General features: G+C 47.3%; 62 protein-coding genes (1 of these 62 running past the window's edge). 32 read left to right on the top strand and 30 right to left on the bottom strand.

Going from position 1 to position 56932, the window contains the following annotated elements:
• The first annotated feature begins 44 nt into the window (after positions 1-44).
• The 3 genes from ctaD to JK130_RS10350 are packed head-to-tail and all read left to right on the top strand — an operon-like array spanning position 45 to position 3071.
• A complete protein-coding gene (gene ctaD / locus JK130_RS10360) occupies positions 45-1574 on the top strand; it encodes a cytochrome c oxidase subunit I (RefSeq protein ID WP_425514604.1) in 1530 nt (509 codons plus the stop codon).
• Between the two features lies 1 nt (position 1575).
• Positions 1576-2160, top strand: coding sequence for a cytochrome c oxidase assembly protein (locus JK130_RS10355; protein ID WP_218354239.1), 585 nt, complete (start codon positions 1576-1578; stop codon positions 2158-2160).
• Between the two features lie 32 nt (positions 2161-2192).
• Positions 2193-3071, top strand: a complete 879-nt coding sequence (locus JK130_RS10350) for a cytochrome c oxidase subunit 3 (protein WP_218354238.1) — start codon at positions 2193-2195, stop codon at positions 3069-3071.
• A gap of 12 nt (positions 3072-3083) precedes the next feature.
• Here the strand turns inward: JK130_RS10350 and JK130_RS10345 are convergent, their stop codons facing one another.
• Complete coding sequence (locus tag JK130_RS10345) at positions 3084-3293, bottom strand: DUF2909 domain-containing protein (protein ID WP_218354237.1); 210 nt, start codon at positions 3291-3293, stop codon at positions 3084-3086.
• Between the two features lie 60 nt (positions 3294-3353).
• On the opposite strand from JK130_RS10345, the gene JK130_RS10340 reads away from it, so the two are divergent.
• The 6 genes from JK130_RS10340 to JK130_RS10315 are packed head-to-tail and all read left to right on the top strand — an operon-like array spanning position 3354 to position 7733.
• Positions 3354-4037, top strand: coding sequence for an SURF1 family protein (locus JK130_RS10340; protein ID WP_218354236.1), 684 nt, complete (start codon positions 3354-3356; stop codon positions 4035-4037).
• On the top strand, positions 4015-4560 hold the full coding sequence (locus JK130_RS10335; RefSeq protein WP_218354235.1) for a hypothetical protein: 546 nt from the start codon (positions 4015-4017) through the stop codon (positions 4558-4560). Before JK130_RS10340 ends, JK130_RS10335 begins: the two co-directional genes overlap by 23 nt.
• A gap of 21 nt (positions 4561-4581) precedes the next feature.
• A complete protein-coding gene (locus JK130_RS10330) occupies positions 4582-5571 on the top strand; it encodes a COX15/CtaA family protein (RefSeq protein WP_218354234.1) in 990 nt (329 codons plus the stop codon).
• Entirely contained in the window at positions 5564-6484 is a 921-nt protein-coding gene (gene cyoE, locus JK130_RS10325) for a heme o synthase (protein WP_218354233.1), read from the top strand. Before JK130_RS10330 ends, cyoE begins: the two co-directional genes overlap by 8 nt.
• Positions 6481-7137 carry an SCO family protein gene (locus JK130_RS10320; RefSeq protein ID WP_218354232.1) on the top strand — a complete coding sequence of 219 codons (657 nt, stop codon included), beginning with the start codon at positions 6481-6483 and terminating at the stop codon, positions 7135-7137. Before cyoE ends, JK130_RS10320 begins: the two co-directional genes overlap by 4 nt.
• A 50-nt stretch (positions 7138-7187) precedes the next feature.
• The gene (locus JK130_RS10315; protein ID WP_218354231.1) at positions 7188-7733 is read left to right on the top strand and encodes a GNAT family N-acetyltransferase; all 546 of its coding nucleotides are present in this window, start codon (positions 7188-7190) and stop codon (positions 7731-7733) included.
• 331 nt (positions 7734-8064) lie between these two features.
• Here the strand turns inward: JK130_RS10315 and JK130_RS10310 are convergent, their stop codons facing one another.
• The gene (locus tag JK130_RS10310; RefSeq protein ID WP_218354230.1) at positions 8065-9132 is read right to left on the bottom strand and encodes a polysaccharide deacetylase family protein; all 1068 of its coding nucleotides are present in this window, start codon (positions 9130-9132) and stop codon (positions 8065-8067) included.
• Between the two features lie 97 nt (positions 9133-9229).
• Here JK130_RS10310 and JK130_RS10305 point away from each other — a divergent pair, with 97 nt between their 5' ends.
• On the top strand, positions 9230-10504 hold the full coding sequence (locus JK130_RS10305) for an MATE family efflux transporter (protein ID WP_218354229.1): 1275 nt from the start codon (positions 9230-9232) through the stop codon (positions 10502-10504).
• On the opposite strand, the gene JK130_RS10300 is transcribed toward JK130_RS10305, so the two are convergent.
• Together JK130_RS10300 and nfuA are read right to left on the bottom strand one after the other, a co-directional pair.
• A complete protein-coding gene (locus JK130_RS10300) occupies positions 10467-10727 on the bottom strand; it encodes a hypothetical protein (protein WP_218354228.1) in 261 nt (86 codons plus the stop codon). The genes JK130_RS10305 and JK130_RS10300 overlap by 38 nt on opposite strands.
• Positions 10728-10743: 16 nt before the next feature.
• Positions 10744-11322 carry a Fe-S biogenesis protein NfuA gene (gene nfuA / locus JK130_RS10295; protein WP_218354227.1) on the bottom strand — a complete coding sequence of 193 codons (579 nt, stop codon included), beginning with the start codon at positions 11320-11322 and terminating at the stop codon, positions 10744-10746.
• A gap of 130 nt (positions 11323-11452) precedes the next feature.
• Here nfuA and JK130_RS10290 point away from each other — a divergent pair, with 130 nt between their 5' ends.
• The gene (locus JK130_RS10290) at positions 11453-14068 is read left to right on the top strand and encodes a M14 metallopeptidase family protein (RefSeq protein ID WP_218354226.1); all 2616 of its coding nucleotides are present in this window, start codon (positions 11453-11455) and stop codon (positions 14066-14068) included.
• Here the strand turns inward: JK130_RS10290 and JK130_RS10285 are convergent.
• Positions 14065-14679: a ComF family protein gene (locus JK130_RS10285; protein WP_218354225.1), complete on the bottom strand. Its 615-nt coding sequence runs from the start codon at positions 14677-14679 to the stop codon at positions 14065-14067. The genes JK130_RS10290 and JK130_RS10285 overlap by 4 nt on opposite strands.
• 141 nt (positions 14680-14820) lie before the next feature.
• Between JK130_RS10285 and bioH the strand changes: the two genes are divergently transcribed.
• From bioH to JK130_RS10270, 3 genes are all read left to right on the top strand, one after another.
• Positions 14821-15609, top strand: a complete 789-nt coding sequence (gene bioH, locus JK130_RS10280) for a pimeloyl-ACP methyl ester esterase BioH (protein WP_343210994.1) — start codon at positions 14821-14823, stop codon at positions 15607-15609.
• Between the two features lie 106 nt (positions 15610-15715).
• Complete coding sequence (locus JK130_RS10275; protein WP_218354224.1) at positions 15716-16039, top strand: hypothetical protein; 324 nt, start codon at positions 15716-15718, stop codon at positions 16037-16039.
• Between the two features lie 4 nt (positions 16040-16043).
• Positions 16044-16895 (top strand): putative metalloprotease CJM1_0395 family protein, encoded by an 852-nt coding sequence (locus tag JK130_RS10270; RefSeq protein WP_218354223.1) that lies wholly within the window; start codon positions 16044-16046, stop codon positions 16893-16895.
• Between the two features lie 17 nt (positions 16896-16912).
• Here the strand turns inward: JK130_RS10270 and JK130_RS10265 are convergent, their stop codons facing one another.
• Complete coding sequence (locus JK130_RS10265) at positions 16913-19240, bottom strand: Tex family protein (RefSeq protein WP_218354222.1); 2328 nt, start codon at positions 19238-19240, stop codon at positions 16913-16915.
• Between the two features lie 161 nt (positions 19241-19401).
• A complete protein-coding gene (locus JK130_RS10260; protein WP_218354221.1) occupies positions 19402-19734 on the bottom strand; it encodes a hypothetical protein in 333 nt (110 codons plus the stop codon).
• Between the two features lie 260 nt (positions 19735-19994).
• Here JK130_RS10260 and arfB point away from each other — a divergent pair, with 260 nt between their 5' ends.
• Complete coding sequence (gene arfB, locus JK130_RS10255; RefSeq protein WP_218354220.1) at positions 19995-20408, top strand: alternative ribosome rescue aminoacyl-tRNA hydrolase ArfB; 414 nt, start codon at positions 19995-19997, stop codon at positions 20406-20408.
• Positions 20409-20455: 47 nt separating this feature from the next.
• On the opposite strand, the gene greB is transcribed toward arfB, so the two are convergent.
• Positions 20456-20941: a transcription elongation factor GreB gene (gene greB, locus JK130_RS10250; protein ID WP_218354219.1), complete on the bottom strand. Its 486-nt coding sequence runs from the start codon at positions 20939-20941 to the stop codon at positions 20456-20458.
• 171 nt (positions 20942-21112) lie between these two features.
• Between greB and JK130_RS10245 the strand changes: the two genes are divergently transcribed.
• Complete coding sequence (locus tag JK130_RS10245) at positions 21113-21391, top strand: hypothetical protein (protein ID WP_218354218.1); 279 nt, start codon at positions 21113-21115, stop codon at positions 21389-21391.
• Positions 21392-21552: 161 nt separating this feature from the next.
• Here JK130_RS10245 and fkpA read toward each other — a convergent pair whose 3' ends face one another.
• Complete coding sequence (fkpA, locus tag JK130_RS10240) at positions 21553-22332, bottom strand: FKBP-type peptidyl-prolyl cis-trans isomerase (RefSeq protein WP_218354217.1); 780 nt, start codon at positions 22330-22332, stop codon at positions 21553-21555.
• A 246-nt stretch (positions 22333-22578) separates the two neighbouring features.
• Between fkpA and JK130_RS10235 the strand changes: the two genes are divergently transcribed.
• From JK130_RS10235 to JK130_RS10225, 3 genes are all read left to right on the top strand, one after another.
• Positions 22579-23571: a WD40 repeat domain-containing protein gene (locus tag JK130_RS10235; protein WP_218354252.1), complete on the top strand. Its 993-nt coding sequence runs from the start codon at positions 22579-22581 to the stop codon at positions 23569-23571.
• Entirely contained in the window at positions 23564-23803 is a 240-nt protein-coding gene (locus tag JK130_RS10230) for a SlyX family protein (RefSeq protein ID WP_218354216.1), read from the top strand. The genes JK130_RS10235 and JK130_RS10230 overlap by 8 nt, the downstream gene beginning before the upstream one ends.
• A 141-nt stretch (positions 23804-23944) precedes the next feature.
• The gene (locus JK130_RS10225; protein ID WP_218354215.1) at positions 23945-24658 is read left to right on the top strand and encodes a transposase; all 714 of its coding nucleotides are present in this window, start codon (positions 23945-23947) and stop codon (positions 24656-24658) included.
• A 25-nt stretch (positions 24659-24683) separates the two neighbouring features.
• Here the strand turns inward: JK130_RS10225 and JK130_RS10220 are convergent, their stop codons facing one another.
• Positions 24684-25808, bottom strand: a complete 1125-nt coding sequence (locus JK130_RS10220; protein ID WP_218354214.1) for a DUF748 domain-containing protein — start codon at positions 25806-25808, stop codon at positions 24684-24686.
• A gap of 194 nt (positions 25809-26002) precedes the next feature.
• Positions 26003-26209 (bottom strand): YheV family putative zinc ribbon protein, encoded by a 207-nt coding sequence (locus tag JK130_RS10215; protein ID WP_218354213.1) that lies wholly within the window; start codon positions 26207-26209, stop codon positions 26003-26005.
• 192 nt (positions 26210-26401) lie between these two features.
• On the opposite strand from JK130_RS10215, the gene JK130_RS10210 reads away from it, so the two are divergent.
• The 4 genes from JK130_RS10210 to JK130_RS10195 are packed head-to-tail and all read left to right on the top strand — an operon-like array spanning position 26402 to position 30052.
• Positions 26402-28300, top strand: a complete 1899-nt coding sequence (locus JK130_RS10210; protein WP_218354212.1) for an ATP-binding cassette domain-containing protein — start codon at positions 26402-26404, stop codon at positions 28298-28300.
• Positions 28284-28778, top strand: a complete 495-nt coding sequence (locus JK130_RS10205) for a TIGR02444 family protein (protein ID WP_218354211.1) — start codon at positions 28284-28286, stop codon at positions 28776-28778. Before JK130_RS10210 ends, JK130_RS10205 begins: the two co-directional genes overlap by 17 nt.
• Positions 28779-28783: 5 nt before the next feature.
• A complete protein-coding gene (locus tag JK130_RS10200; RefSeq protein WP_218354210.1) occupies positions 28784-29791 on the top strand; it encodes a hydrolase in 1008 nt (335 codons plus the stop codon).
• Positions 29792-29815: 24 nt separating this feature from the next.
• Positions 29816-30052, top strand: coding sequence for a YheU family protein (locus tag JK130_RS10195; protein ID WP_218354209.1), 237 nt, complete (start codon positions 29816-29818; stop codon positions 30050-30052).
• Positions 30053-30279: 227 nt separating this feature from the next.
• Here the strand turns inward: JK130_RS10195 and JK130_RS10190 are convergent, their stop codons facing one another.
• Complete coding sequence (locus JK130_RS10190) at positions 30280-30822, bottom strand: outer membrane beta-barrel protein (RefSeq protein WP_218354208.1); 543 nt, start codon at positions 30820-30822, stop codon at positions 30280-30282.
• A 425-nt stretch (positions 30823-31247) separates the two neighbouring features.
• On the opposite strand from JK130_RS10190, the gene JK130_RS10185 reads away from it, so the two are divergent.
• Both JK130_RS10185 and mdoH read left to right on the top strand, forming a co-directional pair.
• The gene (locus JK130_RS10185) at positions 31248-32873 is read left to right on the top strand and encodes an OpgD/OpgG family glucan biosynthesis protein (RefSeq protein ID WP_246587753.1); all 1626 of its coding nucleotides are present in this window, start codon (positions 31248-31250) and stop codon (positions 32871-32873) included.
• Complete coding sequence (gene mdoH, locus JK130_RS10180; RefSeq protein WP_218354207.1) at positions 32851-34782, top strand: glucans biosynthesis glucosyltransferase MdoH; 1932 nt, start codon at positions 32851-32853, stop codon at positions 34780-34782. The genes JK130_RS10185 and mdoH overlap by 23 nt, the downstream gene beginning before the upstream one ends.
• A 56-nt stretch (positions 34783-34838) precedes the next feature.
• On the opposite strand, the gene JK130_RS10175 is transcribed toward mdoH, so the two are convergent.
• The 3 genes from JK130_RS10175 to nudE are packed head-to-tail and all read right to left on the bottom strand — an operon-like array spanning position 34839 to position 36808.
• On the bottom strand, positions 34839-35411 hold the full coding sequence (locus JK130_RS10175; protein ID WP_218354206.1) for a YceI family protein: 573 nt from the start codon (positions 35409-35411) through the stop codon (positions 34839-34841).
• Positions 35412-35413: 2 nt separating this feature from the next.
• The gene (gene cysQ, locus JK130_RS10170; RefSeq protein WP_218354205.1) at positions 35414-36241 is read right to left on the bottom strand and encodes a 3'(2'),5'-bisphosphate nucleotidase CysQ; all 828 of its coding nucleotides are present in this window, start codon (positions 36239-36241) and stop codon (positions 35414-35416) included.
• Positions 36242-36244: 3 nt separating this feature from the next.
• Complete coding sequence (nudE, locus tag JK130_RS10165; RefSeq protein WP_218354204.1) at positions 36245-36808, bottom strand: ADP compounds hydrolase NudE; 564 nt, start codon at positions 36806-36808, stop codon at positions 36245-36247.
• 71 nt (positions 36809-36879) lie between these two features.
• On the opposite strand from nudE, the gene yrfG reads away from it, so the two are divergent.
• From yrfG to JK130_RS10150, 3 genes are all read left to right on the top strand, one after another.
• Positions 36880-37572, top strand: a complete 693-nt coding sequence (gene yrfG, locus JK130_RS10160) for a GMP/IMP nucleotidase (RefSeq protein WP_218354203.1) — start codon at positions 36880-36882, stop codon at positions 37570-37572.
• Positions 37573-38109, top strand: coding sequence for an inosine/xanthosine triphosphatase (yjjX, locus tag JK130_RS10155; protein ID WP_218354202.1), 537 nt, complete (start codon positions 37573-37575; stop codon positions 38107-38109). It abuts the gene before it with no gap.
• Positions 38110-38323: 214 nt separating this feature from the next.
• The gene (locus JK130_RS10150; RefSeq protein WP_218354201.1) at positions 38324-39700 is read left to right on the top strand and encodes an NAD-dependent succinate-semialdehyde dehydrogenase; all 1377 of its coding nucleotides are present in this window, start codon (positions 38324-38326) and stop codon (positions 39698-39700) included.
• Positions 39701-39756: 56 nt separating this feature from the next.
• Here JK130_RS10150 and JK130_RS10145 read toward each other — a convergent pair whose 3' ends face one another.
• Genes JK130_RS10145 through gspC form a run of 12 tightly spaced genes read right to left on the bottom strand, consistent with a single transcriptional unit; the run spans position 39757 to position 51104 of the window.
• Entirely contained in the window at positions 39757-40512 is a 756-nt protein-coding gene (locus JK130_RS10145) for a type II secretion system protein N (RefSeq protein ID WP_218354200.1), read from the bottom strand.
• Entirely contained in the window at positions 40509-40988 is a 480-nt protein-coding gene (gene gspM / locus JK130_RS10140; protein WP_218354199.1) for a type II secretion system protein GspM, read from the bottom strand. The genes JK130_RS10145 and gspM overlap by 4 nt, the downstream gene beginning before the upstream one ends.
• Positions 40985-42184 carry a type II secretion system protein GspL gene (gene gspL / locus JK130_RS10135; protein ID WP_218354198.1) on the bottom strand — a complete coding sequence of 400 codons (1200 nt, stop codon included), beginning with the start codon at positions 42182-42184 and terminating at the stop codon, positions 40985-40987. Before gspL ends, gspM begins: the two co-directional genes overlap by 4 nt.
• On the bottom strand, positions 42184-43203 hold the full coding sequence (gspK, locus tag JK130_RS10130) for a type II secretion system minor pseudopilin GspK (RefSeq protein WP_218354197.1): 1020 nt from the start codon (positions 43201-43203) through the stop codon (positions 42184-42186). The genes gspL and gspK overlap by 1 nt, the downstream gene beginning before the upstream one ends.
• Positions 43185-43826, bottom strand: coding sequence for a type II secretion system minor pseudopilin GspJ (gene gspJ, locus JK130_RS10125; RefSeq protein ID WP_218354196.1), 642 nt, complete (start codon positions 43824-43826; stop codon positions 43185-43187). Before gspJ ends, gspK begins: the two co-directional genes overlap by 19 nt.
• Before the next feature lie 3 nt (positions 43827-43829).
• Entirely contained in the window at positions 43830-44210 is a 381-nt protein-coding gene (gene gspI / locus JK130_RS10120) for a type II secretion system minor pseudopilin GspI (protein ID WP_246587752.1), read from the bottom strand.
• Positions 44207-44836 carry a type II secretion system minor pseudopilin GspH gene (gene gspH / locus JK130_RS10115; RefSeq protein ID WP_218354195.1) on the bottom strand — a complete coding sequence of 210 codons (630 nt, stop codon included), beginning with the start codon at positions 44834-44836 and terminating at the stop codon, positions 44207-44209. Before gspH ends, gspI begins: the two co-directional genes overlap by 4 nt.
• Positions 44837-44860: 24 nt before the next feature.
• Positions 44861-45295: a type II secretion system major pseudopilin GspG gene (gspG, locus tag JK130_RS10110; RefSeq protein ID WP_218354194.1), complete on the bottom strand. Its 435-nt coding sequence runs from the start codon at positions 45293-45295 to the stop codon at positions 44861-44863.
• Complete coding sequence (gene gspF / locus JK130_RS10105; RefSeq protein ID WP_218354193.1) at positions 45295-46515, bottom strand: type II secretion system inner membrane protein GspF; 1221 nt, start codon at positions 46513-46515, stop codon at positions 45295-45297. The genes gspG and gspF overlap by 1 nt, the downstream gene beginning before the upstream one ends.
• Before the next feature lie 2 nt (positions 46516-46517).
• Entirely contained in the window at positions 46518-48083 is a 1566-nt protein-coding gene (gene gspE / locus JK130_RS10100; protein ID WP_218354192.1) for a type II secretion system ATPase GspE, read from the bottom strand.
• Positions 48084-48085: 2 nt separating this feature from the next.
• On the bottom strand, positions 48086-50131 hold the full coding sequence (gene gspD / locus JK130_RS10095; protein ID WP_218354249.1) for a type II secretion system secretin GspD: 2046 nt from the start codon (positions 50129-50131) through the stop codon (positions 48086-48088).
• A gap of 16 nt (positions 50132-50147) precedes the next feature.
• Positions 50148-51104 carry a type II secretion system protein GspC gene (gspC, locus tag JK130_RS10090; RefSeq protein WP_218354191.1) on the bottom strand — a complete coding sequence of 319 codons (957 nt, stop codon included), beginning with the start codon at positions 51102-51104 and terminating at the stop codon, positions 50148-50150.
• Between the two features lie 122 nt (positions 51105-51226).
• On the opposite strand from gspC, the gene hslR reads away from it, so the two are divergent.
• Complete coding sequence (gene hslR / locus JK130_RS10085; RefSeq protein ID WP_218354190.1) at positions 51227-51631, top strand: ribosome-associated heat shock protein Hsp15; 405 nt, start codon at positions 51227-51229, stop codon at positions 51629-51631.
• Between the two features lie 47 nt (positions 51632-51678).
• A complete protein-coding gene (gene hslO, locus JK130_RS10080) occupies positions 51679-52581 on the top strand; it encodes an Hsp33 family molecular chaperone HslO (RefSeq protein WP_218354189.1) in 903 nt (300 codons plus the stop codon).
• A gap of 142 nt (positions 52582-52723) precedes the next feature.
• Here the strand turns inward: hslO and JK130_RS10075 are convergent, their stop codons facing one another.
• Positions 52724-53227, bottom strand: a complete 504-nt coding sequence (locus tag JK130_RS10075; protein ID WP_218354188.1) for a lactoylglutathione lyase family protein — start codon at positions 53225-53227, stop codon at positions 52724-52726.
• A gap of 99 nt (positions 53228-53326) precedes the next feature.
• Here JK130_RS10075 and JK130_RS10070 point away from each other — a divergent pair, with 99 nt between their 5' ends.
• Positions 53327-54220 carry a LysR family transcriptional regulator gene (locus JK130_RS10070; protein ID WP_218354187.1) on the top strand — a complete coding sequence of 298 codons (894 nt, stop codon included), beginning with the start codon at positions 53327-53329 and terminating at the stop codon, positions 54218-54220.
• 37 nt (positions 54221-54257) lie between these two features.
• Here the strand turns inward: JK130_RS10070 and JK130_RS10065 are convergent, their stop codons facing one another.
• Together JK130_RS10065 and JK130_RS10060 are read right to left on the bottom strand one after the other, a co-directional pair.
• A complete protein-coding gene (locus JK130_RS10065; protein WP_218354186.1) occupies positions 54258-55364 on the bottom strand; it encodes an NADH:flavin oxidoreductase/NADH oxidase in 1107 nt (368 codons plus the stop codon).
• A gap of 75 nt (positions 55365-55439) precedes the next feature.
• Complete coding sequence (locus JK130_RS10060; RefSeq protein WP_218354185.1) at positions 55440-56594, bottom strand: iron-containing alcohol dehydrogenase; 1155 nt, start codon at positions 56592-56594, stop codon at positions 55440-55442.
• A 227-nt stretch (positions 56595-56821) separates the two neighbouring features.
• Between JK130_RS10060 and JK130_RS10055 the strand changes: the two genes are divergently transcribed.
• Positions 56822-56932, top strand: the 5' portion of a protein-coding gene (locus JK130_RS10055; protein ID WP_218354184.1) for a LysR family transcriptional regulator. Its footprint extends 795 nt past the window's final position; 111 of the gene's 906 nt are visible here — the first part of the coding sequence; the start codon lies at positions 56822-56824; its stop codon lies beyond the right edge, outside the window.

Raw genomic sequence — 56932 nt, 5'->3', positions numbered from 1 at the left:
ATCCCGATCATCATGAACATCACGAGCATCATATTCCAAAAGGTATGATGCGCTGGGTACTTACCACCAACCACAAAGATATCGGAACCCTCTATCTGTGGTTCGCATTTATTATGTTTTTGGTAGGCGGCGCGATGGCAATGGTAATACGGGCTGAATTATTTCAACCCGGGTTACAAATTGTCCAGCCCAATTTTTTTAATCAGATGACCACAGTACACGGGTTAATCATGGTATTTGGCGCGGTAATGCCAGCGTTTACCGGATTAGCTAACTGGCTGATTCCTATGATGATTGGCGCACCTGATATGGCATTGCCCAGAATGAATAACTGGAGCTTCTGGATTCTGCCGTTTGCCTTTGCCATTTTGTTGGGTTCGTTATTTATGGAAGGGGGAGGCCCGGCTTTCGGGTGGACTTTCTATGCTCCCTTGTCAACAACTTACAGTAATGACAGCACCGGGCTGTTTGTATTTTCGGTCCATATAATGGGAATCTCATCCATTATGGGCGCCATTAACGTGATCGTAACGATTTTTAACATGCGCGCCCCAGGTATGACCTGGATGAAAATGCCACTGTTTGTATGGACCTGGTTGATCACTGCGTTTTTGTTGATCGCGGTAATGCCAGTATTAGCCGGAGCGGTCACCATGGTACTGACCGACAAATTCTTTGGCACCAGTTTCTTTGATGCAGCTGGTGGCGGCGATCCGGTTATGTTCCAGCATATTTTCTGGTTCTTTGGTCACCCCGAGGTCTACATTATGATTTTACCCGCCTTCGGTATTATCTCGCAGATCGTGCCGACCTTTGCCAGAAAGCCGCTTTTTGGTTATGCCTCGATGGTATATGCCACCGCTTCAATCGCCCTGTTGTCATTCGTGGTTTGGGCGCACCATATGTTTACCACGGGCATGCCGGTATACATGGAAATGTTTTTCATGTTTGCCACTATGCTCATCTCGGTTCCCACCGGGGTAAAGGTATTTAACTGGGTTGCGACCATGTGGCGCGGGTCAATGACCTTTGAAGTCCCTATGATGTTTGCACTGGCATTTATTGTACTGTTTACCATTGGTGGTTTGTCGGGGTTAATGCTGGCTATTACTCCGGTCGATTTTCAGTATCACGATACCTATTTTGTGGTTGCCCATTTTCACTATGTACTAGTAACCGGCGCTATCTTTTCGATTATGGCAGCGGTGTACTACTGGTTACCGAAGTGGACCGGGCGTATGTTTAATATTACCTTGGCTAAATGGCATTTTTGGTGCTCGCTAGTTTCGGTGAATGTACTGTTTTTCCCTATGCACTTTGTTGGTTTAGCGGGCATGCCTCGCCGGATTCCCGATTACTCACTGCAATTCGCTGACTTTAATCAGTGGATCAGTATTGGGGGCTTTGCGTTTGGTTTATCCCAGCTTATCTTTCTGGCACTGGTGATTCAGGCTTGTCGCAAACAAGGCGAGCCGGTCTCTGATCGAGTCTGGGATGGTGCTCATGGTTTAGAATGGGAAATCCCCTCACCAGCGCCTTACCACACCTTCGAAACCCCACCGGTGGTGAAGTAACATGTCGGGCCGAGCTTCTAACCAAAACATGGTAATCAGATTGGTGGTTATTGTGGTGGGGATGTTTGGCTTTGGTTTTGCCTTAGTGCCGCTTTACGATGTGTTTTGTGATGTGGCTGGCATTAATGGCAAAACTGCCACTACGGCTGCAGTGTATCAGCCCAATCAAATTGACAAATCTCGTCTTATCACAGTCGAATTTTTAACCCGTACTAATACGGGTATGCCCTGGGAATTTCAGGCGCGAACGAAGCGCCTGAAAGTTCATCCCGGCGAACTTACGACTGTTGAGTTTTATGTTCGAAACCCTATGCGAACCAATTATATAGCACAAGCCATTCCTTCTGTATCGCCAGGTGAGGCAGCTATATTTCTAAATAAAACAGAATGTTTTTGTTTCAACCAACAGCCGCTCGCTGCGGGTGACGAAGCGGTTATGCCTATGTCGTTTTATGTTGACCCACAAATACCGGCCGATATTTCGTATTTTACCGTGCAGTACACGTTATATGACGTGACGGCTCGCGCCGACACGCTAGATACCAAAGATAACCCGTATCTGAAACGCACCAGCGCTACACCCTAGTCGACAGCGCCTAGGTGCTACAGGAGAAAGTCATGCAACAGCCATATGAAAAATACTATGTACCGGCGCAAAGCCCGTGGCCTATTGTCGGCGCCGTGGCGCTCTTTTTAATAGCGGTAGGCGCCGGCAATGTGGTGATCGATACCACTAAAGAAACCAGCGGCTATGGTTCAATTTTATTAGGCGCGGGTTTAGTCGCGTTACTGGTCATGCTGGTAGGCTGGTTCAAAAACCAGATAGATGAGTCTATGTCTGGTCTTTACAGTGCACAGCTTGGGCGTTCTTATCGCCAGGGTATGAGGTGGTTTATCTTTTCAGAAGTGATGTTTTTCGCCGCATTTTTTGGTGCCTTGTTCTACGCACGAATGATATCAATACCCTGGCTCGGTGGGGACTCGAACAACGCAATGACCAATGCTGTTTTGTGGCCCCAGTTTGAAGCCATGTGGCCATTATTATCTACACCCAACGGTACCACCACCCAACAAATGGAAGCCATGGGATTGCCAGCCATCAATACACTAATTTTACTGGTATCGTCGGTAACGCTACATTTCGCTCATACCGGTCTTGAGCAAAACAAACGTAAACAACTTACCTGGATGCTAGGGCTCACTATTGTGTTGGGCTGCATTTTTTTAGTTTTGCAGGTAGAAGAGTACATCCATGCCTATCGGGATCTTGGGCTAACTCTTCAATCTGGCATTTATGGTAATACATTTTTCTTATTAACTGGGTTTCACGGAATGCACGTGACACTGGGAACCATTATTTTAATGGTGCTATTGGGACGGGTTTTGAAAGGTCACTTCACCCCTGACACTCATTTTGCGTTTCAGGCAGGAAGCTGGTACTGGCACTTTGTTGATGTAGTGTGGGTTATGTTGTTTGTCTTTGTCTACATTCTTTAATGCTAAGTAGCATCAGTAGGGACGGGGGTTTGGATGAATCAGACCGGTAGCCAGAGCCAGCAGAATTATAAGCACGATACACACGGATGTCAGCACTCGGCGTCCGATGTATTTGCTCATGGGCTTGCCTGGCGAATTGTCTTTCAGCATAACCCGCATAGCCAAAAACAAATTTACAATCATGTAAATAAGCAACGCCACAACAATGATTTTAACCAGCATAAACCCTCCAGACAGACTTTTTATTCTTCACGTCGCTGGCTACTGGGACTAAGCCTGACCGTGCTGGCCATTCTTATTATGGTACGTCTTGGTGTTTGGCAGCTTGAGCGTATGGAAGAAAAATCTTTACGTTTGGCTAGCATAGCGCAAAAAAAACTCAATGGCCCTCTTTCTTTAACCGAGCTAAAAAACGCAACACAAGACATTCGTGATTATCCGGTCGCTTTTTATGGCCGGTTACAATCTGACTATATTATTTATCTTGATAATCAGATTGAGAACGGCCGTGTTGGGTATCAGGTACTCGCGCCGGTAACCACCAACGCCGGTCAGGTACTGGTTAACTTTGGCTGGGTCGCAGCCAGCTTTTCGCGGGCGCAGCTTCCAAAAGTGTTGTTACCTGCCCGGTTAACAAGTGCCCAGGGTATTGTCAGCATTCCTGAAAACAATCCGGTGGTGCGTGAAACTGCCCATCACATTGTTGACGGTACCTTGCTCATTCAACAAGTCGATTTACAGCATATTGAAAAGGTGACGCAGCAAGATTTTGTTCCTTATGTCGTGCAACTTCAGCAGCCATCAGACACGCAGTTTGTCAGAAACTGGCAACCTGTCGTCATGCCACCGGACAAACATCTTGGTTATGCAATTCAGTGGTTTGGGCTAGCTATAGCCGCCGCTGTTATTGCCGGTATTGTGTTTTTTTCCAGAGGTAAGAGCCATGTTCAAACAAAGCAAAAATAAACATACGACCATGCTTACAGTAATGGCCATCTTTGTATTGCCGGTCGTGTTAGCCAAGCTGGCCCTGGACAATCAGTGGTTTAATCAGGGGGTAACTAACAAAGGTGAGCTAATTCAGCCTGTTATGGATTACTCGGGATATTTAAGCGAACAACCCGTCAAGTGGCGATTAGTTTATCATTTGCCGGCTCAGTGCGACGACGTATGTGAAAATGCCATATACAGTATTCAGCAAGTGTGGCTGGCGCTGGGTCGGGAAACCGATAGAGCCCAGCCAACCATTCTTTATTCTTCTGAAAGTGACACTCAAAAGGTTATCCAGCTTCAGCGCGAGCAAAACATAGAGGTGCTTGAATCACCTACAATGCCTATGGCCGACCGCAGTACCGTTTTGGTGGTCGACACGATGAATAATGCCATGTTGCGATACACCATTTCTAAGCGTCGCGAGCAAGCAATTTTGGGGAGCCGGGATATTTTGGCCGATGTTCGTAAATTGCTAAAGCTGTCTCGTATAGGCTAAACCAGACAAGGATATCCTGGCATGAAAAAATTAGTAATGTGCAGTTTGTTGTTAGCGGTAACAGTTATTGTGATGGGAGCCTATACCCGGCTAACCGATGCTGGACTTGGGTGTCCAGACTGGCCTGGTTGTTATGGCGAATTATTTGTACCCGCATCCAGCGATAAAGTTGCCGCGGCTAATCAGGCGTTTCCTGAGCGCCCATTAGAAGCCAGCAAGGCCTGGAGCGAAATGATTCACCGCTATTTGGCGGGCACTTTGGGGCTGCTTATTTTTGCTATTGCAATATGGTCTGCCAAACGCCGCGATCCTAATATGCCTATGGGACTGCCACTATTTTTATGCGTATTGGTGGTCTTTCAGGCTGCCCTTGGCATGTGGACCGTGACGATGAACCTGTTGCCTGTAGTCGTTATGGGGCATTTACTGGGCGGATTTGCGGTATTGTGTTGTCTGTTTGTAATGTACTTGCGTTTACATCCCGTTTTGTGCCGAGACCGGCTCAAATCCACTCGTCGATTATTGGGCTTTGCATTTTTTGGGATGGCTATTTTAGGATGCCAAATTGCGCTTGGAGGATGGACATCAGCCAACTACGCAGCATTAGCCTGTACCAACTTTCCGGTTTGTGAAGGCCAGTGGTGGACTCAAATTGATATGCCTGGCGCCTATAGCGTCCCGGTGGCTGAAAATTACGAGTTTGGCGTACACGGTTATTCTGAACGTATGACCATGCATATTGTGCATAGGGCGGGAGCATTGGTTACATTTGTTTATCTACTGGCGATGGGAATTGGGCTGCTACGCCTAAAATCGAAACTAATGAATACTGCCGGCGCCGCGCTGATATTGGTTCTTATTGCACAGGTTCTTTTGGGGATCAGTAATGTGGTTATGAGTCTGCCGCTTACTATTGCTGTTGCGCATAACTTTGTGGCAGCGTGCCTGCTACTGATAATGGTCTGGATAACGTATCAGTTGGCACATTTACAGGAAAATGCTCATGGCTAAATGGGTGGAGGTAAGCGAGCAGGAACAAAATCAGGCTCGTGTTTCGTTAAACTGGCAGCATTTTTATGAAATGACCAAGCCCAAAGTAGTGATGCTATTATTGCTAACTGCATTGGTAGGCATGTGTCTGGCTACGCCTGGCCTGGTACCCGTTAACATCTTAATAGCCGGCCTCACTGGTATAGGACTACTGGCCAGCAGTGCTGCGGTGATCAACCATGTTGTTGATCACAAGATTGACAGCAAAATGGCCCGAACTTATAACCGACCGGTGGCGAAAGGCCACGTTGGGGTGGGCTCGGCGCTCTGGTTTGCCCTGATACTGGGGTCATTAGGGTTTAGCTGTCTGGCACTTTGGGTGAACTGGCTAACGGCATGGCTTACTTTGGCCTCACTGGTAGGTTATGCCGGTATTTATACTTTATTTTTAAAACGGGCCACGCCCCAGAATATTGTAATTGGGGGGCTGGCCGGCGCAGCACCTCCCCTGTTAGGTTGGACCGCTGTTACCGGTGAGATTCATTCTCATGCTCTGCTTCTGGTTCTGATTGTGTTTACCTGGACCCCTCCACACTTTTGGGCTTTAGCTATTCACCGCAAAAAAGAATACGCCAAAGCAGACATTCCTATGCTTCCCGTCACCCACGGCGATGCGTTTACCAAAACCTGGATTTTAGGCTATACCGTACTGTTGATGCTGGTTGGTTTTTTACCGTATTTAACCGCCATGTCGTATCTGATCTATCTGATAGGCAGTACAGCGCTTAATGCTGGTTTTGTGTGGTACGCCTGGCAATTAAAGTTTAACGATAAACCGGGTTGGGCTATGAAAACTTTCCGGTTTTCAATTGTTCATCTCATGGTATTGTTTGTCGTTCTACTTGTTGACCATTACATACCCGTGACACTATGAAACAAAACACATTAATAGGGATAGTGCTGGCAGCGGCATTTACGGGCGGTATTTGGGCGGCGATAACAATATCGCCGCCAGATAATGCCATTTCAGCTTCAGAGCCTGAACACTTCCAGTTTTATCCCGTCGCTCGAACGCTGCCCGACTTTCAGTTAACGCAGGCAAACGGTGAAAACCTGAATGCCCAAAGTCTCCAGAACCAGTGGACCCTGGTATTTTTAGGCTACACCTATTGTCCCGATATTTGTCCGGCTACCATGGCAGGGTTCAACCGCATTTATCCGCAACTGCAAAATATTGAGAGTGAGTACCCAATCAGGGTTTTGTTTTTGTCGGTTGACCCCCAGCGCGATACTCCAGAACGGCTTTCCAGCTACAAAAGCTATTTTAACGATGAGTTTATTGCCGCCACCGGTAGCCATGAAGAAATCTTTCCACTGGTACGTAGTTTCGGTTTAGTTTATTCCCTGAGCGAAAGTACCGAGCAAACTGATTACCTGGTAGATCATAGTGCTTCTGTCATCGTCGTTTCGCCGAAGGCCCAGGTGGTGGGGCGATTTAAGCCAAGAGCCGAAGTAGGTCAGATATCGATAGTCAGCCCCGACCACATTGTGGCAGATATGCCCATCGTTGTGTCTAACTACCGGTGACTAAAACTCTGTATGTGAGATCCGCTGAAGACTCAGATGGTCCGATAGCAGTGCCTTTGCTTCTTACTGCCGGTGAAGAGTTGCTGGTTGCTATCTTTGGACAGGGTAATACATCCACGGCGTTAAATTTTTTACATGACGCCTGGCATCAACGTACTGGACAGTACGGGTACCAGCAACACTGGGTTGCAGTACAAGATAATGAGGTGGTGGGGTTAGTTACTTGTTGGCATAGTGAATTAGGGGTGCAGTTTGACCGTGACACATTACAATCTATCACACGTTTTTATGGCTCAGAACAGGCGCTAAAAATAATACATCGAAGCCAGGAATTAACTGCTGAGCTGTCTGCGCCTGTAGCACATGAGCTTAACATCGGACACCTTGCCGTACATTCAGATTATCAACGACAAGGTATTGGGCGCCTGCTTATTGAGTTTATTGTTCAACAGGCAAAGAGTTTATCTAAACAAACGTTAACCCTGGATGTAGAGCTGCAAAATATCGAAGCTTTGCAGTTCTACATAGCGCTGGGATTCACTGAGCAACACAGCACCAGCCGCTTCGTTCAGCTGCAAAAATCCGTAGGCTTTTAAGCTAAAACAAGAAAGCAGCATAAACCCAAAAACTTACGTAGATGCCAGCAAAAGGTCGAGGCAGACGCCTTTAAATTTTATAGCTGAAGTTAGGGTTAGTTCTAAGCATTTGGTTAGATAATTTGAGTTCTCTGGGCTATATAAAACTATACGTAGAACTATGGATACTCACTCTAATAGTGGCACGTATCCAAACTGAATGTGCCTGAATTTTGATTAACTAAAGGCAAGCCTGCCTACACTAACCACGATGGGGTAGTGCGGTTTAAAATAAACACGAACCCACGCGGTTATATTGTAAAAGTTTTATGTAGCCTGGTTAAAACACGTTCTAGTCTGGGTATTTACCTTCTTTATTCGCTACAAAAAAGGGTTGCGAATACCAGTAGTAGCGCCCACTAAACTGACTTGATGGAACCGTGCAATTAACCCGCGAGCGGCCCGTAGGCAGAGTTTGTTCTAAAGTGAACGATAATTGTTGTTCATCAGACTGACTGCGAATTTTGTTACCATTGAAATAGCAGCTGGCCCGGCCTAAATCTATCTTTTCATCATTGATAGTCAGGGTGATGGCGCCGGGTGCTTCAAAATCTCGTTGTGGCTCAGGGCTGCTGATACGTGTAACCGGTAATGCCAGACTGGCCATCTTTGTTTTAAGGCTTTTAAGACTGGCATAAGGTCCGGCAGCAGGAAAGCGGGGGAGAGCTGATATTTGCGAGGTGGGCCCCGCAGCGCCGGAATGCTGACCGAAGCCAACATAGCCTTCTTGTTCTACACGCTGAGCTAATGCCTGGTTGTACTCACCAAACGGATAAGCCAGATATTTTACCGTGGTGCCTGTCTTTTGTTCCAACACAGTCTGAGCCTCAGAAACATTGCTCCATACCCGCTCTAGCCACTCATCTTCAGATTCATTGTCTTCTTTGTTCAACATATGCAGGTGGTTCATCGTGTGATTAGCAAATAAAACACCTTCATTTTGCAACTGTTTTACTTCATCCCAGCTAAGCTGATTGGCACGCTGTCCAATTTCTGCCGGATTGATAAAAATAGTATATGGAAAATTATAGTCAGAAAGAATCGGGTGACCATTGGTCAGAATGTTCTTGTAACCATCGTCAAAGGTAATAGCCAGCGCGTTAGAAGGCAGCGCTTCATTGGCCTTAATAGCCGCGACAATGTCAGTCAGGGGTAATACCGTATGATGTTCGTTAATATAGGCCATATGTTGTTTAAATTGTTCAACTGAAATACTGGTGCTTGCAGGTGTATCGTCAGCTACATGGTGATACAGCAAAATAGGCGCGCTATGTACCGAAGGACTATCCTGCTTACTCTCAGCCGCAAAGCTGATCAACAATAGCCAGAAACAAACAAAGACACTCATGATAAACTGCACGGCAACTCCTTTCGATTTTGTACTGTAAATAGTGAATCAATCAGCCCCGCTAACAGGCCTAAAGGCGCACCAGCATTTACTTGCACTGGCACTGCCGATGATTTTGGCAAACATTACTACCCCATTGCTAGGTTTGGTGGATACGGCAGTGATGGGGCATATGGATTCGTCTGCGATGCTGGCCGGAGCCTCTATAGGCGCTCTCATATTAACGCAAATCTATTGGGTTTGCGGTTTTTTACGTATGTCGACGACCGGTCTCAGTGCCCAGGCTCGCGGCGCTGCGGCGGGTTCTGCTGAGCCCGCAAAAGTATTGTATCAGGCATGCGCAATGGCGTTAATTTTAGGTATTGCGTTGTGGTTAGTACAAGGCTGGGTATTACAAGCCGGATTAACCTTAGCCAATCCCAGCTCTCAAGTAAGTCAGTTTGTAAGTGCTTACTTTAGCGTAAGGGTTTGGGGTGCACCGGCGGCCATGCTGAACTTGGTGTTGGTTGGCTGGCTTGTAGGCCAACAACGAACTCGCGCCGTGATGGTAATCCAAATAGTGGGAAACCTCTTAAACGCCGGGTTGGACGTGCTGTTTGTTTTTGGATTGGACATGTCGGTCGGTGGTGTGGCGTTGGCCAGCGTACTGGCCGAAACCTTTATGGCTGGGGCGGCCATGCTGGTGGCATTGAGACAGGTTGGTTTTACCCCCGTACAATGGCATTGGTTTAATGCTGCTGCGCGCAAAATGCTAATGCGTTTGAATGGCAATATGCTGTTACGTAATCTGGCGCTGCAATTGTGCCTGGCATTCGTCACCTTGCAGGGCGCCCGGTATGGTGCAACGGCCGCAGCGGTGAACGCAATATTGATGCAGTTTTTTGTGCTTATAGCGTTAGGGCTCGATGGTATTGCTTATGCAGTGGAGGCTCTTGTAGGTGAGGCGACCGGGCGGCGCGACTCTAAAGCGGTGATGACTCATACCCATAGAGGACTATTTTGGTCCAGTATGTTTGCACTGGGGTATGCGCTAATATTCTGGATGGGCGGAGCCCACATTATTGGCCTGCTGACCAACTTACCATCATTATTTGAAGCGGCCTTGCCGTACTTGCCCCTGATGATTTTATTGCCGCTGGTCGGACACTGGTGTTTCTTATTCGATGGGGTATTTGTAGGATTAACACGCTCAGCTGCCATGCGCGATACTATGATTATTAGTGCTTTGGGGGTGTTTTTTCCGGTATGGTGGCTATTTAAAGCGCACGGAAATATAGCGCTGTGGTTTGCCTTATTGGCTTTTTTACTGGCGCGGGGGGTTACGCTTGCGGTGGTGTTGTACCGGTTTAATTATCACGATAAGTTGATTTTCGACGAGGATTAAGGCCGCTAATGCGCTGCCAGAAGATCCCTGCATAACCTGTCATAGCCAGTGCGAAACCGCTCAGTAATATCGTCATACTCATGTAGTAAGCCACGGGATGCCCGTGGCCTGTTAACAATAATCCCGCCATGCCCGCTAAAAAGACACCCAAGCCCCATTTAAAACGGCGCCAGCTGGCCGATAACGTAAACCAGCTGGCAGGCGAAGACGAAGTTGGTTTCATAACCCTTGTATTGAAATTAGTAGTAAGAGTGCGAACCGGCTTCATGCTCGGTAGCATCTTTTACGCCAACCAGCTCACCAGCAAACTCTTCAAGCATTTGTTTTTCAATGCCTTCTTTAAGGGTCACATCGACCATTGAACAGCCATTACAACCGCCTCCAAACTGCAATACGGCGTAGCCTTCTTCAGTAATTTCGGCTAACACAATATGACCACCATGGCTGGCCAGCTGAGGGTTGATTTCAGACTCAATCATATAGTTAACCCGCTCGACCAATGGGGCGTCATCAGCGACCTTACGCGCTTTTGCATTAGGTGCCTTTAAGGTTAACTGCGAGCCCATCTGGTCAGTTACATAGTCAATTTCGGCTTCTTCCAGATAAGGTGCGCTTTCAGCGTCAACCACCGCATCAAAGCCGTTGAGCTCAAAGCGCATGTCGGTATCTTCTACCGCATTAGGCGGACAGTAAGAAACCCCACACTCGGCAGACGATGTACCAGGGTTTACGACGAATACACGGATATTAGTGCCGGATTCCTGTTTTTCCAGTAATTTTGCAAAATGAGCCTGTGCTTCTTCTGATATAGTAATCATTACCAAGTCCTGCGTTGAATCGTATTTGGATATTATAATAACAAATTTACTTGAGTAAAACAGTCAAGTATTGATGGCATTTTGCTATCAGGTTCATTGAGCTTTACCACGAAAACGGAAACTTAGATTTATGCGAAAGTTAGTTGCGCTTACCGGCCAAACCACGCGGCACTTTGTCGTGCTGCTACTTTCTTCGCTGGCGCTGATGACGGTAACGGCCGCTACAGCCAGTACAGGTACCGACAAAACAGGCCGCTCTGCAGCCAGTTTTTTACCTGAAAACACCACTTACAACCCTGATATCCCGACGCCGGAGTCGTATTTGGGCGCTAATGTAGGCCAATGGCATGTGCGCCATGACCAGCTGGTGGGTTATATGAGCCAGCTTGCTGAAGCGTCTGACAGAGTCAGCATTCAGGAAACCGGTCGTACTCACGAAAACCGACCCTTATTGCTTTTAACCATAACGGCCCCTGAAAATCAGCCAAATCTGGAGGCAATGCGTAAGCAGCATATTAGCAAATTAAAGCAGGGCGAGGCAGAAGATAAAACCGCCCCTCTGATTCTGTACATGGGCTATAGTATCCACGGTAACGAGCCCTCGGGGGCAAATGCCGCACTATTGATTGCCTACTATCTGAGTGCAGGAAATAGCCCGGCGGTCGATGCCTTGTTACAAGATAATATTGTTCTGCTTGACCCCTCTTTCAACCCCGATGGGTTATCGCGTTTTGCTCAATGGGCGAACATGCATAAAGGCCAGCAACTGGTGGCAGATCCTGAGCATCGCGAGCATCGTGAAGGCTGGCCATCAGGGCGTACAAACCACTATTGGTTTGATCTGAACCGCGACTGGCTATTGCTTACCCACCCTGAGTCCCGCGCCCGTATTAAACAGTTTCAGCGCTGGCGTCCTCATGTGTTAACAGACTTCCACGAGATGGGCCCGAACAGCACATACTTTTTCCAACCCGGGGTACCGAGTCGTAAAAACCCTAATACGCCTAAAGGGAATGTGACCCTGACTGAAGCCTTAGCAAAATATCATGTAAAAGCCTTGGACAAAGCGGGACAGTTGTATTTTTCTGAAGAAAGTTTTGATGACTTTTATTACGGTAAAGGGTCGTCTTATCCAGACGCGTTAGGGACCGTAGGCATTCTGTTTGAACAGGCCAGTAGCCGTGGACACTTGCAAGATACGATTAATGGCCCTTTGTCGTTTGCCGACACCATTGCCAACCAGGTAACTACCTCGCTAAGTACATTTAAAGGGGCAATGGCTAATAAGCCTGCCTTGCTGGCCTATCAAAAAGAGTTTGCTCAGGACACCGACCAGCTAATCGCTAAAGACAGCACGTTTGGGTTCATCGTTGGGCAGCCTGCCGATACCGCAAGATTCAAACAGATGCTCAGCTTGTTAGACCAGCACGGTATTCAATACCAGTGGCTGGCCGACAAAGCGTCGGTGAAAAAGCAATCGTTTGATGCGGGTGAAGCTATTTTTGTGCCATTGGATCAGCCCGCTTATCGGTTGGTAAAATCCTTGTTTTCTACCCGTCAGTCATTTGCCGATAACACCTTTTATGATGTTTCGAACTGGAACCTGCCCTTAGCGTTTAATCTTACCTATGAAGCGGTGAGCAAGGGGCAGCGACGTCGAGTGAGTCTGACCGATAATGCACCTGAAGCTCAGGTATTACCTCAGGTAGCTAATGACGCTTACGCCTATGCTATTGACTGGCGTCACTATTACGCGCCTGCATTGTTACAAAGTTTGCTAGAAGCCGGGGCACAGGTACGCTCTTCGTCTACCGGCTTTACCGCTTCATTGGCGAATGGGGAAAGTCATGCATTTGACGCTGGCACAATGATAATTTCTGCAGCCCTTGAGCAGCCGCAAAATCTGACTAACCTGTTGCAAACGTTAAGTCAGCAACATCAGGTCCCGATTTATTCGGTGAGTAGCGGATTTACGCAGTCAGGCCCTGATTTGGGCAGCCGTGATATGACTACGGTCAGTGAGCCTAAAGTAATGATTATTGGTGGTGTGGGTACCCGCGAATACGAAGTTGGTGAAATTTGGCATTATCTCGATACGCGAGTGGGGCTGGCGGCTGCTATTGTTGAGCAAAGCAGACTCAGCCGGTTGTCTTTAAAAGATTACACCCACATTATTTTTGCCAGTGGCGGCTACGGTGGAATACCTGCGTCAACGCGTCAGAAAATTAAACGCTGGGTACAAAGCGGTGGTACGCTGATTGGTATGCGTACAGCCCTGAAGTTTTTTGAAAAACAGCAGTGGCTTGATATGGAAGTGATCGATAACGATATTGTTGATGATGCTTTTACCAAAGACGGCCTGAAGTTTGCCGACCAGCGTGCTCGACAAGCAAAAAAAATAATAGCCGGTTCGGTTTACCACGCTAATATCGACACCACACATCCGTTACTGTTCGGTTACAGCGACGATACACTGCCCCTGTTTAAAACCAACAATATGATTGTTAAGTCAGATAACTCGCCGTTTACTACGCCGGCGATTTATCAGGCTGACCCATTAGTGGCAGGCTACAGCGCCGATGAACTGGTAGCGATGATCAGCAACAGCGCAGCCATTATAGCCCAACCATTGGGGCAGGGTGTGGTTGTGGGTTTTGTCGATAATGTACATTTTCGTGGTTATTGGTATGGTACAGACAAACTCATGAGCAATGCGTTGTACCAAACCGGTCAGCTTAAACGTTAGCGATGACGGCGCGGTGGTGTGACGGCCAGTGCCCATACCTGAATATCAAGGTTGGGGTACTGACGACGTAACAAGCCAGCCAAAACATCTGCGGTACAGCCGGTGGTTACAACATCATCAACAATTGCCACCGAGCGTACCGGTGGCAACCGCAGTACTTCAAAAGCATTGCGTAAATTAATCAGGCGCTGCACTTTGTTTTGTTGGTGCTGCGCCTGACCTCCTACACGTTTCGCCCATCCGTAAAATACGTCAATCTGGCTGGCCTTTGCTATGCTCTGAGCCAATAATTGCGCTTGATTAAACTGTCGCGACCAATATCCGAATGGTCTGAGCGGAACCGGTAATAATAGTTCAGGCCGGTTTATGGCCAGTTGATTAGAAATACTGTTATTAAGCCATTGGCCTAGCGGCTTGGCGCAGCGCAAATCCTGTCCAAACTTCAGTTTGGTGATCAGCGAATCCAATGGCCACTCGTAGTACCCACAAGCGATTAACGTTGAATAATGCGCATGGCGAACGTGCCTGGCAATTTCAGGACGTAGCAAAAGATTGCGCGGACCGTCATCATGATGAAAAAAACAGGTATCATGCTCACAATACTGACACACCAGCGTAAAACTGGACTGCCTGCAAAGTATGCAGCTGGTTTTGGGGATAAACCTTTTTAGCCAGGTCGTTATCTGCGGTTTCTGCGGTTGGCATAAGTTTTTCATACGTATTGTTTCATTAAGTCGATAAAGGATAAAACGGTGACCTCACAGAATAACAAAGCTTCTGAGCTGATAACCCGTACCCAGGGCACAGGAAAAGATCTGGTTTTTTTACATGGCTGGGGTATGAACAGCGGCGTATTTGCTGAATTTGTACCACTGCTAACTCAGACGTTTCGGGTCACAACCATCGACTTACCGGGCTTTGGTGAAAATCATTTACATGTTCCTGGCGCTTATACCGTGGCAACGTTGGCAGCAAAAATAGAAAAGGTGTTACCAGATAACTGCGTATTGGTCGGCTGGTCACTAGGGGGGCTTGTAGCGCAGCAACTGGCGTTAATCGCGCCGCAAAAGGTTCAAAAATTAATCACTGTGGCGTCTACTGCGCGCTTTATTGCTGGCCCTGGCTGGCCGGGTATAGCGCCTGCTTTGCTTAAACAGTTTGAGCATGACCTGGTGACCGATTATAAAAAAACACTGGAGCGTTTTTTAGCCATTCAGGCGATGGGCAGCGACACCGCTCGTCAGGACATTAAGCTGATTAAAAGTTCTATGGCGACCTACCCAAACCCTTCCCAGGCTGCGTTAGCTGACGCCCTGGCGCTATTATCAACTGAAGACTTGCGCAGCGACATCACTCAGATAAAACAACCTACATTACGTATTTTCGGAAGACTTGATAGCCTGGTACCGGTCAGTGCTATTGACCCTATCTGTGAGCTGCATCCTGGCTGTGATGCCATTGTTTTGTCTAAGGCGTCACATGCGCCCTTTATTTCGCATCCGCACAAAACCGCGGATGCGATTCGACAATTTTTATCCTGATAGGCTTACCTCTCTACCGCTTTTCGTTTATATAAACTTTTACATTTGCTTGTGGTTGGTCAATAATTACTCATTGGCTATGAGTCGCAGTGTATAAGGAAGCAAGATGCTTAATAGTTTGGGAACGTCACTGACAATACCCGCTTACGGGAGCGCCCGCTATGCATTAGACAATGCTTCAGCAGGTATGACGGAAGCGGCTCAGAATCTCGCTGAAAAAAATCTCGCGCAGGCCGGTAATACACTGCAAAATAGTTTGCCGGGGCCTGCCAACGCAGCCCAAAGCATACCAGGTAATGTGTCCTCAGCAACCGGTCTGACATTTGATGTGCTCGCGTTGCAGTACAGCAACACCCAAGGGCAGGCTGCCGCGCGTATTTTGGAGGTTAGCAACGATACCCTCGGGCGTTTAATCGATACGTTAGCTTAATACTATGAATATTGTCACGCCGTTGCCCACCCAATTTGCGCTGCCCACCGCCAATATTGCTACCGAAGCAGCGCGGCGCGATAATTTACTTCGTGAGTCTATTCCAGCGAATGCTGAAGCTGACAAAAACCGTACTCAGCAGGGGGTGGGCAGCGACGCTGAGCAAGCGCGCGCTTCAGTGCAAAAGCAAGTGGCGGCCACCTACGACAAACCGTTCAATAATATCGTAGCAGACCCGCAAGCCGCATCTGCTCAAACGGGCGAGAAAAACCCTGACCAACAAAGTGCCGGGCGTGAAAATACCGAACAACGTCAACAACAGCAGGCCCGTGAAGCAAAAATTGAGGCGCTTAAACAGCGCGATACAGAAGTCAGAACTCACGAGCAGGCACATGCTGTTGCGGGAGGAAAGTATGCCGGCGCGCCCAGTTATGAATATACCACCGGGCCTGACAACCGGCGCTACGTCACCGACGGCGAGGTTAGCATTGATGTAAGTAAAGCCGCTACTGCGCAACAAACTATCGAAAAAATGTCGCAGGTACGCCGCGCCGCGTTAGCTCCGGCCGAGCCCTCAGCACAAGACCGTAAAGTAGCTGCGCAAGCGGCGGTGACCCAACAGCAGGCGCGCAACGAGTTAGCCAGTGCTGAAAGCCCAAACCAGACACCCACAGATTTTAGAGGCACTCAGACAGAGCAAAATACACCTACAGACAACGATGGGTTGTTTAGCGCCGGGTTGTTACAAGCAGATGCCTATGACAAGCCGACCATGCAGGCGCGCATGCTAAGAATTCAACAGGTGTATGACAGTAATGCTCAAGCGCCAGACCCAGGCTTTGCAGCCCGCGCCTGACGTTGTACTGATTAAGTTTACTTGTCTTTTGCTTTGGCAAATGCATTTGCAAACGCATCTCCCATTGCACCATTAGACGGCTGAGCAGAGCGCGCTGCTCTACCTGCAGGTTTAGCCGAAGGTTTGTGTTTTTTGTCTGTGCTTTTAGCTGCAGACCTGGCGGGTTTGGGCGCCCCTGGCGTGTCATCTAAGCGCATAGAAAATGAAATACGCTTGCGCTGCACGTCAACCTCCATCACTTTTACCTTAACTATATCACCCGCTTTGACCACCTCTCTGGGGTCAGAGATAAATTTATCGGTCAATGCTGAGATATGGACCAGACCATCCTGATGTACGCCTACATCTACAAAGGCCCCAAAGTTTGCAACATTGCTGATAACCCCTTCCAGTACCATGCCGACGGTCAGATCAGCAATGGTTTCAACCCCTTCTTTAAACGCGGCGGTTTTAAACTCAGGGCGCGGATCACGTCCCGGTTTGTCCAGCTCAGCTAAAATGTCACGTACCGTAGGTAACCCCACGTGTTCGCTGGTAAACGAATTTGCATCTAACTGTTTAAGTAATTCAGAATTACCAACCAATTCGCTTAATGTCACCTGAGTTTGCGAAGCTATGGTGTCAACCACCTGATAAGACTCGGGGTGCACCGCGGATTGGTCCAGTGGATTGTCGCCCTGGTAAATACGTAAGAAACCCGCCGCCTGCTCAAAGGCTTTTGGCCCAAGTCGTTCTACCTTTAATAGCGCCTTACGGTTAGCAAAGGCGCCGTGAGTATCGCGGTGACGAACAATATTTTGCGCCAGTGTTTTGTTCAGACCAGAGACATAACTCAGTAACGCAGGCGAGGCCATATTAAGGTCAACGCCTACCGCATTTACACTGTCTTCAATAACGCGATCCAGCGATTTGCCTAACTGACTTTGGCTAACATCATGCTGATACTGGCCCACACCAATAGCTTTTGGCTCAATTTTCACCAGCTCGGCAAGGGGGTCTTGCAGGCGCCGGGCAATAGATACTGCGCCGCGTAACGAAACATCCATATCAGGTAATTCATTAGAAGCCAGTTCAGAGGCCGAATAGACCGAGGCCCCGGCTTCGCTGACCATGATCTTCTGCGCTTTTATTGTGCTGTCTTTTTTCAGCATTTCAGAAACCAGTTTATCGGTTTCTCGCGAGCCCGTACCATTACCAATACTGATAAGCTCAACTTTATGCTGTTTGCACAGATTGGCCAGTGTACGTACCGACTTGTCCCACAGGTTTTGCGGAGCATGGGGAAAAATTGTGTTAGTAGACAAAACCTTGCCGGTATTATCCACAATTGCAATTTTTACCCCAGTACGTAAACCCGGATCCAGACCCATTGTTGTTTTGGCACCCGCAGGTGCGGCCATTAAAAGGTCGTGCAAATTTTTTGCAAATACGCTAATTGCTTCGGTGTCTGAACGTTCTCGCAGGGCACTGAATAGCTCTGTTTCCATATGCAACGAGATTTTTACTTTCCACGCCCACTTTACCACCTGCTGCATAAAATCATCTGCCGGGCGGCCGCGATGCATAATTTGGTAATGCTGAGCAATAAGCTGTTCACAATGTGAAGAGGCTTGCGGGTCTTCCTGTTGTGGATCGGCGTTTAACTGAATTTGTAAAAGCCCCTCGTTTCGACCGCGAAACATGGCTAATGCCCGATGAGATGGAACGCTTTTGAGCTTCTCACTGTGAGCAAAGTAATCTTTATATTTTTGGGCCTGTTTTTCTTTACCCTTAACCAGAGTACTTTCAATAAACGCGTTTTCAGTTAAATAATGCCGAATCTTACCAAGCAGGGCAGCATCTTCAGCAAAACGCTCAATCAAAATAAATCGGGCACCTTCAAGAGCGGCTTTGGTGTCTGCCACTTTTTGTTGTGGGTTTATATAGCTGGCAGCAAGGCTTTCAGGATCTTGCTGTGTATCGTTAAACAAGGCATTAGCCAGGGGCTCAAGACCGGCTTCAATAGAAATCTGGCCCTTAGTACGACGACGAGGTTTATAGGGCAGGTACAGGTCTTCTAATGTGGTCTTGCTGGCTGCCTCTGATATTTGATTTTTCAGAGTTTCAGACAGTTTCCCTTGCTCTTGAATCGACTTTAGAATTACGTGTTTTCGGTCTTGTAGCTCACGTAAATAGGTCAGTCGTTGCTCTAGGGTGCGCAACTGACTGTCATCTAATCCCTGGGTTGCTTCTTTACGATAACGTGCAATAAACGGAACCGTAGCGCCGTTATCTAATAGCGCAACCGCTGCTTCTACCTGAGCGGCCTTTACCGCCAGCTCGGTGGCAAGAGTTTGTGTAATCATAATGGTAATACGATGCTCGTTTGCCCAGGACCGCCGGCAACAATAAGTTGTCTTCAGGGGCCCTGGTCTTTATGAATGAATGTGGGCATTAGTATAACATTGATGCCGGTATGGAGAAGGGCCTTTGTTGTTCTTAACCAGCCTGTGTATTTCACCTGCAGTTAGGCTGGACGACAGGCTTCTATATGCTGGTTAAATGTAGTAGCGATGTGTTCGACACAGTAGTAAACACACCCTGGCGTAGGGGTTGTCAGCGAGTCATCAATATGGGCTTCCAGGGCGTTTAATTCATTAATTATTTCCTGCGCGGCCAAGGCGCTGGCTACTTCTTTGAGCATAGCAATTTGACTGCGGGCACGGGGGATATCTTCAACTTTAAGCGCTAAAGTAAGTCGAACAATAAGAATGGGTAAGCTGGTAGAAAAGCGTTGGATAAGTTTTTGTGCTAACTGCAAGTTGCCATCAAGTCTATGATAAAGAGGGATTTGCTGCATGTCCTTATGTCGTCTCCTTAAAAGCTATATAATAGTGTCTGGATGGTTAAGTGAACCCGCCACACCGCGCTAACTTAAAACCGGCCTGACAATCACAAAAGCAAATAATATTAAGTATAGACAAGATATAAGAGGTTGAAGGATTATTTTTAAATTTTTGCTACATTGTGACAACTTTACCAAACAAACTTGCGTAGAAACGTTTTAATACAGTAATTTACGTTAAGTTTGCTAATAACCCAGGAGATCTCAGAGGCTTTATGATTGTAATCACCCCCTCAATTCGCTTAGCAGATAATGAAGTTGATATGGCCGCTATTCGGGCACAGGGCGCGGGTGGTCAAAATGTAAATAAGGTAAACAGCGCCATTCATTTGCGCTTTGATATTGCCGCCTCGTCGTTGTCGGATAACATTAAACAGCGCCTGTTCAGCAAACAAGATGCCCGGGTTACTAACGAGGGGGTATTTGTACTTAAAGCACAAAGCTATCGCACTCAAGAGCAAAACCGGCTCGATGCAGAAAACCGGCTTAAAGACTGGATCGCCAGCGCCTTAATTGAACGAAAAAAACGCAAGCCAACCCGGGTTAGCCGGGCCGCTAAAAAGCGCCGTTTAGAAGCCAAAAAACAGAATAGCCAACGCAAGGATATGCGTAAAAAAGTGCAACCATAGGCGTTATGGCCGTAAGGCAGCCTGACACGATGTGAATAAAAACTAGCTCAGGCTTTGTCGGTGGGGTCGTATTTTATGTGGGTGATCCACCACTCAAAGGTACCGGCTTCTGTTGTTACCAGAACTTCCTCATCCTCTGTCTTGCCAATCAGCGATCGGGCCATGGGGCTGTCGACTGAAATATAATCGTTTCGGCCAAAAATTTCGTCATAACCCACAACTCGTAAGGTCATGGTTTTACCAGTCTCGTTTTCTATGCTTACCCAGGCACCAAAAAAAACTTTACCTTCTTGCTGAGGGTTGTAGTCAACCACCTTCAGATACTCTAAACATTTGCGCAGGTAACGCACCCGACGGTCAATTTCACGAAGCCGCTTTTTGTTGTACTGATAGTCTGCGTTTTCACTGCGATCGCCCAGACTGGCCGCCCAGGTTACCTTTTTGGTCACTTCGGGCCTTTCCTGACGCCATAAATAATCTAACTCTTCGCGTAATTTTACATAGCCCTTGCGGGTAATCAGTGGCGTCTTCACTATTTTTTGCCAAACTTTTGTAATCTAATTGATTAATAGATAGTAAGACGGCATACACAGTGAATCAACCAGGCCCGATACAGATTTTGACGATAATAGAGGGGAACAATTTTTACCCAGACGGGTCTCACTGATATATGTAAGCTATTGTTGCTCAGGTTGGGTAAAAACATGAACGCGATGGATAGACAAAGCCAATCAGGACATTACAGGGTCGCTCGTATAACAAAGCGCCGCAGCCTGACTATTATGGGGTTTGTTTTGTTTCTTACAGGCGCCATCTTTGTTTTTGCCGGGGCTGTAGATTTGCTCAGCCGCATTGATGATGCCGCGACCGTAGTGTTTTTACTTGGGGGACTGGCGTTGTATCACCTGGGCAAGGGTATTTTAAACCACTGTGCCACCCTGCAGATTAAAAAAGAAAGACGAAATCATCTTACTACCTTGTAAGTACTCAGGGTAAAGGCGCGTAAGCAGGGCGGATACGCTTTTTAGCGCTCAATTTTTTGAGCCTATACTTACTAAGTGAATAGTTCAGGTGTTGATACAATTATGGGTAGTGCATAAAAAAACCGACGAAAACGTCGGTTTTTTGTCAGTTAATTTTTTAACTATTCGCTGGCGTCTTGCTCGCTGGCATCTTGTACAATTTCAATCAACTCAACATCAAAAATTAATGTAGAGTTTGGCGTGATTGCACCCGTTGCACGCTCGCCATAGGCCAGCTCAGGAGGAATAACGAACTGATACTTTGCGCCTTCTTGCATCAGCTGTACGCCTTCGGTCCAACCAGGAATTACCCGATTTAGAGGAAACGTTGCTGGTTCGCCGCGATCATACGAAGAATCAAATACAGTGCCATCTATTAAGGTGCCTTTATAATGAACCTTAACAGTGTCTTCGGCAGCAGGGCTATTGCCTTCGCCTTCTTCTATCACTTTGTACTGAATGCCTGACTCAGTGGTTTTTACACCTTCTTTGTCAGCGTTTTCAGCCATGTATTCTTTGCCTTTAGAAACATTTTGCTCGGCTTGTTCTTTGGCAGCGGCCTGTTGCTTTTCACGAAGGCTCTGTTCACCTTCCTGAGCTAACTGCTGAATTTCTTCTTTACTGAAAGCCAGTGAGTCTTCAAGCCCGTCTTTAAACCCTTTTCTTAGTGCTTCTTTGTCTAAAGGTACACCTAATTTGTCTTGCTGAGCGGCGCGACTGTCAACATATAAACCCATGCTGGCACCCATCGCGTAGGCATGCTTTTGGCTTGCCGTCATTTCTTCACCAGCAGACTGAGTTGTTTCTTCTTTTTCTGTAACAGGTTTTTCTGCTGTATCGGGCTGACATGCAAACAGTCCCAATGCAGCAACGGTCGACACTGCGACGAGCGATTTGCGCATAACGTTTCTCCATTTGTCGTGAGTTTTATCTGCGGATCTGTCAGCTTCCTTTTGAAACACACCAACAGATAACGCTTTATCTTTCTGTTGTATACTGTGTAGGCGTGTGATCAGGATTACAAGGGGCAAAGCAATTTATCTTATTTTGCAACGTCTTGAAGCTTTACACTCAGGCTTTACGGTTCAACCCAAAAGCCTGTTAAACTAAGGTGTTCATAAAAACCGTTGAAACCAGGTAACGTTATGATGCGCTTTAGTTTGTTACTACGCGTGCTACTGATAAACACCCTTTTGTTTGGAGTTGCGGGGTGCTCTGTCCCTCAAAGTGAGCCATTACAGCGATGGGAACATGCTGAAGACGGCGCTTATGCCGCGGATATTTCGCCGTCGGGTAAAGTTGCGGTAGTGGCAGGCGGTAACAACAGCATAAAAGTATGGCGTCCCGGCGAGTCTGAGCCAATTTATCACTGGTCGCATCAGGGCGAAGAAGCTTCGCTGGTAGGAACCGTACATATTGCTGCTGACGATTCGGCCGTGGTAACGGCTGACCGGGATGCCTTTGCGCTTTGGAGCGTTGAAAAGGGCGAGCCGGTGGGTTTCTGGCGTATCGACGAATCAAGCATCCGGGCGGTAGCCGTGGCTAATCAGGGCCAGGGCGTGTTGGTGGGTCGGGGCAATGGTAACGTTATGTATTTTGAGCCACAAACCGGGCGGCGCTTAGAATTCTTCGGGCATCAGGAAAAAGTAAATAGCGTCGATATTTCACCCAATGGCAAATATGCATTAAGCGGCTCAAACGATTATGTTGCTTATTTATGGAGCACAGAAACCGGCCAGATTGTTCACACATTCACGCATCCTAGCCGGGTTACGCTGGTGGCTTTAGACGATAAAGGCCGTTATGCATTTACCGCAGACAGCCAACAAAAGTCGCAAATTTGGGATCTACAAACAGGTGCACCTGTCTCTAACTTACAGTATATTGCGCGCCAGAAAATATTCACCGACGCGGTGTTTTCTGAGGATGGTAAGTATCTTTTAACCGGAGCGCCCTCCCGACGTATTTATTTGTGGGACGTGAAAACGGGTGAGCAAATCGGGGAGTGGGCAGTGGCGCCTAAAGATAAAGCATCGCCGCCTAGTGCCCTTGTTTATGCCGTGGGCTTTGTAGGTAAACACAAGGTCTTATCAGAAAGCAGTAGCGGCTTAGCCGAGCTTTGGAAAATTAACGATGAATAATAAACCCCAGCAACAAACGTCACATCAGGTACTTCAGGATATTGAAGACTTACAAACAAAAGTTGCGTTTCAGGAGCACACCATAGATGAGCTCAACGATGCGTTAACGCATCAGCAGTATCAAATAGAAAAACTGCAGGTTCAGCTTAAACATGTACTTAATAAAGTAAAAACGCTTGAGCCTGATAACATTGCGAAGTTATCAGAAGAAACACCCCCTCCACACTACTGATGTGTTAATAATTGACCCAAAATGTCTAGTAATTAAGGTTTGTTTTTATTTTCTCTAAGGTAACAATGTCATTATGATTGGCGCAAGCGATGAACGTACACTATATTTTTTGTCATCGCTTCATAAAGAGCATATATCAATATGGCAAGAAAGCTTCGCACCGCCCCTGCAGGCATCCCGCAGCATATTTACCGGGTGGCGCGTGCGGGTCTGACCACCCTGGCGGATAACGAAGACAAAGCCACATACCTTGAAGCACTCATGCTTTATGCTAATCGTTACGATGTCGCGATTCACGCGTGGGGGATGACGGCCACGCAGCTACAGATTCTGGTCACTCCCCACACGGATAATGGTATTGCAAGCATGCTCCAGGCTACGGGCCGTATCTATGCGCAACATTTCAACCAAAAATACAGTCATAAAGGCGGTATCTGGCAAGACCGTTACAAAGCATCACTAATCCTGTCGGATGATTATTTGCTAGGGGTGTATCAATATATTGACCGATTGCTGTTCAGGCAGGATGAATCGACAGAACAAACCCTTACGCACAGTAGCGCGCAATACAACATGTATGGCATTGGTACAAATGATTTAACCCCACATAGCAGCTATTTAGCATTAGGTGAAAGCTCACAACAGTGTCAGCAGGCTTACCACAGCTTGTGTGCCACGCCGTTGGAATCAGAACAGGTAGAACAAATTGAAAAAGCATTACGCATGAGCTTAGCGTTGGGCGATGAGCATTTTATTAAACGGCTTGAAAATGTCACAGGCCGGCGACTGCTTGAAGGCAAACCCGGGCGCCCCCGATCCAGGACGGCCCCGGAACAGGTTAAACGTAGGGCGTAACCACAACTGACAATAAACGCTTTTGCTATTCAGGTTTGTTGTCTGCTTCTTCTTGCGCTTCAGCCTGTTCTTTTTCATCGGTCGCGTCCTGGAGGTCAACCGAGCCTTCTACCTGACCATTTATGGCATTAATAAAAGCATTTTCGATAATGGCCCCCAACGCTGGCAAAATCGGGGTGTCGGGACTATCAAGGTCGCCTTCCAGCGATACCCGCGTGGCTATCTGGTCTTCAGACTGGTTTTCAAAAATCTCAAGAATTAATGCCGACCCGGCTTCAATGATACCTTCAAAAAAACCATCGTCGTCTTCTACAATGTCGTCTTTCCAGGAGAATACCGTCACATTATGCAAAATAGGTTTAATATAGCCTTGTAAGTGTCCGTCATCACTGGCCAGTTCTGCGGCAAGCTCCAGAGTTCCCGCTTCTAAATCAAAGGGCGCGTAAGTATCAAGTACATTTTTGAAGTTAACCAACGCGATGTTTTTTGCTTGAATATCAACATCAAATGTTGGTTTTTTGGTACTGGGATTTAGCTGAGATTTAAACGAGAGAGTGCCTTGTTCGGCTGTTTGAGCCTCAAATTGGGCTCGGGCCACTAAATCTTTTGATAAGTCGCGGCTATTAACCAAATTGTATGCAGCACCATTAATATCATGCAGTGCAACATCAATAGGCGGCGTAGAATCGGGATTATGAAATTTGATTTGTCCGTCAATAATCTCAAATTTATCGATTTGTAGCGGAAAAAGTTGATCGGCCAGATTCAGCCAGTTTTCCGATTCGCCAGTTTGGTCTTTGCTATCGTTTTGAGAGTCGATAAAGTTTATTTCTGGACGAACTAAAGTAACATTGCCTACAACCGCCCCCTTTATCACAGCAGACCAAAGCAAGCTAAATTTGACACTATCTGCTTTAAATAAAGGCCGTTCGGTCGAGCCACCTTCCTGAATCAAAATAATTTCATCAAGGCTATAGGAGCCTTTCCATAGCATAAGGTCAACATCACCCACGCGACCCTGATAACCACCAGGCTGACTTAAGACCCGATTAATATACCACTGCGCCGCGTAGGGCAGCGCCATACGAATGGCTAAAATTACCACCAGAAACAGTAAAAGCCCTTTTACCCACCCCGATAGACGCACCATAGCTTGCCCTTAAAAAACCTGTAATAAGAGACCGCTGAAATATTTATGCCAGCTTTGCGTGAACATCAGCCACAGCAAAAACACTGGCGTGCAAGGCGGTATCTTCGCCACCGGCGTAGTGCTTGAAAAATTAATCGGGGGATAATAGGTCGGTTGTCACCACCAGGTGAAAATATTACAAAAATTGGGTCCCTTTATTCTGGCTTGAAAATACCAATCACATCTTCGTTCTCACGTGATGAAGCCTGAACTTTTTCATCAGCCTGTGTCTCCTGATAATCGCACTCGACACACTTCAGCTTTTCCATGTTATTTTCAAAGTACAGCATAATGGTGTCCATTGCTTTACAGTTTGGGCAGGTGGCCCCGGCAATAAAGCGACGACGATTTTTATTGGTCATAAAGCCTCTCAGATAAATTTTTTGCCCGGTAATGATACCGTAAACACCGTACAGGTGCAGGGACAATGCCATTAATCGTTGTTAACACGAGATATCAATACATCCAATCTGGCTCACAGGTGTATAAAACAAGCGTTATTAACGGATTTTTGCTACGCTGTTGCGCCGAAAATCCCGCAACCCGAATGGTCTATGATAAAGCTTTCTGATATCACACTGATGCGAGGCAGTAAGGTTTTGCTTGAGCAAGCCAATGCCCAGATATTCCCCGGCCACAAAGCCGCCCTTATTGGCAGTAATGGCTGTGGCAAGTCGAGTTTGTTTGCTTTATTGCGTCAGGAATTAAGTCTTGATGCGGGCAATTGCGAGCTGCCAGTACACTGGCGGGTTGTCAGCGTAGCGCAAGAAACCCCCGCCACTGAGCGTGCCGCTATCGATTATGTGATTGACGGAGACAAGCATTTACGAGACTTACAGGCACAATTAACTCAGGCTGAAACTGACCACGATGGGGTAGCTATTGCTGCAATTCACGGTCAGTTAGAACAAGCGGGCGCTTACGACGTACAAGCCCGGGCTGCCACAATACTGGCCGGTCTGGGGTTTTCATCTGAACAGCTGCAAGCGCCGGTAACGGCTTTTTCTGGTGGCTGGAGAATGCGCTTAAACCTGGCGCAGGCGCTGCTTTGCCCCTCAGACCTGTTGTTGTTAGACGAGCCCACCAACCACCTTGATTTAGACGCGGTAATCTGGCTTGAAAAATGGTTACAGCGTTACGCTGGTACATTGCTGCTTATTTCGCACGACAAAGCCTTTATCGATACTACGGTAAACCAAATTATCAGTGTAGAGCACCAGCAACTGGTTACCTACACGGGTAACTATTCCGCATTTGAAGTACAAAGAGCCGAACGAGCTCGTTTACAAAACATTGAGTACAGCAAGCAGCAAGATAAAATTGCTCATCTTGAGTCTTTTATTAATCGTTTTAAAGCAAAGGCCAGCAAAGCAAAACAGGCACAAAGCCGTATCAAACAGCTCGAGAAGATGGAAAACCTGTTACCGGCGCATGCTGCCAGTCAGTTTAGTTTTTCATTCGCAGCGCCCAATGACTTGCCTAATCCGCTTATCGCTATGGAGCATGTGCAACTGGGGTACGACGAGACGGTGATTTTGCAACAGGTCAAGCTGAACCTGGTGCCTGGTAGCCGTATTGGACTACTTGGCCGAAACGGGCAGGGCAAATCAACCCTGATAAAGCTGCTGGCGGGTGTGCTTGAGCCTATGCAAGGCGATTTTTCGATAGCTCAGGGCCTGAATGTGGGGTACTTCGCCCAGCATCAGCTTGAGTATCTTGATCCTCAGGCTTCCCCCATATTGCACCTGCAGCGGCTTGACCCGAAGGCGACCGAGCAACAATTGCGCAATTTCTTAGGTGGGTTTGGCTTTAACGGCGATGAAGCACTAAGCGCCGTGGCGCCAATGTCAGGTGGCGAAAAGGCACGGCTGGTATTGGCGCTGATTGTTTATCAAAAACCTAATCTGTTGCTGCTGGATGAGCCCACCAACCATCTTGATTTAGAAATGCGCCACGCGCTGAACATCGCTTTGCAAGGGTTTGAAGGGGCCATGGTGCTGGTGTCGCACGATCGGTATTTGTTATCGTCGGTATGCGAAGACTTTTATCTGGTAGATAGTGGCCAGGTAGCCACGTTTAATGGCGATTTAGACGATTATCGCGACTGGATTTTAACTCAGCAAACCCGCGATGAACCGGTGAGTGATAAACCAAAAGAAGATCGTAAAGCCACCAAACGAAAAGAAGCAGAGTTCAGACACACTGTTGCACCGTATAAAAAAGCATTAACAATGCACGAAAAAAAGATGGAGGCGTGTTCGGCCGAACTTTTAGAGGTCGAAGACTCGTTGTCTGATACGACACTCTATGACGAGGAAAACAAAAAAAGGCTAATGCAACTGCTCGACAAACAAACCCAATTAAAGCAATCTTTGGAAGAACATGAAATGGCCTGGTTGGAAGCCCAGGAAGCTATCGAAACCGCAAGGCAGGACTATGACACAGAGCAATAATCTGACCGCGACTGAATTTTGGCGTTACTCTACAAGCGTGTATCAGCAGCCCCAGGCCGAAGCATTGTGTCTGCGTTTGCAAGACTCTGCGGGCGTGAACGTCAATATGCTACTCATGCTGTGCTGGTGTCTTGACCACCAAAAAATTGTGGTATTGCGTCAGTGGCAAATTTTGAAAGCGGCCATTGCGCATAGTGATGAAGCTTTACTAAAACACCGTTTACACCGTAAAGCAGCTAAAGCCCCCTCACACCCGGATCATTCCAGTTATGCGCGTTTAAAAGAACAGGAGCTGGCGCTGGAAGCCGGGCAACAAAGCGAGTTGGTTGGTGCGTATAACAATATGAAAATTGAAGAGTCGGATTTGACCGGTATCAATGCCAGTATTGTGGCTTTTATCCATGCGTATCAGCTACGTAATAATGAAGCCGCCATTGACGATATTCGCGCTTTGCTGAAGCTTTCTTTATCAGACTAGGTGTTATGCAGCGCAAAAACCAACGTCACGGACATATCCAAAAAAGCAGCTTTCAGGCACCCTGGTGGGCCCACAACCGCCACCTGCAAACAATCTGGCCCCGGTTTATTCAAAAGCGTCTGCCCCTTGAATACCGCATGGAACGAGTAACCTTACCCGATACCGACTTTATCGATTTAGCCTGGGGCCCAAAGCCAGCAAAAACTACCGGTGTAGTAGCGATGTTCCACGGGCTCGAAGGCAGTATTAAGTCTCATTATGCCAACGACATGATGGCAGCCCTGAGCGGTTCAGGTTGGCAGGTAGTGATGATGCATTTTCGCTCGTGCAGTGGCGAGCCGAATCGATTGCCTCAGGCGTATCATTCTGGTGAGACCGAAGATCCTTCGTTTTTTCTTGAACTGTTACAACAACGATTTCCCGATATACCTAAGGTGGCAGTAGGGTTTTCGCTGGGTGCAAATATGCTGCTTAAATTATTGGGTGAAAATCCGGCGCAAAAGTGGCTAAGTGGGGCGGTTGCTATTTCTGCGCCATTAAAGCTGGATGAATGCGCCCGTAGCATCAATACGGGCTTTTCGCGGGTGTATCAGAGGTATCTGCTTAATAGCATGAAGCATACGCTTAAACAAAAAATGGCGTTCATTGATTATCGTAATCTTATTCAGCTGGGCCCCGAACAGGTAGACGCCATTGACAGTTTTTCCCGTTTTGATGACAAGGTAACCGCCCCCCTGCACGGTTTTGCCGATGCCCAGGATTATTACGAAAAGTGCAGTGCGTTTCATTACTTAAGCGCCATTCATTGCCCCACTCTGGTGTTACATAGTATTGATGATCCGTTTATGAATCATTTGATTGTGCCGCGCGAAGAAGAGCTTGCCAGCGCAGTCACGGTAGAGCTGAGTGACCGGGGTGGTCATGTAGGATTTATGCAAGGGAGTATTATCCGCCCTCAAGTATGGCTGCAACAACGGGTAAAACAATTTTTTGAACAATTTTTACCTTCTTAATATGCACAACCTATCAGGAGCTTTATGCTGATCCCTATCGACGAGCTTTCAACCCAGACCCTTCACGGCATTGCCGAATCTTTTGTATTACGCGAAGGCACTGATTACGGAGAGATTGAAGCCAGCTTTGACGAAAAGGTTGCGCAGGTTCTTGTTCAATTAAAAGCTGGTGAAGTGGTTCTGGTTTATTCTGAGCTACACGAAACCGTAGATATCCGTTCTAAAGATGCGCTTCAGCTACCCGAGGATGAGCAAGAGTAAATATGCTTTTTGCCTGCTTAGGGTAAGTGAGGCTAAGTGATGATTAAATAGCTGGATATAAATGGCTGGATATAATCCGGCTTTTATCAGTGATGAAGGGAGAGGGCGTTCTAAACACCGATTTTCCAATAACCTTTGTTAGGTTTGGCTTATGGCGATTTGAGCGGTAGAACATACCTGAAAAGGCCACAGAAGTGGCCCTTTTTTAGGTGTTAATAGCGCTACAATTAAAAGGCGTAGCGCGCTGAAACCAGGGTCATATCCACATTATCAATCTTTTTGTAGCTTACACCGGCTGCCCAGTTTTGGGTAAAGTAAAAGTTAGCTCCTACTTTTACCGACATATCGCCATCGTCAACATCGTAATAGCCAACTTCGCCCAATAGCTCAAGCTCCGGAGTGACCATAGAACGTACACCTGTGTTGATACTGTAACCATTTTCTTCAACAGCGTCAGTATCTACACGTTCAAAATTCACACCGACATAGGCATCAGTCATGCCGTTTAAAGGTATTCGATAACCTGCACCTGCGGTTATTGTGTTTATGTCAAAACCATTGTCGGTCACGTTGGTGTAATCACCATTTAAATAAATATTATTTTGTAGCAAGTATTTTGCGTTAACACCGACACCGTCATATTCAGCGGCATCAGTATCAAGCAAAGCATAACCACCTTCAACATAGCGCCAGTTTGGGGATTCGGCTAACGCAGTGAAAGAAAATGAACCTGCGATAAGTGCCGAAGAAAGAATAATAGATTTGCGCATAGCTACTCCTGGAAAAAAAATCGTGTGAGTAACACGAGTGAGTGTGTTGATAATTCTAGCAAAATTAGGATTGCAAGTGTTCTGCCAGCCTATTTGAATGTGACCCCTGTTTTTACAGTGAATAAATCAACTGCATGAAATTCATCGTTATTTCGTTATTCACCGTATTCACTTGTACGCTGAAATCAAGGGCCTGATAAGCACAGGTTGGAAGCCAAAGAGTGTGTAAAACTGTCGGTGTTTTTCTACATGTTTTCATGGTTTGCCACATTTTTACACGGTATCGCCAATATGCCGAAACTCACGTATCTGGTGGGCTATTACTTAATTAATATCAGAATTTCTATATTATTACCGACGATAAAGCGGGACAATGGTTCAGCATTTGCACGGGCCGTTTTATATCTAAGAAAGGAGAGCTATATATGCTGCGAAGCATTTTGTTAAAAACAAATTTTACGCTAACAGACTCGAACAAGAAGAAAGACAACTACAGCATGGTTAAAGCGGGTTTAGCGTTTTTCGTTGCATGGGCTTTAGGAGGGTTACCTGCAATAGCGCAAGAAACCAATAATATTAAGCTGCCTAAAAATAAACCTATTTTGATGTCAGTTATAGAACAGGCACGCCTCTCGGCAACTCAGGACTATCAAATTGACGATCATGGGCTGGACGAAAAGCTGAAGAATATGGACTATCAGCCTTACCGGTCTATTCGCTTTAATGCTGAAAACGCCCTGTGGCATGACCAGAACGACTATGAGGTTCAGTTTTTTCATCCCGGATTCTTGTATGACCAGCCGGTAACCATTCATGTAGTGGGTTATGATAACAGCGAACAGCAGGTAAACTTTGATCCCGCCATGTTTCGCTATGAGCAACAGGCTGAACAGTACAAAGGTCTGACGAACAAAGACAGTGGTTTTGCTGGTTTCAGATTGCACTATCCGCTTAAAAGCGATGAATACAAAGACGAATTTGCTGTGTTTCAGGGAGCCTCTTATTTTCGGTTAGTTGGGAAAAACCAGGTGTACGGTATTTCGGCCCGTGGCCTTGCTATTGATACCGCATTACCAAAGGGTGAAGAGTTTCCCACCTTTACCCAGTTTTGGTTGATAAAGCCCCGTCCCGGTCAGCCAATAACCATTTATGCTCGTCTTGAAAGTCCGTCGGTAGCGGGTGCGTATAAATTTGTTTTAGAGCCAGGAAAAAATACCAAGGCTAAGGTAAGTGCCTGGTTATTTGCACGTACCGACATAAAAAAGCTCGGCATAGCACCTTTTACCAGCATGTTTTTGTATGGCGAGAACACCGAGCAGCGCCATGATGACTATCGACCGGAGGTTCACGACAGTGACGGCGTTTTAATGCTCAACCATGATGGAGAACAAATCTGGCGCCCGCTGACTAATCCCACTCGTCTGCAAATCACCTCATTAGCTGACACCAACCCTAAAGGATTTGGGATGCTTCAACGCGATGGCGACTTTGACAGCTATCTGGATGCAGAAGCAAATTACCATCTACGCCCGGGTCTTTGGGTTACCCCTAAATCTGGTTTTGAAAAAGGCCGGTTAGAAGTAGTCGAAATTCCTACCGACGCCGAAATTCACGACAACATCGTAGCCTACTGGGTCCCCGAAAAACCCATGCTTGAAGGGGAAAGCCGGCACTTTGCGTATACGCTTCGCACGGTTGAACAAGAACCCATGCACTATGATAAAGCGGTAGTTACGCGCACGCGCCAGGGGGTAAGTCATCTTCCGGGGTTCGAGTCTTCAGAAGAACAAACAGTGCGTCGTTTTGTGGTCGACTTTGCCTTGCCCAGCGGATTTAATTTGGCCGTAGACGATATAAACCTGATTTTGGAAGCAAATCGCGGCACAGTTAAACAAGCGCGTCTGCTAAAGGTGAATAACAATAAAGCTTTACGGGCGACCTTTTTGTTACTGCCTGACAGTGAAGAGCCTGTCGACATGCGTTTGTTTTTAAACCATAACGAACAAAAAGTAAGTGAGGTATGGAACTATGTCTACCAGCCTAAAAACTAGTCCGGGTCAGTTTTTGGTTCGTGGGCGTAGTTGGCGGGTAATGTTTATGACCTTGCTAACCCTGCCTACCGCCGCTTTGGCAATGTGGGCACTGCTGGAAATCTTTCGACCCAATGTGTTGACGTGGTTAGAAATAGGTCAGCTAGCCTTATCTTTGCCCCTGTTTGTGTGGCTGTCCATGTCGTTTTGGACCGCGGTAACAGGGTTTATTTTAAAGCTGCTTAATATAGATCCATTGTCGTTAAAACGAAGCCAGCCGTCGCCTGACCAGACCATACCTATAAAGCAACGGCACGCCATTATTATGCCGGTATACAATGAAGATACCGCCCGCATTATGGTTGGGTTTGAAGCATGTGTACAAGAGTTATTAGACAGTGGCTATGGTCAGCTATACGATTTTTATATGTTGTCAGACACACGCGACCCCGATAAAGCCGAAGCAGAACTTAAAGCCTGGCATCAGCTTTGCGAAAACAATTTAAGTGCTTATAAAGACCAGCTTTTCTACCGGCGCCGCGAAAAAAATATCGGCCGTAAAGTGGGTAATATCACTGAATTTTGTGAGCGCTGGGGCAGTAATTATGAGGCCATGATTGTCCTGGACGCAGACAGCGTGATGTCGGCTAAACGTATGCTGGACTTGACCCGGCGTATAGAAATGAACCCGGACACCGCGTTAATTCAAACTATCCCCATGCCAGTGCGACAGCATTCTTTTTTCGGTCGTTTTGTTCAGTTTGCCGCACATTTGTATAGCCCAATGCTGGCTACTGGTTTGTCGTTCTGGCAAACCGACAGCGCCAACTACTGGGGGCACAATGCGATTATTCGGGTTGTGCCGTTTATGCAACATTGCGGATTACCACGCATTGAGGGCCGTGCGCCATTTGGTGGCGAGGTACTAAGCCATGATTTTGTTGAAGCGGCCTTATTAAGACGAGCTGGCTGGCAGTGCTTTTTACTTACCGACACCGATGGCAGTTACGAAGAAGTTCCTGCCAACATGATTGACTATGCCATTCGTGATCGCCGCTGGGTACAGGGAAATATTCAGCACCTGGGCCTGCTTGGTGTTAAAAAATTAAAACTGACTAACCGGCTTCATTTCTCGTTTGGGGCGTTTGCTTATATATCCTCTATCGTACTTTTTGCGGTACTGGGTTTAGGTACCGCCGATGCGTTAGTCAAGGCACTGTCTACTCCCGATTTTTTTGCTGCGCAGTATCAGCTGTTTCCCACCTGGCAAATAGCCAAAGAAAGCATCATGCTGGCGACCCTGTGGGGCACCATCGCGCTATTGTTTATGCCCAAAGTGTTAGGCATAGCTTTGGCAATGATCCAGCGTCGAAAACAGTTTGGCGGCCTGTTTAAGTTGTTGAAAGGCAGTGTAGTGGAAGTTTTTATGGCCATACTGATCGCGCCTATAATGATGTTTTATCACAGCTTTTTTGTATTAAGTGTGTTGATAGGCCACAAGGTTCGTTGGGAAGCACAAGAGCGTGAAGGAAGAATGGTGCCATGGCGTGATGCGTTAGTTTATACACGCTGGATGACATTACTCGCCATTGTGTGGGGCGGGGTTACCGCCTGGTTTACGCCGGTACTCTTCTTGTGGTTATTGCCAGTACTTACCGGAATGTTTATTGGTGCCGCCGTCATTCGCTTTAGCAGTAGCGATCGCTTTGGTTTATGGTGTCGCCGCCATGGGATATTTGTAATTAAAGAGGAATTGTCGCAAGACAGCAGTCTGAACAAAGTTGATGCTGCATTGCCAATCTTCAAATTACCCGACTGTCAGGCTAATGTACCGGCTTTACCCGCTGATAAATATCAACCCATGCCATTACAAAAGCTTAATGAATCACCGCAACCGATGCGCGCCCCGGTTACTTCGGGCCAGGTATAAAAAAAGGGCCTGAAATTTCAGGCCCCTTTTTTCAAATATCAGATATATTTAAAAATTTATTCTCGGGTAAAGGTGGCTGCAAAAGTCACTGGCACGGTTTTGGTGATACTTTGCAGGCCCGCGATAGATTGCAATGCCTCAACCCCTGCGCCCAAATCAAAGTCGTCAGCATTTAGCAGGGCGGGTTTAACAGTGGCTACCGTAAAAGTGGCGTCATCAAGATGATTTACCATCACGGTAAAGTCGGTGGCGACTTTTTTATTGTGTAACTCTATAGTGCCTTGCAAGGTAGTGATTACGCTGGTGGCGACGGGCATTGATAACACCGTTTTGGATATCTCAGCATTAAAACGCGCCTGTGAATACGAGCCGGTTTCAAAGAGTTTTTCCTGCATACGGGTATCTCGTATAGGAATCCCTGTGGCCACCGAGCTTAAATCAACGGCAATAGCCAGTTTACCGGTGTCGTCAATCGTGCCTTCAAAGCTTTTGAAGGCGTGAACCTCGGTAACCTGTGAATTTTTTATAGATAAAAAGTGCAGCTGCGAGGCCGAGGAGTCAAGCTGCCATGCGGCTAATGCGGGCACAGCACAACACGCCCCTATTATTGCAATAAACGGTTTTAACACAGCTAGTCCTTAGTGTATTGAACGATGTCATGCCACGCTACACGCTGGTCACCCATAACAACAAAATCCGGGTTTTCCAGGGTATGGCGCTGATTGTAAGTAAGAGGTTCGAAGTTGGCGCCCAAGATGCGCCCACCGGCTTCCTCAACAATACATTGCGAAGCGCCGGTATCCCACTCTCCGGTAATGCCGATACGCATAAATACATCGGCTTTGCCTTCAGCAATAAAGCATGACTTTAGTGAGCAGCTACCCAGAGGTAAAGTTTGATAGGTACGAGTTTCAGATAACTTTGAAAAAATCTTTTCACGTGACTGGCGCCGGCTGATAGCAATTTTAACGACACTGCTGCCGGGGTCTTCCAGCTTACGTACCTGAATTCGGCATTCTTTTTCAGGCGACACTTTATAAGCGCCCTGGTCTTTACTGGCATAATAAAGACTTTGTCCGGGTGGCCAGTAAATTACACCGATAACCGGGGTGTTGTTTTCAATGAGTGCGATATTAATCGCAAAATCACCACTGCGTGCGATAAATTCCTGGGTGCCATCGATGGGATCGATCAGCCAATAACGTGACCAATTTTTACGTTCAGACAAACTTGCGTGCTTGTTTTCTTCTGACAAAATAGGAATGTCAGGCGTAGCCGCCTGCAAGCGTTCGGTAATGATATCATTGGCTTTATAATCAGCACTGGTTACCGGCGAGTCGTCATTTTTTTGAAAAGCATCAAATTCGCCTGAATCGTAAATGCTAAGTACTTCCTCACCGGCTTCTACCGCTACTTTTTTTGCTAAATCGAGCAGGCTTTGCAGGGTTTCATCAGACATAAATTATTGCTCCTTAAGCCATTTTCTGACCAAAAACAGGGCGGCGATACAACGGGCTTCAATAAAGTCGTTGCGGGCCAACAAAGCGTCAATCTCGCTAAGTTTCCAGGTCACCACTTCTAAAGGCTCGGGTTCGTCGCCTTCTAGCCATTGTTCATACAAGTCCTGAGCCACAACCACGCGCATTTCAGAATTGAAAAAATTGGGGGCCATATTTAAGGTATGAATTTCGTCCAGTTGTTTAGCCCCATAGCCAGCTTCTTCCATCAGTTCACGATTAGCGGCCTGAACGGCATTTTCGCCCGGGTCGATAAGGCCCTTGGGAAACCCCAGCTGATAAGAGTGATTGCCGGCTGCATATTCACGTACCAGAACAAAGGTATCGTGATCTAGCATAGGTACAATCATAACCGCCCCATTAGATGTACCTGCCATACGTTCAAACTGGCGGGTAGCCCCATTGGAAAATTCTAAATCAACACGCTCAACTTTGAACAAACGGCTTTGAGCGACGATTTCACGATGGTGAATGCGTGGCAATACTTTGTCGGGATCAATTTTACTCATGTTTATTGGGGCTATCTTTGGTTATTATGTCATTATCAGTCTAAAGCTTAACGTACCATAAGGAAAACCGCTTGCCATTTCTGCCCTGGGACCAAATCGATACCGTGTTGCTGGATATGGACGGCACCTTACTTGATCTGCATTTCGACTCTTACTTCTGGAAAGAACATATAGTCCAAAAAGTGGCGAAAGCGAATAAGCAGACCCTGACGCAATGTCGTGCCCAAATGGCACAGTACTACGAGCAGGTTAGCGGTCAGTTACAATGGTACTGTCTGGACTACTGGGCTGACAAACTCAATATTGATATTATGGCTGCTAAGCGCGAAATTGCGCATTTAATCAGTATGCGTGATGATACCATCCCGTTTATAAATGCGTTAAAGCAAAGCGGACGGGAGGTCATACTCCTGACCAATGCTCATCCAGATAATCTGGCTATGAAAGTCGAGCTGACACAGCTTGATTTGCATATTGATACGTTAATTTCAACGCATGAGTTTGGTGTATCAAAAGAATCTCAGTTATTGTGGCAAAAAGTACAGCACCGCCTGCAGTTTGACCCCTCCCGAACGCTGTTTGTTGATGACAGTCTGCCAATATTAGCCGCGGCCCGGCAATTTGGTGTCGGTCATCTGCTGGCAGTATCAAACCCCGACAGTAAATTACCGGTTCGCACCATTACTGAATTTCCGGCAACCGCTGATTATCGGGAGCTGCTTACTGATATCTCACCGGTACAGCATCACAAAAAAGCGAAGTAAATGCACTGTATTGTAGGTTCGAAAAATCCGGTTAAAGTAAACGCTGTAACCGGTGCATTGCAAAAGGTTTTTGGTGAGCCGGTAACCCACAAGGAGTGCTCGGTTGTCAGCGGCGTAGCAGACCAGCCAATGTCTGAATCTGAAACCCGGCTTGGGGCCATTAACCGTGTTCAGGGCTTACTGGAGCAAGCAGACGAAAAAGCTCGTCAAAGCAATTGGTTTGTTGCTATTGAGGCAGGAGCAGACCTGTTCACCGACGGCCCGGCTACGTTTGCTTATTTAGCAATTTGTCATCAGGGGCGCTGGTCAGTAGGCCGAAGCGCTAACCTGCCTTTGCCCGTTTCAGTATTTGCAGCGATGCAGCAAGGCGAAGAGTTGGGTGATGTTATGGACAGGCTGTTTCATACCACCAATATTAAGCAACAGGGGGGCGCTATTGGTGTGCTGACTTATCACCAGGCGACCCGGCAAAGTGTTTACGAAATGGCCATGATTATGGCGTTGGCTCCCTTTACCCACCCCGACCTCTATCGCTAGTTTCTTCATTATAAATCATCCAGACTTTATCTTCCTTGCGTGAAAATTTGCCTGACGGTGTGAAAGATTGTCAGGTTTTGCCAATCCGTGTGCTTTTACTTATTGTGTATAAATATTTAACTTAATGATTTTAAAGGGGTAAGCGAATTGTCGCGAAGCTGGTTTTGAAGTTGCAACAGCTCTGGTTACATATATTCCTTAAAGGAGCCAAACTATGTCAAATACCGTCGATACCATTAATCCGGCGACCGAAGAGAAATTACAGTCTTATACATTGCTAAGTGATGACGAAGCAAATAAGGCTGTCGACAATGCTCATGAGGCATTTACTCAATGGCGCAAAACATCATTGTCGGAGCGCAGTAAGCTATTAAATGCGCTGGCTGACAAAATCGATGAACGGGCCGATGACATTGCTGAACTTATGGTTCAGGAAATGGGCAAGGTTAAAGCACAGGGTTATCAGGAAGTTGAGCTATGTGCCAGTATTTGTCGTTACAGCGCTGAACATGGCCCTGAACAACTTAAAGATGAAAAGCGTGCCTACGAAGGGGGCAATGCGGTTATCTCGTATCAGCCTACCGGTGTTATTTTAGGTATACAACCGTGGAATTTCCCTTTATATCAGGTTATTCGCTATAGCGTTCCTAATATCATGGCGGGTAACACCACTGTATTAAAGCATGCTGACAATGTCTTTGGTATGGCAAAGCTGATTCAGGAATTATACGAAGAAGCCGGTTTTCCAAAAAATGTGTTTCAGTCACTGATTATCAGTGGCGAGACTGCCAGCAAGCTGATTCAGCATGAAAAAGTCCGGGGCGTGACTTTCACCGGATCAGACACAGTCGGCAAAAAAGTAGCTGAAAACGCCGGTAGCCAGTCGAAGAAAAGTGTCCTTGAGCTGGGCAGTAATGATGCCTTTGTTGTTCTTGAAGACGCAGATATTGAAACGGCGGTTGAAGCGTGTGTACAGGGCCGTGTGATAAACAACGGTGAAACCTGTGTTTCTGCCAAGCGCATTATTGTTGCTGATAAAATTTATGATGAATTTCGCGATGCTTACCTTGAAGCCTTTAAAGGTCTGAAAGTCGGCGACCCTCAAAACGAAGATACCGATGTGGGTCCAATGGCGCGTAAAGATCTTATCGATAAACTGCATGATCAGGTTCAGGATTCAATCAAAAACGGCGCTACCTGCACGTTAGGTGGTGAGATGTCTGAAGGTAAAGGATACTTTTACCCGGTCACTATTTTAGAAAATGTGAAGCCTGGTATGCCAGCTTACGATGATGAATTGTTTGGTCCGGTCGCATCATTTATTCGCGCAAAAGATGATGAAGATGCGATGCGTCTGGCGAACGACTCGCGCTATGGCCTGGGCGGAGGAATTTTCTCGAAAAATACTGACCGTGCCATCGATCTGGCCCGCGACGAGTTTGATACAGGTATGGTCAACATCAACGGGTATGCGTTAGCCCAGCCTAACCTGCCGTTTGGTGGCGTTAAAGAAAGTGGCTACGGACGCGAACATGGTGGCTTTGGTATTAAAGAGTTTGTGAATATCAAAACCATTCTTGTTGCTGACTAAACATAGCGACAATATTACCAATGTAAAAAAAGCACCTGCGGGTGCTTTTTTGTTTTCTACAACTCAAAGGTCGTGTACCCCTGATTATTGGGCTGTCCAAAAAGGCGCGCAGCCTGATGCACTTCTTCAGGTAACGTGTCATCGGGTTTAAACTGACCGGCTACTGAAAACTGATTAAACAAGGCATTTACCTCAGCCTGCATCGATAGTCCGAGTTTATTTGGCTCGCTGACCTCAATAGCAAAATTTCCCTCGGTACATCCTAGCTGCGCAGTATACGAACCAAAGTCAATGGGCCCCTTAGTGCCGGCTACTGTGGCATTTAGCCAGCTTCCTTGCCCCTCTAAGGTATTACAGCGTTCATTGTAATCCAGCTGGGCTATTGTTGCTTTAAACCGGCCTGATGCATTTACCGGCAAGGGTAGGGGGACACGGGCCAGCACGGTATCAACAGGCAAATACAATTCAAAGTTACTAAGCTGTAAGTTTTGTTCAGAAAAAATGCGCGTGCTGATAGGTCCTGCAAAAGAAATTGCCTGGGCGTCTCGGGCGTTACCTGCACGTACATCAATATTTAGTCGGCCGATAAATAAAGCCAGTGGGTTAATCGACCAATCAACATTTTGTACTGGAAGCTGATTAACTTCAATCTGCTGCGCGCGGCCATTCCATATGGTTCCGCTGATACCGTAAATTTTTATATTTGCAGGTAAATTGATGCGGTTGATTACCTGGCTTGCCGGCAGATAAGCGATTAAAAACAATAAAAATATAACAAAAGCGGCAAGTAATCCGCCAATACGAACCTTCATGAAACCCCTAATTGTAGTCGACGTATTTTTATTAAACCGGGTGCGCCAGCCTCGGCAATATCTACCTGTAAAATTACGATACCCTGGTTCTCCAGCGCTTTTAACCATTCGAGCACCGAATCAAAGGGCGCCTCGTCTACCCATACCTGTAATTCATCATCCTGAGGCTGTAAACGTGAAACCGGGATACCAAACTGGCTGGTAGACTGGTTCACAGCCTGGGTTAGTGAGCCTGTAAAGCCACTGCTTGTACTACTGGTCTGACGCAACCGGCGAGCCTGTAACGCTTTGTCTTCAACCCAGTCGAGTAATTGCTGCTGGCTTTGAAGTTGAGTACGCGCCGTGTCAACACCATTGGCTAAAGGAGCCCAAATCAGAAAATAAAACAGGGCCACAAATATGGCTATTCCGGCAATAAAAAGCAGTTTTTGTTCACGCTCGCTCAGAGCAAGATATTTTTGTTTAATGCTATTCATGACTGGCTCCGAATGGTCACGTTACCAATAACTTTGTTATCGCGGTTGTTAATCGCCCCCTGATCCACCTCAAATCCGGCATTTTGAGCCAGCCGGCGAAACTGTTCTAAGGCCTCGAAATTATCGCCCATAGCCTGCATGCGTAGCTCGACCCGGCTGGCATCAAAGCGCAGTGTTTGAGGGCGCACCCGAGTGGTGTCAAAGGCAGGAGACAGTTGCTCTAACATAACCAGCATAGAAGCATCGCCACCTGACTGTTGAAGGCGTGCCATTTCGCTGTTTATTTTGCGCCGTACATCGCGATACACACCAAGGTCAGGAAATCCCGCCTGCACGGTATTGTCTACCTTCACCGCCAGTTCGGCGTTTTGCTGATTGAGCTGATAAAGTGTTATACCGCGCTCGGCCAGGGTTGCGCCAAGGGCTAAAACCGCCAGAACCGCGGCGACCTGCCACTGCTGAAGCATACCGCTACGCTGACGCTTAACTTTAAATTCACCTTGCAATAAATTGATTTTATGGCGTATTGCCTGGGCTGCTAATACCTGCATGGGAAGATCCAAAGGCGCTTGTTCCACCTCAACATTAGGCAGGGGCTCTGGGGGTGGTTCGCAGTAGCAGACTAACCTGACCGGTTCAGTCTGCTGGCGAGCAAGATGTGAAAAGGCCGGTAAAATCCAGCTTTTTTCGCCTTGCAGGCCTTTCCATTGCTCTTCGCGAAGCAAGATATCGTTACCAATACTCAGCATTGACCAGCCATTTTCACAAGGCGGAACCGCCAGCACGTCAGGCATAATGGTATCGCAGTATAACCCGGCAGTCTCAAGCCACTGCTGCCACTCAATAAGCTGTTCACGAGCCACGACTGCTACCGCTTGGCGGTCACCCATTTTGGGACCTAGCGCAAAAAATTGCTGACTAATGTCTGAAGCCAGCTCATCTTCAAGCATAAAAGGAATAGCATTTAGCACCTTACGTCCCGCCCGCGGGGGTAACTGCACCCAGGTAAGTAAAATTTCGCTGGCCGGGGCAAGCGCAATTACCGGACGCTGTCCCGCCCGGGTAGTCAAACTAGACAGAGCTTCGGCATCAGGCAGTTCGCCAGAAGCAATGACGGTGTCATCCTCAGGCGCGTATATTAGCCATTGGACCGGTTGCTCCGGGCGCGTACCAAGACGTACCAGTAATTGTTCCATTAATTCACTCCTGCGAACTCACGCCGGACCACGGTGACCGGACTGTCTGATGCTACTTTTAAAACCGAAGTCATAGTAAAGCGAGCATTATTGTAGCGAGTCTTGCTGTGTAATATAAAATATTCTGTGGTGACACTGAACCAGCTCTTTTGCTCGTCAGACAATTCAATTGCTGAAATGGCCGGTTCGGCCAAAAAGTCACTGCTATTATCCCAGCCATCAGGCGGCCGAGCATCAATTAAATTTTGCGCCGCTGGCAGACTTAGACCTGTTATGCCAGCCAAAACGGCGGCCCGTTCAGGGGTTAGTGTATTCACATTGACCGATAACGTATTGCTTTGGGGAATGACGCACACCAAAGGTAATAGCGCATTTAGCCATTTAGGACTGACTCCGTTTATTAAACGAAGTTCTGACTGAGAGCTCATCAGGCGGTTGGCGGCCAGGTAAGCGGGCGATTTAGACTCATAAGTACTGTCTTCGGCGCCATAAGAGCGCATCTGGCTGTCGTCATCGAGCCAGTCGGCAAGACTGTCTCGCAAGGTATCGGCATCATAACTGGAAAGCTCAAGCTCGGCGGCTAATAATAATTGATGAAACGCGGTCATAGAAGCACTGACATTTATGCCAGAAGAGCCTGAACCTGCAGAACGGGCGTTAGCCGTGTCAGGTTGCAGCGCATTAAGATTAAAGCAGCTTTGCATGTCTTCAAGCCGTGCCTGAATAACCCCGTTTTCCACCGGATAAGAAAACGCCTGGGCCCAGGGCTGATTTAGTGCAATTTTATCGCCGGTGTCTTGCATTAAAGTATACAGCGAGCGACGTGCTAAAGACTCGGCGCCCATGGCGTACCAGTAGGCCTGATTATTGTCTTTAAGATTAACGGTGCGCTGAATATTCAGTTGTAATCGTGCGCCCATCTCGGTAGCCAATACGGTGACCAGAGCCACAATAAGCAGCACAATAAGCAAAGCCACCCCGCGCTGTGAAGATAGCCGGCTCACAACCCATCGCTCCATAGCGTAAATTCGCGCCGAATAGTGCCAAAATCCTGGGTTTGAAGGGTTAATGCGACAGCTTTTGGTAAGGCTGAGCCGGTATAGGTGTCATTCCAGGTGATGGAGCTGCTGGCGCTTGGCTCGTTATTGTCAGTCTGGGCTACAAACTCAACCCGAAAATCGGTTACACCGGTAAGCAATACCCGCGTTTTAGGTTCATAGCCAATAACGTTGTCGACATAGTTTGAGTAAAGCCGTTCTAGTTTATTGTCAACCAATCGGTAAGCAACGGTTTGCTGAGTGCTGCGCGCCAGCATCATTTGCGGGTTTTGCCAGCCACCGCGAACAAAGGCCAGTCCATCGGCATCGCTGTCATCCAGTTCGCCCCCGCGCATAACGATATCGGTTTGCTCGCCATTTATTCGTACAGGTCGCTCTATGGCCTGCAATACATCGCGTTCAATGACGAGCATTGCGCGCTGCAATGCCTGTAGTTTTTCGAAGCGCTCTTCAGAAATTTGATTGCTATTGATGACCGAATTTAACACCCCCGTAGAGGCCAGGCCTATCATGGCAAAAATTGCCATCGCGACCAGAATTTCAAGTAGGGTAAAACCGGCTGCGCGGCTAAAACGTGTTGGCATCAGTTATACCTCAGGCTGCGACACATAACTCACCACTGAGGTCACACTTGACTGGTACGACTCATCCAGACCTACTTTTACTTCAATCTGGCGCAAACCTTTATCATTGGTTTTTTTGACATTTTGCTGCCAATACCAGGTTCTGTCAGCCATTTCGATAGTGCCTTTCTCATTGTTTTCAGGCGGCCACTTTGAGGTTAGTTTTATCTGGTTTAACCGGTTTGAGGCCACCCAGGTCGCAAAGGTAACTTCTTCAATATCGCCCACGCTGGATAAGTGCTCAGTGGCCGCTTTCATAACCGCAGTCCCGGCCATCGCAAAGATAAATAAAGCGACCATAACTTCCAGCAAAGTCATGCCGGTCTGTAACCGTAAAGTGCTCATAGCTCAACGTCTCGCAGGGGGCCGGTAAGCTCAACCGGCGCAAAGTCCTGTAGTTGCAGCTGAAAATACGTCGGATCTTCGTTTGTGTAGTCGGGTTCGTAGGCAAAGGTAAGAATAAAAGGGGTAATCTCACCGCTGGACATAATGAGTATTTGGGGTGGGGGCAAGGGTTTATCTTCTGCACTACCTACATTGATGTCGCTGTCATCTAAAGAAAACTGCTCATCAAATATTTCCCGGTCGAACAGTTGCTGCTCCTGATCCCAGGGCAGGTCATCTAAATTCAGCGTTAAAGAAAAAGGCTCAGGTAATTCGCGTGCAGCGTAAATCTCTATATCATCAATTTGCTGCCACCGATTTTCATCGTTTAACACCATAAAAAAATAGCCATTGATGTCAGGGGCTATGCGTATCCCCAGCTGCTGTTGATTCATCACCGCATAGTCTGACGCCATATCGGTGAGAACCTGAAAGCGGCGAGCATGTTGTTCAAGCTGCTCGGCTTGGTTACTGCTAAATCCGTTAAAAATAACCACGCTGGTGGCCAGGCCCATGAGCAAGAGTACCAGCATAATCTCTAGCAAAGTGAAGCCGCGGGCTGTAAATACCGACCTGTGCGACTTCATTCAGACCACCTATTGCCTATCAAATTACTGGTATTCGTTCAGGTTCCAGTTGCCAATGTCATCATCGGTACCGGGCTGCTGGTCAGGGCCATTAGAAAAAATATCCACCTGTCCCATTTCTCCCGGGCTAATAATTACGTAGGGATTGTTCCAGGGGTCTTCTGGCAGACGTTTAATAAAGCCTCCCTGCGGATAGTTGCGTGGCAATGGCTCAATAGTCGGCTCGTTTACCAAAGCATCAAGGCCTTGTTCAGTGGTAGGAAACTGACTGTTTTTCAGCTTATACATCTCTACTGCACTTTCGAGTTGCTGTATATCTACAGCCGCTTTTTGCAGCTTGGCGTCTTCCTGATTGCCCATAATATTTGGCGCTACAATAGAGGCCATAATACCAATAATCAGTAATACCACCATGACCTCAATGAGGGTAAAACCAGCAGGACGGACAGAAGTTCTCATTATAAGTTCACCGTTTTATTAAGTTCCAGAATAGGTTGTAAAATTGCGATAACAATAAACAGTACCACGGCAGCCATGGTAACAATCAACATCGGTTCAAATACTTTGAGTGAAATACTCACCAAAGATTCAAATTCACGGTCCTGATTATCAGCAGCCCGGCCTAGCATATTTTGTAACTCGCCTGACTTTTCGCCCGACGCAATCATATGCATCATCATTGGCGGAAACATACCCGTGTTATCTAATGCCGCACGCAGGCTGCTGCCTTCTTTAACATTAAGCGCAGCCGCCATAATTTGTTGCTTCATGTATTTATTTTCAAGTACATCGGCGGAAATACGCATAGCTTCTAACAAGGGCACCGCACTTGAAGATAAAATACTGAGTGTTCTGGCAAACCGCGAGGTATTCAGGCCACGTGTCACTTTACCAATGAGCGGTACTTTTAACAGCCACTTGTGGTACTTAAGCTTTAACGCGGGCTGTTGCAACAGACGTGATAAAACCACCGCCAACACTACCAGCACAACCAGCAAATAAAGCCCGTAATTTTGTAACCATTCACTGATACTGATAAGCAGCTGTGTAATGCCGGGCAAATCCTGACCCATATGATCAAACTGGTCGACTATTTTGGGTACCACTACGGTTAATAGTAGCAATACGATGCCAATGGCGAAAAACATCATCAATGACGGATAAATCAGGGCCTGTGTAATTTGACTGCGAGTTTGCTGGCGCCGTTCGGTGTAGTCAGCCAAACGGTTTAGCACTGTATCAAGGTGTCCTGATTTTTCACCTGCGGCCACCATAGCGCGATACAATTCATCAAAAATACTGGGAAACTCGCCCATGGCATCGGCCAGGCCATGGCCTTCGACCACTTTGCTACGTACCGCCATCATCATATTGCGCTGACTGGGTTTGCTGCTTTGTTCGGCCACGGCAAGCAAGGCTTCTTCAATGGGCAAAGCTGACTCGACCAGCGTAGCCATTTGGCGGGTTAACAGCGCCAGTTCAGAGGCTGAAATACGTGGTCTGAATAACGTAAACCGGGTTTGCTTTTGACGATGCTTTTCAGCAACCTGTTCTACCTCTACCGGAATCAGGCCTTTTTCACGTAGCTGCTGACGCACTTGTCTGGCGTTGTCGCCTTCAAGTACGCCACTGGTATTTCGGCCCCGGGCATTCACGGCCTTATAAGAAAATGCTGCCATGATTAATCTTCCCGGGTAACCCTAAGTACTTCTTCAAGCGACGTTACGCCAGATAGTACTTTACGACAGCCATCTTCACGAATACTGGGAGTAAATTTACGTACGTAGCGCTCAATGGCTTGCTCACCTTTTGCTTCATGCATCATTTCACGAATTTTTTCGTCGATAATCAGTAATTCGTGAATGCCGGTACGGCCCCGATAACCAGTTTGATTGCAGGCCGCGCAGCCCCGAGGAGCATAGATAGCAGGGACCGACGACAGCTCGGCCACCCCTAAAATCAGAGCTTCCTGCTCGCTGGGCTGATGCGCCGTTTTACAGTCGCCACACAGGGTACGAACCAGACGCTGTGACAATACCGCCAGTAAGCTAGAGGATAATAAAAACGACTCAATCCCCATATCTTCAAGTCGTGTGATTGCGCCGGCCGCAGTATTGGTGTGCAGTGTCGATAATACCAAATGGCCTGTTAAACTGGCTTGTACGCCAATTTGCGCTGTTTCGATATCCCGAATCTCACCGACCATCACCACATCAGGATCTTGTCGCAAAATAGCGCGTAGCCCCCGGGCAAAAGTCATCTCTACCCGCGGATTGACCTGAGTCTGGCCAATGCCCTGTAAATCAAATTCGATGGGGTCTTCAACCGTAAGAATATTCCGGTCTTTGCTGTTAATTTCGCTTAAACCTGCATACAAGGTGGTACTTTTACCCGACCCGGTTGGACCGGTAACCAGGATAATACCGTGGGGTTTGCGAATAAGGGTGGCAAAGTGGTCGCGGTTAGCTTTTGTCATGCCCAAATCTTCTAAATTCAGACGGACGTTGTTTTTATCAAGCAAGCGTAAAACTACTCGCTCACCATGACTTGATGGCATGGTAGAAACCCGAACATCAACCGCGCGACCTGCAATACGTAAAGTAATACGACCATCCTGAGGCACCCGCTTTTCAGCGATATCCAGCTTCGCCATTACTTTTATGCGCGATACCAGCATAGAAGACAACTTACGATTAGGTCTTAATATTTCGCGCAATACGCCATCAACCCGAAATCTTACGACCAGCTGACTTTCAAAGGTTTCGATGTGTATGTCTGACGCCCCTTCTTTAATGGCTTCGCCCAACATAGCATTGATAAGTTTGATGATAGGCGCATCGTCTTCGCTATCAAGTAAGTCTTCGGTGTCAGGCAATTCTTCGGCAAGGGCAAATAAATCACTTTCGTTGCCTAAATCTTCCATTAATTGCTTAGCCGCCGACGAATCCCGTTGAAATGCTTTGGTCAGCAGGCCTTCAAATTCATCCACCGGAATTTCGGTCAGGGTAAACCCTTCACCATAAAACCGTCTGACCTCGGCAAACACACTAAACGGGGTTTCTGCGGTGTAGTACAGTACTGCCGGCTCGCAATTGGTTTCTAATAGTACCCTATTACGCTTGGCAAAACTAAAGCTGAGCTGGCGCGGATCCTTTGGGGCCAACTCATCATTTAAGGCTGCAGATTCTAACGCCTCTTCCTGCGCTCGCAGGGCAGCATGTTGTAACTGCTCGTCATTACCAGCCATGCTTAGTTATCTTCCTTTTTCTGTTGCTCCAGAATATATTCTTCAAAGGAAGGGGGCAGGGCTAGCGAGTCATCCCACCCAGGCATTGAGGGCTGTTCGTCGTCGGTTAAAAACGAGCCGCCTTCTTGCTGGTGGCGAATTTGCTGAGCTCGGATATAGTTGTATTTGCGATGACTGATTTCGTTCATTGTTACCCCGTCGCGTACAATTTTGGGGCGCAAAAACACCATCAGGTTACGTTTGCGTTTACTGATAGACGTTGATTTAAACAAGTGGCCGATGATGGGGATATCCCCTAACAAGGGCACTTTTGAGACACTTTCCTGTACATCTTCGTCAATCAGGCCACCCAGCACAATGGTGCCGCCATCATCAACAATGACAGTAGTTTTGATTTGTCGTTTGTTAATTGATATATCGACAGCAGTGGCGCCGCTTACGCTTGAAACTTCCTGTTCTATGGTTAGCTGTACGGCATCACCTTCGTTTATTTGGGGGGTAACTTTTAGCTTAATGCCCACTTCCTGACGCTCTACCGTCTGAAACGGATTAGAGTTGCTATCGCCGGTGGTGGTGCCGGTAATAATTGGCACTTCCTGGCCCACGATAAAAAAGGCTTCTTCGTTGTCCATGGTGGTCAGATGCGGTGTGGCCAGAACATTAGAGTTTGTGTCGGTACTGACTGCCTGTACAACCGCGCCCCAGCCATTATCTATAATGCCGGCAATCAGACCATTGGCCCCTGACAGCAAACTGGCCAGCGGGGTTAAATTGCCTTCATCGCGGGTGGTAACCTGAACAACACTGCCGTCGTCGGTAATAAAAGCTTCGGTGTCGGTTTCGTCTTCGGCTTGTCTTAGTGCTACACCCAGCGCGCCAACCGGCACAATACCATTATTAAATTGCGTACCGCCGCCTTGTTCCGAGACCCACTGAACCCCTAAAGTGGTGCCATCACCTTCAAACACTTCGACAATAATGGCTTCAACCTGAACCTGGGCCCGGCGCACATCAAGCTGGCGAATGACCTCTTCAAGAGATTGCAGCATATCGGGCTCAGCAGTAATTACTACGGCGTTAGAAGACTCATGAGATTCAATTGAAATATCACGGCTTGCTGAAGCAGCCCGTCGATTTTGTCCGCTTCCACCTTCTTCAGCCTGAATGCTGGCAGAAACGCCTTGCAATACCTTCACCAAATCTTCGGCTTTTGCGTAGTTAAGAAACACCACGCGAGTATTGCCGTTGGTTTCAAGCTCCTGATCCATACGCTGAATAAGGTTAACAATTCGGTTGCGGCCCTTTTCGTCGCCACTCACAATAACCGAGTTGGTACGATCGTCAGCTACTGCCCGTGGCGCCGACTTTGCCCCTGCGGTGGCTTTGCCCTGCGACTTATTAATGCTATCAACAATACGTACCATTTCTGAAGCCGAAGCGTAGCGCAGCTTTACAATCTCTACTTCTTCGTCGCCCGCCTGGTCCACACGTTCAATAATCTCTACCAGCCGATTGACTACGGCTGCCCGGCCGGTCAGCATCATCACATTGGAAGCATCGTGACTTACCACATTGCCCCCGCCGGCCTGGTTATTAAGCTGGCGTAAAATAGGCGCCAGTTCGCGTACTGGTACGTTGTACACAGGCACTACCCGGGTGATCATTTCATCACCATCAAGCAGAGCGCCTTCCATTACCGGTATGTTAGATGTTTTAGCATCTTTAGAGCGCACCACCTTTAATATGCCGTTTGGCATTTCAACCACGGCAAAGTCGTACACCTGCAACACATTCAAAAAAAACTGGTAATACTGCTCTTCGTCCAGCATGTCATAGCTGCGAACACTGATTTTCCCCCGCACGTTGGGGTCCACGATAATGGTGCGCTCTAAATTTTTGCCTACAATATTAATGAACTCATTAATATCCGTATCTTTAAAATTAGGCATGTATTCTGCCGCGGTCACAGAAACACTTAAGCTGAGCAATGCCGCGCAAACAGCGACGGTAAATTTTGACAGCAATGTACGACTAGCTCGCCTCATGATGTATGTATTCCTATTCTTATTCTTCGCCAGTGGCAGGGATATCAAGATAAACGGTTTGATATTCTCCGTCACGGGTCAATGTCAACTCGATATTTTGCGCCGAACGCAATGCATTCATGGCTTCCATAGACTGTTGTGTGTCAGTCAGGCTTAACCCATTAATCTGTACAATAATGTCGCCGGCTTCAAGCCCGGCTGATTCAAATAACGCCGGATTTTTTCCGGGCTTTACTTTGTAACCTACCAACTGCCCATCAGCCGTTTCAGGAGCAATTGAGATAAAGTCGGTAAAGTCTGAGGGCTGTTCGCGCAGAGCACTGGTTGCTTCGGCGGCCTCCCGGTTTAGCTGAGTTGCGTTGTTATTCGTCGCAATTTGACGCTGGGCTCCAGAATTCGCTAATGTTCGACCACGATTGTTATTGGCAGTTCTGGAATTTTTCTGACCTTTTTCGTAGTCTACTCCATCGAGCATTAAGGTTTCGTGACGCGCTCCATTTTTAATAATAACGCGATCGGTTTCTACCTGTTTTAAGATGGCATTGGTGCTGTCAATTTTTTCTCCCAGCCCATACACCATCTGGCTGCCTTTGTGTTCTATGATAGCCGCAGCTTGTTCAACTATTGAACTGGCCACTACACCGGTCAATACTAAATTCAGTTTGGTTTGCGGGGCATCAGTTACTTTTTGTTCTACCTGTTTAGCCGGCGCTTCATTTTTTTTCCCGAACAGATTTAACTGTTGTATTCGCGAAACATCGACCCCACCTTTGGCATTAGCGTCAGCAATTACCGACGTGTTTATTGTTGAAGGAGCCACTGAGCTGGCCGGTGTGGGCACAAGTTGCCAAATAACACGGGCTAAAAATGCCAGTAAGTAGATACTTAATAGCACAACCACGATGTTGCGCAGCGTCTTTTGGTGCTGACTTAGTGTCGCAGTCAGAGAATGGTAATTTATTTTATCAAATGTCATGCTATTAACGGTGCACTGCTTGTAATAGTTAAAATAAGGTAAACCGTAAGTTTGGCAAATTCATAATAGCCCAGACGGTAAGGCGCTCACAACAGTAAATGTAACAGTGGCGAAATTATTACATGAGTAATCCAAAACAAACCCAGCAAACACAAAATGTCAGGCTTGATAAATGGCTATGGGCGGCCCGCTTTTTTAAGACCCGGGCGCAGGCCAGAGACATGGTGCAATCAGGTAAAGTACACTATAACGGTCAGCGCGCAAAACCCGGTCGTAACGTTGAACCTGGAGCGATGTTGCTTGTTCCGGTAGGCTACGATACCAAAGAAATTGAAATTCTGGCGCTTAGCGACAAACGTCTTGGTGCGCCGCTGGCACAGGAACTTTACAAAGAAACCGAGCAAAGTATTGTTAACCGGGAAGCAAACCAGCAAGCCAGAAAGTTAAATTCGTTCCATAGTCCAAAACCCGACGGCCGTCCGGACAAAAAGCAACGTCGTGAAATTATCAAGCTAAAGCACAGTTAACCCGGGTCACTTACGGGTTTAGCAAAACAACAGGATCTGCCCTTATTATGAATGACTTTGACCAACTGCATCGTTTTTTGTTCAATCGCGCGAATGTGCGTGGAGAGCTGGCTCGACTGGATGACAGCCTGCAACAAATTGTGCACAGCTATGAATACCCGGTACAAATACAGCGTTTGCTGAGCGAAATGGCAGCCGCTACTTGTTTGTTAACCGCTATTTTAAAATTTAAAGGCGAAATCAGCCTGCAGGTACAAGGCCAGGGCGCGGTAAAATATGCCGTCATCAGTGCCACAAGTGATCACACCCTGCGTGGGGTTGCACGCTGGGACGAAACATTGACAACACTGCCGGAAACCTTTGATGAGCAAATTAAAAAAGGGGTACTGGTTATCACTATCACCCCTGATGAAGGCGAGCGCTATCAAGGGGTAGTGGCACTTGATAAACCTTCTTTGGCTGAGTGCCTGGAAGGCTACTTTGCTCAGTCTGAGCAGCTTGCCACTAAGGTATTGTTATACACCGACCTAAGTCAGCCAGAACATGCCAGAGCCGCAGGTATTTTATTGCAGGTTATGCCCACTCAGGCCAGCAATACCAATGTAGATGAAGATACCGACTTTGAGCATCTGGTAAAGCTAAGCGAAACCTTATCCAGTGAAGAAATGTTCAGCCTGTCTGTGCAGGATACTTTGTATCGACTGTATCACCAGGAAGAGGTAGAGCTGTTTGAGCCAGTCGCGATACAGTTTGCCTGCTCTTGCTCACGTGCCCGTAGTGCTGAAGCATTACGTAACGTTGAAAAAGCCGAACTTTTGCAAATTGTTGAAGAAGAAGGCGCAGTAAAAATGAATTGCCAGTATTGTCACACCGAATACCGGTTCGACAGCATTGATGTGGAAGCGATTCATGCAGGGCGTTTCGACGAAACCCCTCCAACCGAGCAATAATCGACTAAACCACTCATTATTTTCTATCGGCCGGGCGCGATGATCAATCATCGCGCCTTTTTCATACGTTTTTCAATGTATAGCAAAAGCTACTTAATTACAGGCTGTAATTACCCCCCATCATTTGCGGGGCTCGGGATGCTTATTCGTAGGCACCGCTGGCGTAGGTCAATTCATAACTGTGGCTATAAATTTCCAAAATATTGCCAAACGGGTCTTCCATGTAAATCATCCGGTAAGGTTTCTCGCCCGGATAATAATACCGTGGTTCCTTCATACGGCGTTTGCCACCGGCTTCTTCAATTTTAGCCGCCAGACCTTCTACATCCGGGTCCTGTACACAAAAATGAAAGATACCGGTTTTCCAGTACTCAAAGTTGTTTTCCGGATTTTCCTGCTTTTTAAACTGGAAAATCTCAACGCCGATACGGTCCCCGGTCGATAAATGGGTAATTTTAAACTCACCCCAGCCTGGACCGAAGACATCGGTACACATTTGTCCAATGGGGCTGTCATCTTCTTCGATAGTGGTAGGCTTCATAATCAAATACCAGCCCAGCACTTCGGTATAAAACTTTACCGCTGCATCTAAATCAGGGACCGACAAACCAATATGGCTGAACGTTCTTGGATAAGGGGTGGGCATAACAGGTCTCACTTGTTCTGATGAATTCAGGAATAAGCTTACGCCGCTAATGCTAAAATGATAAATTATCAATTATATTCAAAATGATAATTTATTTTTATGAAACTGAATCCGGTGTGGCTCAAGACTTTTCAGATGCTGGTGGATACCGGCCACTTCACCCGTACGGCCGAAACTTTGTTCATGACTCAGCCTGGGGTGAGTCAGCATATCAAAAAGCTGGAGGCCGCCTGTGGCCATGCCTTGCTAAAACGCAAAGGTAAAAGCTTTACCATTACCGCGCAGGGCGAGCAGTTGTATCAGTACGCCAGGCAACTGAGCGAATCTGAACAGCAGCTGTTGAGTCAGTTAGGAGCTGAAGATCCCTTTGCGGGTGCTTGTCGCTTGGCCTGTTCAGGCTCTACGGCCATTCGACTTTATGGTCATCTGCTGGATTTACAACATCAATATCCCGCTTTAACAATACACATGCAGGCCGCTCCCTACCGGAGTATTTTGCAGGGCATTACGCAGGGGGATATAGATTTAGGTATTGTGTCAGAAAAACCGGACTCTCTGCATTTTGCCGCCCAGCCAATAGGCAGGGAAGCCATTGCGCTGATGGTGCCGGCCCACCGGCCTCAGGGGGCCCAAAGTCTGAATTCGTATCTTTGCGGGCTGGGTATGATTCGTCATCCTGACAGCGATTATTATACCTCTCTGTATTTGGGCAGCAGCGCTTCGGCACTGTTACGGGCGGTGCCTTTTGCTCAAATTCCCACTCATGGGTTTATCAATCAGATTCACGATATTTTGTTGCCGGTGGCACGTGGCCTGGGCTTTACCGTGCTGCCGCGCAGTGTGCTGGAAAAAAGTAATCATAGCGAGCGGGTATCGGTGATGGGAAGTATGCCGCTTATTGAAGAGCCATTATTTTTAATCTACCGGAAAAATCGCGAACTGCCGGCGCGGTTTAATACGCTTATTCCATTGCTGGGGGAACATTTACAATAAAAAGGCGCGGATTAACAACCGCGCCTTTTTTATCATTTTATCGTTCGGCCGCAGGGGCGTAGCGATGTAACCAGTGCGCATACGGTGCGGGCAATACCCACGACGGGTCTTCTTTTGCCAGCTGCTTCGCTGCATAATAGGTCCAATGCGGATTAGCCAGATGCGCGCGGCCTACCATCACGACATCAATTTGTTCATTAGCAATAGTTTCATTCGCTAGCTCTGGGGTATCCACGCCCCAGGCGGTAGCCACCGGGATTTGCGCTTCATCACGAATACGCTGAGCAATAGGCGCCAGGAAAGCAGGGCCCCACGGAATATCAGCTTCTGGTGTGTTAAAGCCAATACTGACACTGACAAAGTCGGTCCCTGCTTGTTTAAACTGTTTAACCAGCTCGACTGACTCGCTCAACATTTTTTCGTCATTGCCATCAAATTCGACCACACCCAAACGAACGGTAAGTGGCAGGTTTTCAGGCCATTCTTTTCTAACCGCTTGTAATGTTTCGATTAAAAATCGGCTGCGACCGGCAAAGTCACCGCCGTATTCATCGGTACGCTTATTGGCATGTTCTGAGAAAAAGCTTTGCGCCAGATAACCATGAGCAAAATGCAGCTCAAGCCACTCAAAACCGGCTTCAATTGCGCGTTTTGTCGCATCGACAAATTCTTGCTTAACCCGGTTAATATCACTTTTGGTCATTGCCTGTGGCGTACGTGGCAAATTAGCCCCAAAGGCATCAGCTGAAGGACCAATAGGTTGCCAGGCGGTAGGATCGTTATCAGCCAGGTGATCATCGCCTTCCCAGGGTTTGTTCGCGCTGGCTTTACGACCAGCATGCGCCAGCTGAATACCGGCAACTGCGCCGCCTTGTTTAATTTTTTCAGCTACCTGGGTAAGGCCTTCAATATGTTTGTCATCCCACAAGCCAAGACATCCGGGAGTAATGCGCCCTTCTGGAGATACGCCCGTAGCTTCAACCACCACTAAGCCTGCACCACCACGAGCCAGCGTGGCATAGTGCGCCTGGTGCCATTCATTGATAAGTCCGTCTTTGGCGCTGTACTGGCACATAGGCGGCACTGCAATGCGGTTACGTAAGGTAATGTCTTTAATTTTCAATGGTTCAAATAATGCGGACATGAAGATAACTCCTTCAAAAGTTGGGTCATAGCCAGGCAATGGGGTGTGTAGTGTACTCACGCCTGGCGTTAAAAGTTACGCAGCCAAATTCAGTATTTGCCGTGCTTTGGCTAAATCAATATCGCCATGTTCGCCCAAGGCGGTCATGCCATTTTTCTCAAGATTTGCCACAATGTCATCAATGCTGCTTTTCTCAATCTGATAGTCGGCCAGACGTGTTTTGACCTGCATATCTTCAAAAAAGTCCTGTACTGCTTTGATGGTTAAATCGATACAACGACCTTCATCTTCGCCGGTGATCCCAAACACACGTTCACCCAGCTGCAGTATTTTCGATTTTTTCTGCTCGCGTTGTACAAACATCAATGAAGGCAACACAATTGCCAGCGTCTGGGCATGGTCCAGGCTGTACAATGCAGTAAGTTCATGGCCAATCATGTGAGTAGCCCAGTCTTGCGGCACACCCTTACCAATCAAACCGTTTAACGCCATGGTGGCCGACCACATTACATTGGCGCGCACATCGTAATCGTGTGGCGTACTCAATGCTTTTGGGCCTTCTGTAAGCAAAGTTTGCAAAATACCTTCGGCAAAACGATCTTGTAGCGGGGCGTTAACCGGATAGGTTAGATACTGCTCGATAACATGGACAAAGGCATCTACCACACCGTTGGAAACCTGTCGGGGCGGCAGGGAATAAGTATATGTGGGGTCAAGCACGGCAAATACCGGCTGCACCGAATCTGCACCAAATGCCCGTTTTTGTGCCGTTTCTCTGCGATTAACGACCGAGTTACCGTTGCTTTCTGAGCCGGTGGCGGGCAGGGTAAGTAGCGCGCCAATGGGTAGCGGATTAGAAAATTCGGCGCCACTGACCAGAATATCCCAGGGGTTACCAGCAAAGTTAACTGCTGCGGCAATAAACTTTGCCCCGTCAATAACACTGCCTCCACCCACAGCCAGAATAAAATTCACCTGATTGTCGCGCGCCACCTGTACCGCCCGCATCAAGGTTTCATACTCAGGGTTTGGTTCTACGCCACCAAACTCAATCACATTGACGTTACTTAATACCTTTGTCACATCATCAAATATGCCATTTTTCTTGATGGAGCCGCCGCCATACAAAAACAGCACATTAGCGTGTTCAGGTAACCGGCTGGCGATTTCCTGAACCTGATCTTCGCCGAATAAAATTTCGGTGCGGTTTTTAAAAGTAAAATTCAACACAGAGTACTGCTCCTTAAATTATAATCTGTGCAGGTGCCGGTACATTGTTATCGCTCGTACCGCCCTGCGTAATACACGGCTGGATAGACTTGGTGCTTCAGCTTTAGCTCAAAAGCGGCTGAAGCTCACTAGCCGCCTGTTAGTGGAGCGAATACTAGCGGTATTGCGTCATATGAAGAAGTCAGATAAATTGCCGTCAGCCATAAATATTCTGATGGGTCGTAAGTATGTCGCACCTCACACAGTTAAAAACCTTTGTTGAAGTTTATCGCAGTGGCAATATCACCCGGGCGGCGGCGAATTTACAAATGTCTCAACCGGCGGTTACCTCGCACATC

It is taken from the genome of Alteromonas lipotrueiana (genome assembly GCF_019249245.1).
In the GTDB taxonomy this organism is placed as follows: domain Bacteria; phylum Pseudomonadota; class Gammaproteobacteria; order Enterobacterales; family Alteromonadaceae; genus Alteromonas; species Alteromonas lipotrueiana.
The sequence above is the reverse complement of the archived record's forward strand: the minus strand, read 5'-3'. Positions and strand labels throughout refer to the sequence as shown.

Bases quoted from the DNA above. Each gene is read 5' to 3' on its own strand.
- JK130_RS10185 (WP_246587753.1), top strand. From the start codon at position 31,248: ATGCTGCGAAGCATTTTGTTAAAAACAAATTTTACGCTAACAGACTCG.
- JK130_RS10205 (WP_218354211.1), top strand. From the start codon at position 28,284: ATGACACAGAGCAATAATCTGACCGCGACTGAATTTTGGCGTTACTCT.
- gspH (WP_218354195.1), bottom strand. From the start codon at position 44,836: ATGAAGTCGCACAGGTCGGTATTTACAGCCCGCGGCTTCACTTTGCTA.
- JK130_RS10305 (WP_218354229.1), top strand. From the start codon at position 9,230: ATGATTTTGGCAAACATTACTACCCCATTGCTAGGTTTGGTGGATACG.
- nudE (WP_218354204.1), bottom strand. From the start codon at position 36,808: ATGAGTAAAATTGATCCCGACAAAGTATTGCCACGCATTCACCATCGT.
- yjjX (WP_218354202.1), top strand. From the start codon at position 37,573: ATGCACTGTATTGTAGGTTCGAAAAATCCGGTTAAAGTAAACGCTGTA.
- cysQ (WP_218354205.1), bottom strand. From the start codon at position 36,241: ATGTCTGATGAAACCCTGCAAAGCCTGCTCGATTTAGCAAAAAAAGTA.
- JK130_RS10065 (WP_218354186.1), bottom strand. From the start codon at position 55,364: ATGTCCGCATTATTTGAACCATTGAAAATTAAAGACATTACCTTACGT.
- hslR (WP_218354190.1), top strand. From the start codon at position 51,227: ATGAGTAATCCAAAACAAACCCAGCAAACACAAAATGTCAGGCTTGAT.
- JK130_RS10320 (WP_218354232.1), top strand. From the start codon at position 6,481: ATGAAACAAAACACATTAATAGGGATAGTGCTGGCAGCGGCATTTACG.
- nfuA (WP_218354227.1), bottom strand. From the start codon at position 11,322: ATGATTACTATATCAGAAGAAGCACAGGCTCATTTTGCAAAATTACTG.
- JK130_RS10195 (WP_218354209.1), top strand. From the start codon at position 29,816: ATGCTGATCCCTATCGACGAGCTTTCAACCCAGACCCTTCACGGCATT.
- ctaD (WP_425514604.1), top strand. From the start codon at position 45: ATGATGCGCTGGGTACTTACCACCAACCACAAAGATATCGGAACCCTC.
- gspG (WP_218354194.1), bottom strand. From the start codon at position 45,295: ATGAGAACTTCTGTCCGTCCTGCTGGTTTTACCCTCATTGAGGTCATG.
- JK130_RS10330 (WP_218354234.1), top strand. From the start codon at position 4,582: ATGAAAAAATTAGTAATGTGCAGTTTGTTGTTAGCGGTAACAGTTATT.
- gspK (WP_218354197.1), bottom strand. From the start codon at position 43,203: ATGGAGCGATGGGTTGTGAGCCGGCTATCTTCACAGCGCGGGGTGGCT.
- JK130_RS10220 (WP_218354214.1), bottom strand. From the start codon at position 25,808: ATGGTGCGTCTATCGGGGTGGGTAAAAGGGCTTTTACTGTTTCTGGTG.
- JK130_RS10355 (WP_218354239.1), top strand. From the start codon at position 1,576: ATGTCGGGCCGAGCTTCTAACCAAAACATGGTAATCAGATTGGTGGTT.
- JK130_RS10335 (WP_218354235.1), top strand. From the start codon at position 4,015: ATGTTCAAACAAAGCAAAAATAAACATACGACCATGCTTACAGTAATG.
- JK130_RS10270 (WP_218354223.1), top strand. From the start codon at position 16,044: ATGAATATTGTCACGCCGTTGCCCACCCAATTTGCGCTGCCCACCGCC.
- JK130_RS10070 (WP_218354187.1), top strand. From the start codon at position 53,327: ATGAAACTGAATCCGGTGTGGCTCAAGACTTTTCAGATGCTGGTGGAT.
- JK130_RS10210 (WP_218354212.1), top strand. From the start codon at position 26,402: ATGATAAAGCTTTCTGATATCACACTGATGCGAGGCAGTAAGGTTTTG.
- gspM (WP_218354199.1), bottom strand. From the start codon at position 40,988: ATGAATAGCATTAAACAAAAATATCTTGCTCTGAGCGAGCGTGAACAA.
- JK130_RS10075 (WP_218354188.1), bottom strand. From the start codon at position 53,227: ATGCCCACCCCTTATCCAAGAACGTTCAGCCATATTGGTTTGTCGGTC.
- JK130_RS10150 (WP_218354201.1), top strand. From the start codon at position 38,324: ATGTCAAATACCGTCGATACCATTAATCCGGCGACCGAAGAGAAATTA.
- mdoH (WP_218354207.1), top strand. From the start codon at position 32,851: ATGTCTACCAGCCTAAAAACTAGTCCGGGTCAGTTTTTGGTTCGTGGG.
- JK130_RS10230 (WP_218354216.1), top strand. From the start codon at position 23,564: ATGAATAATAAACCCCAGCAACAAACGTCACATCAGGTACTTCAGGAT.
- hslO (WP_218354189.1), top strand. From the start codon at position 51,679: ATGAATGACTTTGACCAACTGCATCGTTTTTTGTTCAATCGCGCGAAT.
- cyoE (WP_218354233.1), top strand. From the start codon at position 5,564: ATGGCTAAATGGGTGGAGGTAAGCGAGCAGGAACAAAATCAGGCTCGT.
- JK130_RS10265 (WP_218354222.1), bottom strand. From the start codon at position 19,240: ATGATTACACAAACTCTTGCCACCGAGCTGGCGGTAAAGGCCGCTCAG.
- JK130_RS10245 (WP_218354218.1), top strand. From the start codon at position 21,113: ATGAACGCGATGGATAGACAAAGCCAATCAGGACATTACAGGGTCGCT.
- JK130_RS10260 (WP_218354221.1), bottom strand. From the start codon at position 19,734: ATGCAGCAAATCCCTCTTTATCATAGACTTGATGGCAACTTGCAGTTA.
- JK130_RS10275 (WP_218354224.1), top strand. From the start codon at position 15,716: ATGCTTAATAGTTTGGGAACGTCACTGACAATACCCGCTTACGGGAGC.
- gspC (WP_218354191.1), bottom strand. From the start codon at position 51,104: ATGACATTTGATAAAATAAATTACCATTCTCTGACTGCGACACTAAGT.
- gspI (WP_246587752.1), bottom strand. From the start codon at position 44,210: ATGAGCACTTTACGGTTACAGACCGGCATGACTTTGCTGGAAGTTATG.
- JK130_RS10190 (WP_218354208.1), bottom strand. From the start codon at position 30,822: ATGCGCAAATCTATTATTCTTTCTTCGGCACTTATCGCAGGTTCATTT.
- JK130_RS10300 (WP_218354228.1), bottom strand. From the start codon at position 10,727: ATGAAACCAACTTCGTCTTCGCCTGCCAGCTGGTTTACGTTATCGGCC.
- JK130_RS10215 (WP_218354213.1), bottom strand. From the start codon at position 26,209: ATGACCAATAAAAATCGTCGTCGCTTTATTGCCGGGGCCACCTGCCCA.
- JK130_RS10290 (WP_218354226.1), top strand. From the start codon at position 11,453: ATGCGAAAGTTAGTTGCGCTTACCGGCCAAACCACGCGGCACTTTGTC.
- gspJ (WP_218354196.1), bottom strand. From the start codon at position 43,826: ATGCCAACACGTTTTAGCCGCGCAGCCGGTTTTACCCTACTTGAAATT.
- JK130_RS10225 (WP_218354215.1), top strand. From the start codon at position 23,945: ATGGCAAGAAAGCTTCGCACCGCCCCTGCAGGCATCCCGCAGCATATT.
- JK130_RS10345 (WP_218354237.1), bottom strand. From the start codon at position 3,293: ATGCTGGTTAAAATCATTGTTGTGGCGTTGCTTATTTACATGATTGTA.
- JK130_RS10235 (WP_218354252.1), top strand. From the start codon at position 22,579: ATGCGCTTTAGTTTGTTACTACGCGTGCTACTGATAAACACCCTTTTG.
- JK130_RS10145 (WP_218354200.1), bottom strand. From the start codon at position 40,512: ATGAAGGTTCGTATTGGCGGATTACTTGCCGCTTTTGTTATATTTTTA.
- gspF (WP_218354193.1), bottom strand. From the start codon at position 46,515: ATGGCAGCATTTTCTTATAAGGCCGTGAATGCCCGGGGCCGAAATACC.
- gspL (WP_218354198.1), bottom strand. From the start codon at position 42,184: ATGGAACAATTACTGGTACGTCTTGGTACGCGCCCGGAGCAACCGGTC.
- gspE (WP_218354192.1), bottom strand. From the start codon at position 48,083: ATGGCTGGTAATGACGAGCAGTTACAACATGCTGCCCTGCGAGCGCAG.
- JK130_RS10200 (WP_218354210.1), top strand. From the start codon at position 28,784: ATGCAGCGCAAAAACCAACGTCACGGACATATCCAAAAAAGCAGCTTT.
- arfB (WP_218354220.1), top strand. From the start codon at position 19,995: ATGATTGTAATCACCCCCTCAATTCGCTTAGCAGATAATGAAGTTGAT.
- fkpA (WP_218354217.1), bottom strand. From the start codon at position 22,332: ATGCGCAAATCGCTCGTCGCAGTGTCGACCGTTGCTGCATTGGGACTG.
- JK130_RS10350 (WP_218354238.1), top strand. From the start codon at position 2,193: ATGCAACAGCCATATGAAAAATACTATGTACCGGCGCAAAGCCCGTGG.